The organism is Sulfitobacter sediminilitoris (genome assembly GCF_010667575.1).
In the GTDB taxonomy this organism is placed as follows: domain Bacteria; phylum Pseudomonadota; class Alphaproteobacteria; order Rhodobacterales; family Rhodobacteraceae; genus Sulfitobacter; species Sulfitobacter sediminilitoris.
Map to the genome: position 1 here is coordinate 56451 of NZ_JAABNT010000008.1, position 56637 is coordinate 113087.

Sequence of the window (56637 nt, forward strand, 5' to 3'; positions counted from 1 at the left end):
CTACAACCGTGATTTTTCCAACGCCCTGCATGACGCCGACGGCAATTGCGTGGCCCAGGGTAACGCGGATATCGCGGTCCACGTCGGCACATTGCATTACACTTGCAAGGACGTGATCCGGGCCTTTGAAGGCGATATGTATCCCGGTGACGTCTATGCGATAAATGACCCTTATGCCGGTGGCACCCACTTCAGCGACGTGCGATTGATCCGACCCATCTTTGATGAGGAAACGCTCATCGGCTTTTCCCAGTCAAACGGGCACTGGTCCGATTTGGGCGGCTCTGTGCCCGGATCCTTCAACGTGACGGCCCATGAAATGTTCGGAGAGGCCGTGCGCATCACGCCGATCCGGCTGTTCCACAAGGGCAAGTTCTGCTCGGATGTTGCCAACATGATCGCGGCCAATACCCGTGATCCTGCATCCATCATCGGGGACATTCATTCTCAGGCGCAGGCCACGCAGGTCTCTGAACGCGAACTGCAGAGACTGGTTGGAAAATATGGCCGGGGACAGGTTCTTCAGGGCATGAACGAGGTGCAGGATTACGTCGAACGTGCCGTGCGCCAGCGCATCCTGGAACTGCCTGACGGCACATGGGAGGCAGTGGACTACATCGACCGTGATCCCGGTGCCGGAGAAGGCATGATCCCCATTCACATCAAGATGACAATCAAGGGCGATCAGATCACCTATGATTTCGAAGGGAGTCACCCGACGATTTCGTCAATCTATAACTCCGCGCATGGCGCCACATTCTCAGCCGTCGTTGCGGGGATGAAGACGTTCTTTCCGGACCTCCCACTCAACAGCGGCTTCTACCGGATGGTTGATATCAAAGCGCCGAAAGGCAGTGTCGTCAGCGCTGAGTGGCCGATCGCGGTAACCGGATTTCTGATGCCGTTCGAAAAGATCATGAACGCCATTTTCGAGATGTGGTCCAAGATCATGCCGGAACGTGCCATCGCCTGTGCCTTTAACCTCGAATATCTGCTGGCAGGGGGCAATGACCTGCGCAAGCCCGACAAGCCCATCTACATGTTCTATGAATGGCTGCCCGGCGGTTGGGGTGGGCGCAACGGCAAAGATGGAAGCGACGTAACCACCGCCTGTTTTGGCACAGGCCTGATGTCACAGCCCTCGGAAGGGAACGAGCGGGTCAATCCCACCCGCGCGGATGAGTTCCAGATCAAGCAAGACAGTCCCGGACCGGGCAAATGGCGCGGCGGCGCCGGTGTTATCAAGGCATCAACGCTGCTGGAGGCGGAGAATACCGTTATCTCTTATATCTGTGACCGCGAAAGGGCCGTAGTATGGGGCATCGAGGGCGGCTTGCCTTCCATGCCGCACGGGCTGATGATCGAACATTGCGACACGGGGGAAGAGAAATGGCTTGGCTCTGTTTTTTCCAACTACAAAATCAAAAGCGGGGATCGCTTCACCCGTCCGACTGCGGGCGGTGGTGGATTTGGCGACCCGCTTGAGCGGGACGTAGATCAGGTCAAGGAAGATGTCATAGACGAATACGTCTCGGTTGAGCGGGCCAAGACGGACTATGGCGTGGTCATCAACGTGATTGACCGCGACATGCTGGAATATGAGGTGGACCATGACGCGACTGAAAAGGCACGCGCAGAGATACGTGCAAACCGTGTTGCATGGGCGCGGATGGACCCCGAAAATGTCGCGCAGATGTTCAAGGATGGCCAGATCAACGAAATGGACGCAGTGCGGCGGTATGCCGTCATCCTAGATTGGGGCACGGGCGATCTGATGCCAAAATCAACGGAGCAATTCCGCGAAAGCTTTGAGCGGCGCTCGGTCGCGCATTGGAATTGATGCTTATGAACAAGAGCCTGCCCCGAACACAAAGCGGGACAGGCGAATGGTTACGCGAATTCTTCGGGGCGCGCGGTGCCCATCTGGGGCGTCCCGAAAAGACTGCGGAAGTAACTTCGAAAGGCGGTCATCTCAGGTGTAAAACTTTCATCGCGCCGCCAGACAAGTCCCACGTCCATGGCAGGCACATCATCAATGATCTCTGTTGTCTCAAGCCGCCGTCCTTCCAGCGACCAGGGGCGATAAACCATGTCGGACAGGATTGACACACCCTGACCATTGGCCACCATTGACCGCACGGCCTCAATCGACGACGTGCGCATGATGACCTGCGGCTCCATGCGGCACCGCGCCCAATACCGCTGCGAGGTATGGGCAGCCTCGTCTACGGTGAGCATCACATAGGGCTCACGCGATATCTCCTCCAGCGTGACCTTTTCGCGTGACAAAAGGTGATGGCGCGAAGGAAGCCAGAGACGTCGGGGAGAGCGGATCAGGGTTTCGGTCGAAATCTCAGGATTGGTAATATTCGACGTCAGCGCCACACCGATATCAATCTGGCCAGATACCAACGCGTCCTCAAGCGCTGTTCGAGACATTTCACGCAAATTCAGCTTTATGTCCGGGAGTGTTCGGGCCAGCCGATCCAGGTGCACAGGAAGGAAGTACCCCATGACCGTATATGACGCGGCCAGATCCAGTGTCCCCTTCAGCGCGACGGCCTCGCTGGTCTGAAGAGAATCCTCGACCTTGGCAATGACGTCATAGCCGGACGCAAGAAATCTTCGTCCCGCCTCTGTCAGCGTCATGCCGAGGGAGGACCGCTGAAAAAGACGCACGCCCAGAACAGCCTCCAGTTCACGGATCGCAGCCGTTACGGCCGATTGCGAAACCGAAAGCTCGATTGCGGCCCGACTGACTTGCCCAAGCTCGGCAGTTGCAATGAAATATTTCAGATGCCGCAGGTTGTAAGACATGCTCGGTACTCCTTGAAACGGGAATATCAGAAAAACTGATAGTGACACCACAGAAAAAAGAACTTCTGCGCAAGCATGTTTTGTGGCTACCCTTGGGTAAAGCATTGGTCTGGGGGCCTTGAAGATGTTTCGAACCACTGTCGATCTGAACTGTGATATGGGCGAAGGCTTTGGCCACTGGAGCTACGGTGATGCGCCGGATTCAGCGTTGATGCCGCTTATCAGCTCGGCGAACGTCGCCGCTGGTTTTCACGCAGGTGATCCAAACCAGATGGACGCGGTTGTCGGACTGGCCGCTGAACACGGTGTGGGGCTGGGTGCGCATCCCGGATATTACGATCTGCAGGGGTTTGGGCGACGCACGATCAAGGCAAAGCCCGAAGAGCTGGTGAACGATGTGGTCTACCAAACCGGTGCGCTTCGCGAATTTGGCCGTCGCCACGGCATTGCGCTGCAACATGTGAAACCTCATGGCGCACTTTACATGGATTTTGCGGTGAGTTCCGACATGTCACGCCAGTTGGTCGATACACTGCAGGCCACCGGACCTGACTTGTTTCTTTACTGTATGTCCGTGTCCGAGACGTATCGTATTGCTCGTGAGGTGGGCCAGCCTGTGATCCGTGAATTCTATGCCGATCGCGACTACGACAATTCCGGTTCCATCGTATTTGCGCGCAAGATGCGCAAACTCGACCCCGAAGAGGTGGCGGAAAAATGCGTGCGCGCCTGCGTCGAGGGCAAGGTCAAAACCGTTGATGGTGATGACATTGAGATACCGTTCGAATCCATCTGTTTTCACTCTGATACGCCCGGCGCGCTGGCCATCGGCACCGCCGTACGTGCGCAACTTACGGCGAATGGTGTGACCATCGCCGCACCAAGCCATACTTCCTGAATTCCGATCCATCACTGTCGAAAGGACCTGACCCTTGGCAAAACAAATCCAATCTCCGCTTCCGGGCACCTTCTATCGCAAACCGGCACCTGAAGAGCCAAACTTCATAGAAGACGGCGCAAGCATCGCCGTTGGCGATACTATCGGGCTGGTTGAGGTTATGAAGACCTTCCACGAGGTGAAAGCCGAAACAGCCGGTGACAACGCACGTTTTCAGGCCGAAAACGAAGCGCCTGTGATGGCGGGCGCCGTACTGGTGGAAATGGACTGATCGCATGGACCTGACCGGCAAATCGCTATTTATCGCCAATCGGGGCGAAATAGCGGTCCGCATCAACCGCGCGGCCAAGGCGTTGGGCCTGAGTGTCATTCAGGGTCACTCCGAGGCAGACGCCGATATGCTGGCCGTCCGGATGGCCGATCGTGCTGTTGAACTGGGCCCGCCAGCTGCGAACAAGTCGTATCTTGATGTTGCACGCGTGGTTGCCGTCGCAAAAGAGGCGGGTGCGGATGCTGTACATCCCGGCTACGGGTTCCTTGCAGAAAATGCGTCCTTTGCGGCAGCAGTGGAAGCGGCTGGCATGATCTTTGTCGGACCAACTGCAGATACGATTTCGCGGATGGGTGACAAGGTTGCGGCACGCGAAGCGGCAATTGCCGCCGAAGTGCCGACATCGCCTGGCAGCGATGGGCGGATCGAAGGCGTAGACGAGGGCCTGAAAGTTGCGGCCGCAATCGGGTATCCGCTGATGATCAAGGCGGCGGCAGGCGGCGGCGGCCGTGGTATCCGCGTGGCCGAGAGCGATGACGATTTGCGCCGCCTGATCCCGCAGGCACAAAGCGAGGCAGCCGCAGCTTTTGGCGATGGCGGGCTTTATATCGAACGCATGGTCCGCGATGCGCGCCACATCGAGGTGCAGGTTTTGGGGGACGGCAGTCGCGCCGTGCACCTTTTTGAACGCGAATGCTCTCTGCAACGTCGCCGGCAAAAGGTCTGGGAAGAAGCACCAGCTGCCTGCCTGAGCGATGCCGCCCGCACGCGGGTGTGCGATGCATCCGTACGCATGGCCGAAGCAGTAAATTACCGCGGGGCAGGGACGCTGGAATTCCTCTATGAACCGGAACGCGATGAATTCTACTTTATGGAGATGAATACCCGAATTCAGGTCGAACACCCCGTTACAGAGATGATCACGGGTGTCGATCTGGTACAGGAGATGATCCGCATTGCCTTTGGGGAACCTCTGCGTCTGGCTCAAGACGACGTATCAATGAGTGGTCATTCCATCGAAGTGCGCGTCAACGCGGAAGACCCTTCAAACAACTTCATGCCATTTCCCGGCCTTGTTGGTGCGATGGCGATGCCCGCCAACGCCCGATTTGATACGATGTTGTATGAAGGCTATGCGATTCCGCCGTTCTACGATTCACTTCTGGGTAAACTGATCGTGCACGGGGCAAACCGTGAAGCAGCGATGAACGCTCTTGCGACCGCCCTTGACGAGATCCGTATCGAGGGGCTGAAGACCACTTTGCCGCTGTTTCGCGCGTTGGTGCGCGACGCGGACATCCGGGCTGATAAGGCCACAACATCCTATCTTGAGACGTGGCTGGAAAGCCATGCAATCGACGCCGCCTGAGCGCGGCAGCATATCGCCGGGCTCGACCGTTCGGCAAGGAGGCGCAACATATGAAAACACGGTATTCCTTTGGCGGTGACGAACATATATTTGTCGAGGTTGATGAAGAAATGTCGCTGGACGCTTTCTTCAAGAGCCTTTCGATGACCAATGCAGTCCGTGACAGCAACATTGAGGGCGTAACAGAAATCTGTCCCGCGAACGCGTCGTTCCAGATCAAGTTCGACCCGGACCAGATCCATCCGAACGATATGCTGGCAGAACTGAAAAAGCTCGAAAGCACAGCAGAGGCTGCTGAAAAGCGAATGACGACGCGGATCATCGAAGTCCCGGTGTACTACAATGATCCCTGGACGCATGAGACATTGATGCGTTTTCGCGAACGCCATCAGGACCCCGATGGGACGGACCTTGAATATGCGGCGCGTATCAATGGGTTCGACACGGTCGATCAATTCATCGAAGCGCATCACGCCAATCCATGGTTCGTGTCTATGGTCGGCTTCGTGTCGGGCCTTCCGTTTCTCTATCAACTTGTTGAACGCGAGCGGCAGCTGCAGGTCCCAAAGTATCTGCGTCCTCGCACCGACACGCCAAAATTGACAGTGGGCTATGGTGGCTGTTTTTCCTGCATCTATTCGGTCCGTGGCGCAGGCGGCTACCAGATGTTCGGCATCACACCGATGCCAATCTTCGATCCTGAGCAAAAGACCAGCTATCTCAAGGACTTCATGGTGTTCTTTAAGCCGGGTGACATCGTCAAGTGGAACCCCATCGACCGCACGGAATATGACCGCATTCTGAAAGAAGTTGAGGCAGGAACCTACGAGCCAAAGATTGCAGAGGTCGAATTCGATCTGGATGCGTTCAACAAGGATATCGAGGGCACGAATGCCAAGCTGAAGGAGGCGCTCAATGTCGGTTAAGGTAATAAAACCCGGATTGTTGACAACTGTGCAAGACCTTGGGCGGCCCGGATATTTCCATTTGGGTATCCCAATGGGCGGCGCTATGGATCGCCTGGCGCTGCGTGCGGGCAATATGCTGGTGGGCAACGACGAAGATGCGGCAGCACTTGAGGCTGTGTTCATGGGGCCAGAGCTTGCCTTTGAAGCTGATGCAGTGGTTGCCGTCACTGGCGCCGAGATGCCCATATTCGTCGATGACGAAGAACAGCAGGGCTGGACAGCTTTTGAGATCAAGGCGGGACAGGTGCTGAGCTTTGGTTTTCTCAAGTCCGGCGCACGTGCCTATATCGCAATTTCCGGGGGCATCGACACGCCGCCTGCTTTGGGATCGCGGTCGACTTATGCGATTGGGGCACTGGGTGGTGTTAATGGTCGCGCGATTGCGGCTGAAGACGTTTTGCCATTGGGTCAGGCAGGCACGTCCAAGACCGGAGCGACTGTGCCGCCGGAGTTGCGCCGTGGTCCCGGATCACCTGCGGAACTGCGGGTTTTGCCGGGGTTATACTGGCATCGCATCACGGAGGCCGCGCAAGAACATTTTTTTGAAGACGATTGGACAGTTGCACCTGAAGCTGACCGGATGGGCTACCGCTTCCGCAATGGCCGTCCACTTGAATTTGTCGAACGTGAACAGCCCTTTGGCGCGGGATCGGATCCGTCAAACATTGTCGATGGCTGTTATCCCTATGGCTCTGTTCAGGTGCCCGGTGGGACAGAACCGATCGTTCTGCATCGCGATGCGGTTTCAGGCGGCGGGTACTTTATGATCGGAACGGTGATATCGGCAGATATGGACCTGATCGGACAGCTACAGCCGCATGTGCCGGTGAAGTTCGTCAAGGTCGACATGGACACAGCACTGGACGCGCGGCACGAACGTGCTGCCCAGATCGATGCCATGCGGGCCGCATTACGGTGACCTCTGCGGCGGCCTCCACCTTGGCGGCACCGCCGGTGCACAAGGAACTGGCACCCTTACGGCTGCTTGGGACCTCGGTAACACAGGTAGAGGCCGTCAAGTCCGCCGCCGAAGCGGATCTGGGCATCGCGCTTGATTTTGTAACGCTTGATGGCGCGGCAGCCCAGCGACGTGGTGCGCTACAGCCGCGCAGTTTTGATGTCTATGATCAGTGGTTTCACGATCTTGACCTTGTCTGGCCCACCGGATCGCTGCAGCCAATAGAGATCGCGCGCCTGCACCGTTGGGAGGACATCAACGAGCTGCCCAAAACCGGGCGGCTTGGCCCGGACGCGCGGCGCGCAGCAGGGGGAGACCCCTCGCAACTGCTTTATGTCCAGCTTGATGGCGGGCTAGGCAATACGCCGACACGTCACGTCAGCATGGTGCCTACCGTCCATAATGCAGACGGATTTGCGGTGCTGGGCGATGATACGGCGACCAGTTGGGGGGCGCTGCTTGATCCGGAAAGGGCGGGCCGTGTCATTTTGCAGTCTGATCCGGCGATTGGCGCGCTCGATATCCTCATGGCCCTGCAGGCGAAGGGTCAGATGCGCCCCGCTAATATGGCTGATCTGTCGTTGGAAGAGGTCGACGTGCTTGTCGACCATCTGGCGCAGTACCGGGCAAGCGGCCAATTCCACAGCATCTGGACTGACGAATCCGAAGCAGTCAGCGCCATGCAACAGGGAGAACCGATGATCGGCTCTCTTTGGTGGTCTGGCGCGATCCGGCTCAGGGCGATGGGTGTCCCGGTGCGGATGGTTTCACCGCAAGAGGGATGCAGGGGGTGGTTTGGCGGACTGGCCTTGTCCGTTCATTTGTCTGGCCGTGAATGTGACGCGGCGTATGAATACCTCAATTGGTGGCTGGACGGGGGGCCGGGCGCCATTCTGACCCGCAACGGCGCCTATCTGGCCAATCATTCGGCGGTTCGCACACAGCTCAGCCCTGATGAATGGAATTTCTGGTACGGCGGGCAGCCCGCGCGCGCGCCGATCAGCGATGCCCAAGGAAACGAGGTTTATGCCGCCGGAGAGGCGCGCGAGGGCGGCAGCTATCATGACCGCATGGGCCGTGTTGTCGTCTGGGACACGGTCATGACCGAACACAATTATCTGATGCGCCGTTGGGCGCATGCGTTGGCATCATGAGCGTTGTGGCTTCACGTGGATATCGCTCGCAGGTACTCCGGCAGATCAGGCTGGGGAAAGACCGAAAACGACATCAGCCGCTTGCGCGTGCGCGCGGCAGAGATGTGCAGATGTTCTTCCAGCGCATTACCTGCTGCCTTCCAAGATCCGCGCAACAGGAATTCAAGCACGATGCAGTGTTCTGTCAACGCGGCACCGAAGGGGCGCGTACCCACGGTTTCAGCAAAGACCTTGTTCACGGCCAGTGCAATCTGGCTTTGGTGGATGATCCGAAGCAGATGTGTGTTTGGTGTCTTGGCCAGAAGCGTCACATGCAGATCGTTTTCCAGGAGTTCGATTTGTTCAGGCGGAAGACTGTCACCTTCGGCCATGCTGGCATGTGCGCGTTCAAGCGTGGCGGTAATGTCATCAGGGCGCAGCAACGGTGCACTGTCAATCAACGCCAGGGGCTCAAGTCTGCCCCGGATTGCAAAGTAATGCTCAACGTCCCGCGCCGTAAGCGGTCCTACAACCCAATGCGATCGCAAATCCTTGCGCACCAGCCCGCGATCCTGAAACCGGGACAGCAATTCACGGATGACGGTCCGACTGACGCCGAAATAATCGGCCGCGGCCTGTTCATGAACACGGTATTGGCCAAACGGAAGCGCCTGAACGACAGATGCTTCAAAATCGCGCGCGATACGGTCGGCGGTCATCGGAGGGGGCTGAGTGGCCGAGAGTTGCGACAAACCCAGCATTTCGCGCGTGACCGAGACACGCAGTGGCGCATCGGCGCCCGTGACAACAAAGCCGCGCCCCTCGAAACGTTCCAGCAGCCCGTTCTGCTCAAGCTGATTAAAGGCTTTTCGTACCGGAGTGCGGCTCGTGCCGAAGAGGCGCGCTACCGGATCTTCTGTGACCACCACGCCGGGCTTGAGCAGCCGGGTTTGAATGGCCACAGCTAACTGTTGCTCGATCGCTTCATAGCGAGGGGCCTGACGAATCATAGGCCGGATGTCGTCGGCACGATCTTCAGCCACTTGATTCTCCTGGCATCCGCTGGGGGCACGATGGTGAAAAATGTACTATGTACTCGTAAAGCATTTAATTTCTCGCGAATATGCCCAAAGATCGGTCGTTTTTGGAAATTATATGCACTTTAGGGTTGGAATTGAAATCTATGTTTGACTTTTGTGCACAAAGTGCAATCTTTTTCATGGTGGTTACGTGAATACTCTGGGGGCTGAACAGGAATGATGGAGCTTGAGGGCCTCACAAAGTTTTACGGCGAGACTTGTGCGCTGCGCGGTGTGTCTTTGACCATAGAAGATGACGAATATTTGACGCTTCTGGGACCATCAGGGTCTGGAAAGTCAACATTGCTTCGATTGATCGCCGGGCTTGAGCAACCAGACAGCGGGTCCATCCGTCTGAACGGCGAAGACATAGCCAGTCTGCCACCACACCGGCGCGGACTGGGTATTGTGCAGCAGAACTATGCGTTGTTCCCACATATGACCGTGTTCGAAAATGTTGCCTTTGGTTTGCGCTGGCGCGAAGAAAACCCGGTCACAGAAGAGGCTGAGATAACAAAGCGGGTCGACGCGATGCTTGATCTGGTGGGGCTGTCGGGCTTTGAGAACCGCGGCGTGGGTCAGATATCTGGCGGCCAGAAGCAACGCGTTTCGCTGGCACGTACTTTGGTGACTGAACCGCGTGTATGCCTGCTGGATGAACCGCTGGGTGCGCTGGACGCAAATTTGCGGGAACGCATGACCCTGGAGTTGCGCCGCATCCGCGACACGCTGGGCGTAACCTTCATGCATGTTACAGGCAATGAACATGAGGCCTTGGGCATGGGCGACAGGATGATCGTGCTTGATGGTGGCGCTGCGGTCATGATCGCACCGCCAGAGCAGGTGTTTGACAGGCCGCAGACCGTGCGCGTGGCGCAGGTTCTGAATGCCTATAATATCTTGCAGGGCCGCGTGCATGAGGGGCGTTTTGATCATGCCGGCTCAATGCTGCCGCTTCCGCCCAATTCGGAAGGTGCAATGCATTATGCCATCCGCTTTGACGCGGCGACGCTTGTTCCGCCTGACGATCCAACTGCATTGATCCGCGCGACCTTTATCACCAGCGAATTTACCGGTGGCGGGGTGACGTACTTTTTGCGGGGGCCGGATGGCGTCTTTGAAGTGGAACGCCACCTCAGCCGCGCTGATCCGCAGGTTTATAAGGGGGGGCAAGAGCTTGGGATCAGCTGGGCGGCCACGGACGCTTTGGCGTTTGATTCAGATGGCGAATTGATCGTCAGTAGCAATATGCGGGGGGCGGCGTAATGAGCATGCAGGAAACCACCCAGAAATCAGCCCTTTTAAAGCGCAACAAGAAGTTTGCACTTCTCGCGCCTGGCGTGATCTGGATGATGCTGTTTCTCGTCGTGCCGCTTTGCATGATGATCTATGTCAGCTTCTGGACCCAAACCACATTTTCGATCAGTTCCGATCTGACCCTCAAAAGCTGGAAGACCTTCTTTGCCTCTGAGACCTATTTTGGCGCTTTGATCCGCACCATCCGTCTGTGGCTGATCGTCTTGTTCCTGACTTTCATCATCGGCTATCCCGCAGCGCTGTTTATCGGCCAGTTCGTTCGTAACAAGACAACTCAGACCGTCTTGCTGGTTGCCTGTGTCATCCCGTTCTGGACTTCGTTCCTGATCCGCGTTCTGGCGTGGCGTCCCATGCTGGGCAAGGAGGGTGCGATCAATATCGTCTTGCAGAAATTCGGTCTGATCGATGCACCGATTGAGGTTCTTCTCTTTACCGAACTGTCGGTCGTGATCGGCATGGTCCAAATCTATGTGGTGTTCATGGTCGGACCGATTGCATTCATGCTGGCCCGGATTGATCAGAGCCTGATTGAGGCGGCGCGCGATCTGGGCGCATCCAGCTGGACAATATTCCGCAAGATCATCTTTCCCTTGTCGCTGCCCGGTGTGGTCGTTGGGGCCATTTTTGTCTCTGTCATGGTGCTGGGCGAATTTGCCACCGCCTCGGCCCTGTCCGGCCGCAAGGTCAACCTGTTGGGCAACATCATCGTCACGCAGGTGGGATCGCTCAAGTGGGCCTTTGCTGCGGTGATTGGTGTGGTGCTGACAGCGGTAATGGCGGTCGTAATCACCCTTCTGTTGCGTGTTGTTGATCTGAGGAAAGAGCTATGAACCAGCCAGCTCTGCGCATACTTCTTGCCGTCTATATCGCGATTTTCATCGCCTTCCTTTATGGGCCGTTTCTGGTCATGGGGATCATTAGCTTTCAGCAAGGCCCCGAAGGCGGCCCGCAGTTCCCGATCATCGAATGGTCGACGTTCTGGTACAAGCATGTGCTTGGCCTGGCGCCGCCGACACGGGTTGCCCCTCTGCCGATTGGCGAGGCGCTGACACGGTCGCTGACTTTGGCCTTTGCGACGATGGTTGTCGCTACCGTGCTGGGCACACTGACGGCACAGGCATTCCGCACCCAGTTCAAAGGATCGGGTTTTGTATTTTACCTTGTCGTTCTGGGCATGATGGTGCCGGGCGTTCTTTTGGGTCTTGGAATGTCTCTGGTCGCGAACCAGCTGGGCGTTCAGCGGACGTGGTGGGGCACAGCCTTTGTACTGCACGTGGTGTATACATTCCCTTTCGCCTTTCTGGTGATGCTGGCAATTTTCAACCGCTTTGATCAGCGGGTAGAAGAAGCCGCGTGGGCGTTAGGGGTGACCCCGATGCGGACGTTCCGGAAGGTGACTTTCCCGATCATATTTCCGGGCGTGCTGTCTGCGATGCTGTTCGCATTCACGCTGTCCTATGACGAATTTCCACGCACTTTGTTTACAGGCGGGCCGGACGTGACCATGCCGATTGCGATCTATGGGACATTTTCGGTCGAGATTCACCCAAACCTCTTTGCTTTCGGGGTCCTGACAACGCTGTTCTCTTTCACCTTGCTGACGATTTACGGCGTTCTGATGACGGCCTCTATCCGGCGCTCGCAGGCCAAGGCCTCAGGGATCCAGGAGGACATCGAATGAAACGGCTGTCTCATCATCAGGCGGTTGTTACCGGGGGCGGGGCTGGAATTGGCCGGGCGATTGCGCTGCGACTTGCGGCAGAAGGTGCTAAGGTTGTTGTGAACGATCTTTCCCTGTCCAGTGCCGAGGAGACGGTCGCCGCGATCGCAGCAAAAGGCGGGCAGGCATTGGCCGTGGCCGGAGATGTCTCTGATCCTGATGCTGTCGATATGGCCTATGCAACCTGCGAAACCACGTGGGGACCTGCCACTCTTGCGGTCAATAATGCCGGGATCGTGCTGCAGTCGCGTCTGGCAGACATGAAGATCGAAGACTTTGACCGTATGATCGCCGTGCATCTGCGCGGCTGTTTTCTGTGCTGTCGGCGTACAATTGGTCCGATGCTGGCGGCGGGCTCCGGTTCCATAGTGAACATTGCCTCGCAGCTTGGACAGATAGGCGGCGTCGAGCTGTCGCACTATTCCGCTGCCAAGGCTGGCATCATTGGTCTGACCAAATCGCTGGCGCGGGAAGTGTCAGCCGATGGGGTAAGGGTCAATGCCGTTGCCCCTGGGCCGATCAGCACCGAACTGGTGATGTCACTGTCCGAGGATTGGCGGCGCGCAAAAGAAGCCGAGTTGCCGCTGGGCCACTTTGGCACGCCCGAAGACGTCGCCGCGACAGTGGCGTTTCTCGCCTCAGATGATGCGAAAATCTATGTGGGGCAGACGCTTGGGCCTAATTCGGGGGATGTCATGCTATGAAGACTGTTCTGATCACAGGGGCCGGTATCGGCATTGGCCGCGCCACGGCCAAAATGTTCGGTGCGCAGGGCTGGCGCGTTATCGTTACTGATGTGTTGGCGTCCGAGGGCAACGCAGTGACCGATGAGATCACCGCAGCTGGCGGCACGGCAGAGTTCCACGAACTGGATGTGACATCGACCGAAGCAGCGGAGGCTGTCGTCGGCGCAGTTCAAACGCAATATGGCGCGCTGGACGCATTGATCTGTAATGCGGGGATTGCGCACAAGGTGCCGCTGGCCGAGCTGACAGATGAAAAATGGGATCATACCTTTGAGATAGATCTCAAAGGGATGCTGCGTGTCATCCGCCCGGCCGCAGCAGAAATGAAGAAAGCGGGCGGCGGCGCGATCGTGTGTCTTTCTTCGATTATGGGCGTGGCGTACGGCTGGGATGAACATGTGCACTATTCAGCCGCAAAATCCGGCGTTGTCGGACTGGTGCGCGGGCTTGGCGTTGAACTGGCCCGGAACGGCATTCGCGTAAACGGTGTGGCGCCGGGCTATATCCGCACTGCGCAGGCCCTTTCTACAGAACACAGTCTTGGCCCTGAAGGGCTTGAGAAAGCAGCGGAATTTATCCCCGCTGGACGAGTTGGCGAACCCGAAGACATCGCTGACGTGATCAATTTCCTTGTCTCAGACGCTGCCCGCTATATGACCGGGCAAGTCGTGACCGTAGATGGGGGATTACTCGTCGGGCGCTATTAACCGCGTCCAAAACAGCAACCAAAGAAAACAACTGGGAGACTAAAAATGAAAGACTTTCATCCAAACCGCCGCGAATTTATGGCAGGTGCGGGGGCCTTGGCAGGCTCCAGCGCTTTATTGGGCAGCACGGCACTGGCCGAAGGCCATTTAGCCAATCAGGAACTGCGTACCGTCGGCCTGTCCGTGACCGTTCAGGAGCGCATTTTGAACGACTTCAAGGCGGCATCGGGCGTCGGGTCCGTCTCGGGCAAGGCTGATATCTTCCCCAACACCCAAACAGAACTGCTTTCTGGCTCAACCGCTTACGATGTGTGGGAAACCATCGGCGAACGTTTGCCCGCGATGACCATCACCAACACCATCGCGCCAATCCCAACGGCGGATCTGTCGAACTGGGGCAACATTCGGTCGATCTTCACCGAAACCGACCCGCGCATGGAGCCGAAAGCGCAAATCTCAGGTCAGATCTGGGCGGACGACGCAAAGACGCAGCTTTGGATGGTTCCGACTGTCTTTAACTTTGACAGCATCGGCTACCGGCCTGATCTTGTGAGCGCCGAAGAGGCCAACACATGGACCGCGCTGTTTGACGAGAAGTTCAAGGGCAAGACCGGTTTGAATGTTGATCCGCTGATCGCATTTGGTCAGGCGGTTCTGGCGATGACTGAACTGGGCATGCTGGAAAACGAAAACCCCGGCAATCCGACGATCGAAGAAATCGATGAGGCCGCAAAGTTCCTTGTTGCCAAGAAGAAAGCAGGACAGTTCCGTGCCCTCTGGGGCGACTTTGGCGAACTCGTGAACCTGCTGGCATCGGGCGAAATGATCCTCGCTGACGCATGGCAGCCTGCGGTGATGGCGGTCAAGGCACAAGGTATCGAATGTTCCTACGCGGTGCCAAAGGAAGGCTACCGCGCATGGTCGATCGGCAACTCTCTGATTGCCAATTCGCCGAACGCGGACGCCGTAAAGGCATATTGCGATTACTGGCTGTCTGGCCCGCCCGCGATTACCGTATCCGAGCAAGGCTACTATTCGCCAACGACCAACATCAAGGATGTGATGGATCCGGATAAATACGGCTTCTGGTACGAAGGCAAGCCATGGGTGGGCGCGCCTGATCGCGGGATCAAGGAAGGCGATCTTCGTGATGGCGGCAGCCTCGAAGAGCGTGCCTCCAAGGTCAAGTACTGGCACCAGTGGCCAGACGAGTACGACCATCTGATCATGAAGTGGGACGAGTTCCTTTCCGCGTGATCATCTCAGGGTGAGGGGGTCTCAGGGTCCCTTCACCCGCCACTGACAAAACCGGAATGCACCCTTCGTTTTCCGGAAGAACCATCTGCAATCCAGCACGTCCAGCGTATCCCGCCTCGGTCGCACACCGATGCTGTGCTCTTAAACGGAAATTCGTCATGTCCCAATTCGACCTAGAGCTAGCCAAAATACAAAAAATCTACCCCGGCGGCACACTGGCCGTTGAAGGGTTTGATCTGCGTGTAGAGAAGGGCGAGTTCATCTCTTTTGTCGGCCCTTCAGGATGCGGCAAGACAACAACTTTGCGCATGATTGCAGGCCTTGAAAGCATTACGTCCGGCGATCTTTTGATCCGCGGACGAAACTTCACCAATATTCCTGCCGAACAGCGCCCTACGGCAACGATCTTTCAGAACTACGCCATCTTTCCTCATATGACTGTCTACCAGAACCTCGCTTTCGGGCTTGAGGTGCGCGGACTGCCCGCGAGCGAGATCAAGTCGCGGGTGGACGCCATCATCGATACGCTTGAGCTTGGGGATGTTGCAAGCGCGCGGGAGGCTGCACTGTCAGGCGGACAGAAGCAACGGGTTGCGCTGGCGCGTGGTCTGGTGACGAAACCCGAAATCCTGCTTCTTGATGAGCCTTTGGGCGCACTTGATGCAAACTTGCGCAAGTCCATTCAGGAAGAGCTGAAGATACTACAGCGTGATCTGGGCATCACTTTTGTATTTGTGACCCACGCACAGTCAGAAGCGCTGGCAATGGGTGACCGCGTGGTGGTGATGAATGCTGGCCGGGTTGAGCAGATTTCAGATCCGTTTGAGCTTTACACCAGACCGCAGTCTGGATTTGTCGCGCGCTTCATTGGCCGCAACAAGATCATCTCGGGCCAATTGGCGCAGGTCAGTGACGGGCGTGCACAGGTCCAGACCAACGCAGGCCTTTTGGTTGGGGTGCCGGGCTTTGACACAAGTCAGGCGAGCGTGGATGCCGAAGCGATGGTGGTGACCCCTTCCGAATACGTCGAACTGATGCCGCATGGCAGCGATAAAGGTGACGCTGAAACCAATCTGGTTTCGGGAACCGTGCAAAGCGTCGATCAGGTGGGGCAGGTGGTCTATGTCAACCTGCACGTCGATGATGCGCTTGAAGTACGGCTGGAAACCCACCGCGAAATGATCGCGGACAAAGGCGTTGAACCGGGCACTGTCATGGACATGCGCTGGAAAGCTGAACGGTCAACAGTGGTGCTGGGCGCATGACACCCGCAGCGCTTGCAGATCAGCCCGTCGCTGAAATTGGCCGCACGCTCGCGGCTCAGGGCGGCGGATCTGTGGCACTCACTGAAACTTATCTTGAACGCATCGCCGTACAAGACAGTCCTGTCTTTATCACTGTTACGAAAGCGCGTGCGCTTGCAGAGGCCTCAGCAGCAGACGTGCGTCTGGCGGCGGGGCGGGCGCTTTCGCCCGTTGATGGCGTGCCCTTCGCTTGGAAGGATCTTGTGGACCTCGCGGGTGAGCGTACAACAGCCGCCTCGGCGCTTTACCGGCAGGCCGCGCCAGCACAGGCCGACGCCGCCGTCGTCAGCAATGCCACACGCGCCGGGATGGTCACGCTGGGCAAGCTCAACCTTGCTGAATTTGCGTACTCGGCACTTGGACAGAACCCGCACTTCGGCACGCCCTTCAATCCAAACAGCAAAACCCCTCACGCGCCCGGTGGTTCGTCGTCGGCGTCAGGTGTTGCAGTGGCTGCGGGATTGGCACCGGCGACACTTGGGTCTGACACAGCCGGATCGGTGCGCATCCCGGCATCCTATTGCGGTGTTGTGGGTTTCAAGACCTCAGAGGGCCAGGTGCCCATCACGGATTGCTTTGCGCTGTCACGGACCCAAGATACGCTTGGCCCTTTGGGCCATTCGGTTGAAGACTGCGCCTTGGTCTACAACGCCCTTCGGGGTGCGCCGGGCGTCGCACCTGCGGCGGCTGAGCTTGATCAACTCACAATCATCGTCGCCGATGGTTTTGTGATGTCTGATCTGGATCCTGCTGTCGCCGCCAACTTTGAATCCAGTCTCGAAAGTCTGGCAGCCTTAGGTGTACGCATCCGCCGGACATCTTTGCCAGCACTTGACCGGGCCGCCGAGATGTTCGGGGATATTGGGTCAATCGTCGCTGCGGACGCCTTTTTTGAACATCGGGTCGTGATGGACAGCCCAGCTGCAGACCAGATCGACCAGCGGGTCCGCGCCCGCATCGAGATCGGACGGGGTATGTCTGCGCAGGATCTTGTCGCATTGCAACGCCAGCGCGCACAAGGACAGGCAGAAATCCGTGAGGCTCTTGATGGCGCATTTCTTGCCATGCCGACCACACCCAGTACGGCCCCCGCGCTCGCTGACTTTGAAGGTGACGACGAGGCCTTCAAAAGGCTGAACCTGCGCGCGAACAGAAACACCTCAATCGGCAGTTTCTACGACCTGCCGGGGTTGGCGATCCCGAACGGTCGCGATGAAAGCGGCATGCCGACAAGTTTTCTCATTTCGGCCAGCAGCGGTGGTGACATTGCCCTGCTTAGCGCCGGACGCGCCGCCGAGGCGGCAATTCGAAACGAACAGAACACTTAAACGAAAGGAACTGGCGATGATACGAGTTGGCGTAGACGTGGGCGGTACATTTACCGACATCGTGCTGGAACGCACGCGCGTCGCAGGGGAGGACGACCAGCAGGTGGTGGTGACAAAAGTCCCATCAACACCTCACGATCAGTCAGAAGGCGTGGTCGCCGGAGTCTTGCAGGTCTGCAAGCAGGCAGGCGTCGCACCCGGTGAAATCGATGTGCTGTTCCACGGAACAACAGTTGCCACGAATATGGTAATCGAGCGCAATGGCGCAGAGGTCGGCATGCTGACCACACGCGGTTTCCGGGATATTCTGCACATGGCGCGGCACAAGCGTCCGCACAACTTCTCGCTTCAGTTCGATGTTCCATGGCAGTCAAAGCCATTGGTCAAACGACGCAACCGCCTTCCCATCTCGGAACGTCTGATGCCGCCTACAGGGGAGGTTGATGTGCCAATGGATGAGGGCGAGGTGCGCGAGGCCGCAGAGCTTTTGAAAAAGCGCGGCGTCGATGCGGTGATTGTTGGCTTTCTCTTTTCTTTTCTCAACGACACGCATGAAAAGCGCGCAGTTGAGATCTTGCGCGAGGTGATGCCGGATGCCTTCATCTGTGCATCCTCGGAAGTGGTCAACGTGATCCGCGAATACGAGCGGTTTTCATCCACCGCGATGAACGCCTACATCGGGCCCAAGACGGCACGTTATCTCAACAGTCTTGAAACCCGTCTAAGGGACAACGGTGTTCAGTGCCCGGTTCGTATCATGCAATCGAACGGGGGTATTTCTACCGTCGCTCAGTCTGCGACGCATCCCATTGGCCTTTTGCTGTCTGGCCCTGCGGGCGGTGTGATCGGCGGGCGCTGGACAGGTGGTCACTGCGACACAGGCAACGTGATTACGATTGATATCGGCGGCACCTCGGCTGATATTTCGGTCATTCAGAACGGTGAATTGCGCATCAAGAACCCGCGCGATACCGAGGTCGCGGGTCTTCCTGTGCTGGCCCCGATGATCGACATCGATGCAATTGGTGCCGGTGGCGGATCTATTGCCTATATAGACGAAGGCGGTGCGTTCCGTGTAGGGCCGCGCTCTGCCGGGGCGGTGCCGGGACCGGCATGTTATGGCCAGGGCGGTACAGAGCCAACTGTGACCGATGCGCAGGTTGCGCTGGGGCGGCTTGACCCCGAACGGTTCCTTGGCGGTGATCTGTCCATTGACCGCGGGCTTGCTGAAAAGGCAATCAAGGTACATATCGCTGACCCGCTTGGTATGTCCGTGACCGAAGCGGCACTGGGCATTCTGAAAATCATCAACAACAACATGGCGCTTGCGATCAACGCAAACTCAGTCGCCAAGGGGATCGACCCACGTACGTTTTCACTCATGGGTTTTGGTGGCGCCGGTCCGCTGCATGCAGTGGCACTGGGCGAGATGATACAGGCAGAGGCCGTGATTTCCCCGCTGCAACCGGGGATCACGGCGGCCATGGGTCTTTTGGTGACTGATCTGAAATACGAATACACCCGGTCGGTCTTGCAAACTCTTGATGATGCGGACGACGACGCCCTTGCGCGGATAAATGCAATCGCGGATGAACTGGTCGCAGAGGCAGACGCCCAGCTGGATGCAGACGGCATTCCCGCCGACGCACGCACCTATACCAAGGTGATGGAATGCCGCTATCTGGGGCAAGGCTTTGAACTCAGGGCAGAAATGCCGCACGCAGCCTTGACCGAAGAGAACAAGCACAAGGTAATCGACAGCTTCTTTGATGTACATAAAGAGGCCTATGGCCATGCCTTCCGGGATCAGATCACAGAAGGTGTGACCCTGCGTGTGATTGCGGGGGCTGAAGTAGACCAGTTGCGTCTTTCGAACCTTGATCATGGGGGCCGTGAGGACCCGCATGCAGCGCTGCTGTACACAAATGACACGGTGTTTGACGACGGGCATCCAACCCCGACACCACGGTATGACCGTGAAAAGCTATTGGCCGAAGACCGCGTAAACGGACCGGCGATTATAACACAACACAATTCCACCACCATCGTGCCGCCGGGCTACGTGGCGACCGTTTTGGGCCACGGCGACATCCGCATTACGCGCACTTAAGGGAGGCAGACATGACAAAAGAACTTGATCCAATCACACTTCAGGTTGTCGGTGGGGCGCTTCATTCGATCGCCGAACAGATGGGCAACGTGCTTTACCGGATGAGCTATTCATCCATCATCCGCGAAAGTCAGGACCTTGGCGCAGGGCTTTTCGACACGGAATTCAACACCCTGTGCGAGTCAGATTCAACGCCGATGCATATCGGATCCTTGCCCGGGTACCTGCGCGGCATCGAACAGACCGTCAAATTGGAAGACTGGAAGCCCGGCGACTGCGTGATCCATAACCACCCCTATAAAGGGGCGTCACATTCGCCCGACATCGCCATCGTCATGCCTGTCTTCGTAAACGATGAGCTGGTCGGATTTTCGGCCAATACCGCCCACCACGTAGATATCGGTGCGGCAACGCCGGGTCTGATCATTGACGTACCAGACGTCTGGGCCGAAGGCATGCTGCTGGACGGCGTAAAACTTTATAACGAGGGCGTCCGCAACGAAGATCTGTGGAAATACATCCGCGACAACACCCGTGTGCCGGGCCTTGTGATGGGCGATCTCGAAGCTCAGATTGCCTCGGCCGAACTGGGGGTGCGGCGGTTTGAAGAGCTGATTGCAAAATACGGCAAGGACACGGTGATTCAGGCCACCAAGCAGCTGATGGACTACACAGAACGCCGGATGCGTGCCGAGATCGAAAAGATTCCCGATGGCGAATATTTTGCTGAGGGTTTCTTGGATGATGACGGTCGCAACCGCGATGTGACGCTTCCCATCAAGGTTTGCGTGCGCATCAAGGGTGATAGCGTTGAGATCGACCTCACAGGGTCTTCGCCGCAGGTGCCGACGGCCTTCAATGTGCCATTCGACGGCTCAACCATGGTCGCTGCGTTCTTTGTGTTTCGGGCGATGCTTCTGGATACCTATACGTCAACAGATGACATTCCGGCCAACGAAGGGTCGTTCCGCCCGATCAGCGTCATCGCACCAAAAGGCAGTATTTTCAACCCGATAGCCCCCGCCGCTGCCGAGGCCCGGTTCTGCCAGATTCAACGCATGGCCGATCTGGTGATCAAGGCGCTTGCCCCCGTGATCCCGGAAAAGGCGACCGCAGGGAACGCCGCCACACTCTCCTTTGCGGCGTACTCCGGTGTCAGGCCCAATGGGGAATACTGGGTTTTCCTTGAGGTGAACGAAGCCGCGATGGGAGGACGCCCGATGTCGGACGGCCCAGACACGGTGGAAGAGCTGATGCGCAACACCCGCAACAATCCGCTTGAGGATCTGGGCATGCACCTGCCGCTGATATGTGACCGCTATGAGGTGCGCGACGATGTACCACCCGGCGCGGGTAAGTTTCGTGGTGGATCCGGCGTGGTCAAATCACAGCGGTATCTGACGCCGGGCTTCATGACCCATGAAAGCGACCGCCACCTTGATGCACCGTGGGGTGTTTTCGGGGGCAAGGAGGGTGCTGTTGGAAAAATGGAAATCCACAACATCCACTCCGGTGAAACCCGGCAGGAATACTCAAAATTCTCAGGGCTCCGCACAGAAATCGGCGATGTTGTCAGCTACTTTTCGCCCTGCGGTGGCGGTTATGGCGACCCGCTTGAGCGCGATCCTGAGAAGGTTCTCGACGACGTCCTTGACGGTTTCATCAACCCCGACCACGCGCGCAACGATTACGGCGTCGTGCTGACCGAAGTGGATGATGGCTATGGCTGGGCGCTTGATCCTGCCGCAACAGAGGCACTGCGTGGCGAAATGCGGGCCTGATAAACAAAGCAATGCGCCCGGTAACGGGCGCAACAGGCACTGATCTGAACGGGGGTGTACATGGCTGATATTGAAGATCTGGATGCAATACTGCAGCAGGCCTTTGACGAAAGTTCCCGCATCTACAAGGAGCGCGGGTTCCAGCGAAGGATCGGTTTCGGAAAGAAGCCTGCGTTGGTTTCAGTCGACCTTGCCAATGCATGGACCCGACCAGGTAATCCCTTCACCTGCGAAGGGGTGGACGACCGGATCATCCCTTCCATGCAAGCCTTGCTGAAGGCCTGTCGTGAAAACGGGCATCCGGTGGTGCATGTTACGACGGCCTATCAGATCACTGATCGCGACAGCCCCAATACCGATATGGGGCTCTGGCATGAAAAAATCCCAGTCGAAGCCGTCAATCTGAAAGACGAACACCTGTGGGCGATCGATAGCCGCATCGCCCCTGTCGAGGGCGAATGGGTGATGATGAAGAAGCGCGCGTCCAGTTTTTCGGGCACACCACTTGCCGGATATCTGCGCGCTTTGGGCGTTGATACGATCCTTGTCACGGGGGTGACGGCGACAGCCTGTGTGCGCACGACGATCTGCGATGGTCTGGCCGAAGGGTTCCGCACCATTGCAGTGAAAGAAGCGATCGGTGACCGCGTGCCCGGTGCCGTTGCATGGAACCTGTTTGATATCGACGCAAAGTTTGCCGACGTTGAAACGACCGCCACCTGCGTGGATTATCTTGAGACAGTCAACCGGCGAAACGAGGGCTGAGGTGGCTGCTGCGGGTCATTCCGAGTTGCGGCAATGACTTGGCTTTGGCCGATGATGGTTGCTGTGCTCATTGGTTGTGCTTTGTCCGTTCAGCCGGTCATCAACAGCGTGACAGCGGGCATATTTAACTCTGTTTTCGCGGCGGCAACGTTCTCGCTGCTGCTGTCGGCGGTCACGGTGTTTGGGCTGTGGTGGTTTTCCGGAGCACCCACGCGTCCTGCGCAGCTGTTTGATCTGCCATGGTGGGCCGTGTTGGGAGGCCTGATCGGTGCGGTCTTTGTGTCGGGCGGTGCGATGCTTGTTCCGGTGATGGGGGCAGCCGCTTTTTTCGTGTGCCTCATTGCGGGGCAATTGGTCGGATCGGTCCTTGCGGACATGTTTGGGGCCTTCGGGTTAGAACCGCGGGCGCTTTCCGTCCGCAAACTGGCGGGCGTTGCGCTCGCTTTTGCAGGAGTGGTGCTGGTGCGCTGGGGCTGACCCAGCATTGCCGGTTTTTGTTATCAAAGGAGAAAGACACATGTTTCCAACAACATTTTCACCTGTACGGATCGGGCCTCTTGAACTGAAAAACCGCCTTGTCATGGCGCCGCTGACCCGGCAGGTGGCAGAGCTGGACGGTACGCCAACCGCCGAAATGGCAGCATATTATGCGCGCCGCGCCAGAGGCGGCATCGGCCTGATCATCAGTGAAGGGACCTATGAGGTCGATGAGTTGAGCTGCAAGACCTATCTTTCACAGCCCGGCATCGCCAACCAGAAACACGTCGATGCATGGCGCATGACAACCGATGCGGTGCATGCCCTTGGTACGCCGATTATCTGCCAGCTGATGCATGGGGGCCGTGTTTCAGACCCCCGGTGCCTATTTCAGGGTGAAAGCGCCGTATCCGCTTCTGATACCCAAAGCGAAGGCTGGGTTCTTTATACTGATACCGACGATGAGAAACACGACAGAGGGGTGCAGGGTGATTGGCCCAAGGTTACCTTTCCGCCCGCCCGCGCGCTGACGGAGGCTGAGCTTGGAAAGGTGGCCGACGGGTTCGCCGAAGGTGCTGCACGCGCCATTGAGGCTGGTTTTGACGGGGTCGAGGTTCACGGCGCCAATGGGTATCTAGTCTATCAGTTCATCCATCCCAAGACGAACCTGCGGACAGATGACTATGGTGGGTCGGCCGAAAACAACGTGCGGTTCGCCAAAATGATTTGTCAGCGGGTACGTGATGCGATCGGTCCAGACAAGCTGATCACCCTGCGGCTAAGTCAGGATGGTGTGGATGATTTCATGGGGGCTTGGCCGGGCGGTGTCGAGTATGCCCGCGAGGTCGGCGCGGCGCTCGCCGATTGCGCAGCCGACGCGCTGCACTGGTCCAGCTTTGACTGGACGGACAACCGCGACCCCAATTCGGATGTGCCGATGGCCAAAGCCATCGGCGAGGCCTCGGGCAAGCCGATGCTGGTCAATGGGGGCATAGCGGATGGACCGGGCGCAGAAGCGGTGTTCGAAAGCAGCACAGGCGTTGCCGCCGTTGTGGGCCGCCCGCTCTTTGCGCATCCTGACTGGCCGCACATCATCCGTTCCGGCATGGATTACCCATGGGCAGAGTTTGACCGGAAGTACGTCATCCAACCCCCGGTCGATTTGGGCGTGACATATCCCATGGACCGTCGCGTGCCAGATTGGGATCCAGACCTGTCAAAGCGCCGGTGAAGCTGTCCTTGGATGGTCGGCCAACAATCCACTCGCAGTTCGATCGTGCACCACCAATATTGGACAGAACTCACAGGATCGGAGACGAGCGGCTCTCCCCATGCACTGGATAATCCTAGGCCATTGGTAACGCCCCGACGCGCTATTTCGGTAATGCGTATTGATGGAACTGCGCATGAAGGTCCATTTAGGTCAGGAACTGCAGCCTCTGACAAAGGTGGTGCGATCCAACCTCTTGGAAAAGGTGATAAGGATGTTTCAGAGCGGCATCTCTCGGAATCCCGCCAGTAGTCCTAGGTGATCTTTGTTGTCAGGCTGCTCAGCCTCAATCGACGCGGATGATCAATCGGGAAACGCAAAGCACATTTTCTCTATCTCGACTCTTTTGCGAAAGAACGACCTCCGATCAAAGCAGCTCGCAGATCTCGACGTGGAATCAAAGCAAAGCCGTTTGAATGGGCGCGCCGGAAAGAGCGACCCGAGAAACGAATATGTCTTTGTTTTAAAAGGGAAAATGGCGGAGAGACAGGGATTCGAACCCTGGGTAGGCTTGCACCCACAACGGTTTTCGAGACCGCCCCGTTCGACCACTCCGGCACCTCTCCGCGGGGGTCTTGCGCGCTCACTAGCCAAGGATCGGGCAGGGGGCAAGAGGGTTTGCGCTGGTTGACCCTCTCATGGGGAAATTGATTGCCATGCGGGTTGGATGGCTTAGTCTTGGATCCTACATGACCCTCAACGAGAAGGATCAGTTTGATGAGAGCATTTATTCGAGCACCACTGATGGCGTTCACCCTGCTGTGCCTGTTTGCCCTGCAGATACAAACGCAACCGGCACGCGCGGCAAACATTGAACGACTTGAGGCATTTCTTGAGGTCACCGGTTTTGATGTGGCGCTGGAAAGCATTCGCCTGTCTGCGGATTCCGCCCCACGGATGCTGGGGCTGGAGGCTGAGGACTTTGGCTCGGAATGGTCCCGGCTGGTGCGCGAGGTTTTCGAGACGGAACTGATGCACGACATGGCGCTCGATATTCTGGGCAAGGCGCTGGACGACGATCTGTTGACCCATGCGGCGGACTTTTATGCTACGGATTTGGGTCAGCGGCTGGTTGTCGCGGAAAATGCGTCCCACATGAAAGAAGACGACGATCTCAAGTCCGAAAGTGGCCTTGCGATCATCGATGGGCTGGTCCGCATCGGTTCGCCCCGTGTTGATCTGCTGAACCGTCTGAACGCTGCAAGCGATGTGGAGGACAGTTCAATCAAGTCCATTCAAGAAGTTCAGGTGCGGTTCCTGATGGCGGCAGCTGCGGCAGGTGTCATTGAGTTACGCATGGACGAGCCTGATCTGCGTGAGGCGTTGCGCAGTCAGGAACGCGATATGCGTGCGTCGATAAAGGCGAATGCGCTGGCCAATGCGGCTTATACCTATCAGGCGTTTTCTGACGATGAGGTTGCGGCCTATGCTGATGCGTTGGCGCATCCCAAGATGCAGAAGGTCTATGCGCTGATGAATGCAGTGCAGTACGAAATCATGGCAAACCGCTTTGAACGCGTGGCGGAGCGTTTGTCGGCGATGCAGCCCAGCCAGGATCTGTAGATGCTGCGCGCATTTGTTCTTTGGCCCGTTCTGATCCTGCTCAGCGGTGTCTCAGCCCTTGCCGATGCGCGGATGAGCGTGCTGGTAGATGTACTGCGTCTGCCTGAAGCGGCGCGGATTCTCAGCGACGAAGGCCTGAACCATGCACAGGAGCTGAACAAGGACATGCTGGACGGTCAGGGCGGTCTGGGTTGGCAGGTGCAGGTTGAACGCATCTACGAACCTGCGCTGATGGTCGAGATGGTCCGCGCCGAACTTGAGCAAGAATTGGCGGGCGCAGAACTGGAAGAGGTGATTGCCTTTTATGCGTCCGATCTGGGCGCCGAGATCATTCAGCTAGAGAATGCCGCCCGCAAAGCGATACAGGACCCGGACGTCGAAGAGGCGGCCCGCGCGCGATACGCGTCACTTGAGGACAGTGATGATGCGCGACTGGCGCTCATCGCGGCGTACATCAAGAGCGGCGACATGATTGCGCGCAATGTGACAAGCGCAATGAATTCCAACTACCAATTCCTGCGCGGGTTGGTTGACGGCGGTGCGATTGAGATGAGCGAGGAAGACATGCTCAAGGACGTCGCAAGCGATATCGAGGAGAGTACCGAGGATACGACGAGCTGGCTTTTTGGGTATCTTCTGCTTGCGTATCATCCGCTGGAGGATGACGGGCTGCGCGACTATCTGGCTTTCACGAATACCTCAGCGGGGCAGGCATTGAACCGGGCGCTTTTCGCGGGATTTGGCAAGGCCTATGAGGATATCTCCTATGCGCTTGGGCGGGCTGTTGCCCTTAATATGACAGCGGAAGAACTCTGAACTATCGGACATTTCGTGGGCTGAGCACAAACCTCGGAGATGACCCGTAAAGACCCTTGACTTACACGGCCATTCCCCTGATAAGCCTGCATCCCGGCGGGTCAGACCTGCAACGGGACCATTTTTAATGACGCCCCAAGGGCGCGCTGTTCGAGGTGGAAGAGGCGAGGACGTCCTTCCGCAACACCCGAAAGGGGACCGAAGAACGCGGCAATGTGAAGGAAGACACGATGTTTGCGGTCATCAAGACTGGCGGTAAGCAATATAAAGTAGCCTCAGGCGATATGCTTCGGGTGGAACGTATTGCGGCCAACGCCGGTGACAAAGTTCAATTCAACGAAGTGATGATGCTGGGTGGCGACAAGCCACAGGTTGGCGCACCACTGATCGAGGACGCGGGCGTTCAGGCCGAAGTCGTTGACCAGATCAAGGGTGAGAAGGTCATCAACTTCGTAAAGCGCCGCCGGAAGCACAGCTCCAAGCGCACCAAGGGCCACCGTCAGAAGCTGACTCTGGTGAAGATCACCGAAATCCTGACCTCCGGTGCAGGCAAATCCAAGGTGATGGCAGCGGTTGGCACAGGTTCCGTTTCTGCATCTGCGGTTGCTGCGATCGAAGAGCGTTACACCACCAACAAGACCGAGCAGGCCGAGATGGCCAAGCGCGTGGTCGAGGGTGAAGCGATAGCGAAGAAGGCCAAGCCAGCCCCGACAAAGGAAGCTGAGCCAAAGGCAGAGAAGAAGGCCGCCCCAAAGAAAGCCGCGAAGGCTGACGGAGGTGCGGACGATCTGAAAGAGCTGTCTGGCGTGGGCCCCGCTCTGGAGAAGAAACTGCACGAAGCTGGCGTGACCACCTTTGCGCAGATCGCGGCATGGACCGAAGCGGACATTGCTGATATGGACGAGAAACTGTCTTTCAAAGGCCGGATCGAGCGTGAAGGCTGGGTCGAGCAGGCCAAAGAGAAGACGAAGGGCTAAGGAGAGACCAAATGGCACATAAAAAAGCAGGCGGCTCATCCCGTAACGGGCGCGACTCAGCTGGTCGTCGTCTTGGTGTGAAAAAGTATGGCGGCGAAGCTGTCATCCCCGGCAACATCATCGTGCGTCAGCGCGGTACGAAGTTCTGGCCAGCCGAAGGCGTAGGCATGGGCAAGGATCACACGATCTTTGCGACAGTTGACGGTGCAGTTCAGTTCCACAAGGGCCTGAAAAACCGCACGTTTATCTCCGTCCTGCCGGTGGCCGAGGCCGCAGAATAAGCCGTACCCACAAGGTTTGAACAAAATTCAAAGGGATCGGCGGAAACGCCGGTCCCTTTCTCGTTAATGCCCGCGCGTTCCGTCAGGCCCCTGTCACAGGAGACCGACCATGCAGACGACATTCTCCCGCCCCACCCTGACGGATGGTCCGGTACGTCTGCGTGCGCCACGGGCCGAGGATGCTGCCGCGCGGTTCAAGCTCGGCAACACGCCTGAAATTCATCACATGTTCGGGGCGGACCCTGCGACGGTACAGCCCATCACAAAGGCGCATGCCACGTCCTGGCTGCACGCTCAGGAGGTTGAGCCTCTGGCCTGGGTAATCGAGTACCGTAAGCGACTGATCGGCGCGTTGCGGCTGCATTCGTTGGTGCCGCATGACAGCAGGGCTAGCCTTGCGATTGGAATACTTAATCCAAAAATGCTTGGAAAAGGCATCGGAACACGGGCGATCCGACTGATCGCGGATCATGCGTTTGGACCGCTCGGCTTGCACCGCCTGACCGTGCGCGTGCTGGACTACAACAAGAGGGCAATTGCGGCTTACAAGAAGGTTGGGTTCAAGCTGGAAGGCATTGAACGCGAAGCCGCGCGTGTCGGGGAGCGGTGGCATGATGATGTGATCATGGGATTGCTGGCTTCTGACCTGAAAGGCGATGGAGCAAGCTGATGTCCATCGCTCTTATTCCTCTTGCGGTGTTTGCCGCCAGCCAGATTGGCACGCCGGGTCCTGCAAACATGGCCCTGATGGCCACGGGCGCACGATTTGGCTTTCGCGCCGCGTTGCCCTTTGTCGCGGGCGTGGCCCTTGGCAAGCAGCTGATCATCTGGCCCATCGGCTTTGGCCTGATGGAGCTGGCGGCCCGTGCGCCATGGGTGTTTGAGACGCTCAAGTATCTGAGTGCAGCCTATATCATCTGGCTGGCATGGAAGGTTGCAAACATGCGTCTGGGGCAAGGCAGGGACACAGGCACCGCCCCCGGCTTTGCCGCAGGTTTGATCGTGCACCCGTTGAACCCCAAGGCATGGGCCATGATCGTCGGTGGCTTTACCGCGTTCGTCTCCCCGCAGACGTCTGCGTTGACTGCGACGGCGACAATCGCGGCCGTCCTGTTGACCTGCCAGATCATCATGCATCCGCTTTGGACGCTTGCCGGGGATGCCATCGCGCGGACTGTCGCGGGAACGCAATGGGAACCCTATCTAATGTGGACACTGGCGGCACTGACCGTCGCCTCGGTGTTGTTCGTGCTGTTCGGAGGAGGGACATAACGATGCAAATGGAACATATCTTAAACCAGCCGGTGATAGAGACCCAACGGTTCGATCTGCGCCCCTTGCGCCAGTCCGATCAGGGGCTCGTCGAGATGTATGCAAGCGATCCGCGTGTGGCAATGACGACCGCATCGATCCCGCACCCTTTGCCCCCAGGGACAATCGAGGCATTCATCACCCGTGCCATGGCAGAACAGCGGGATGAGCACGTCTGGGTCATGGACGGGGTGAAATCCGGCTGGTCCGAGGTGATGGGCCTGATTTCGCTGTCGGCACTTGATCGCAACCAGTCCGAGGTCGGCTATTGGGTCGCACCGGCGTTCTGGAATACGCATCTGGCTTCTGATGCGGTTCGGGCGCTGGTGGATGGCAACCCGCTGACCAACGACACCATGTTCGCGTCAGTCTTTCACGACAACCCGGCGTCGGCCAAAGTGCTGACCAATGCTGGCTTTGTTTATCTGGGCGATGCGGAAACCTATTGTCTGGCACGCGACGCTGCCGTACCCACATGGACCTATAGCCGCAAGCTGTGATCCCGCCTGAAAGGCCTGTAAAATGAAGTTCCTCGACCTGTGCAAAGTCTACATCCGCTCTGGCGCGGGCGGGGGCGGTTGCATTTCGTTCCGGCGTGAAAAGTACATCGAATACGGTGGCCCGGATGGGGGCGACGGTGGGTCAGGTGGGTCAGTGTGGGCCGAGGCGGTAGACGGGCTGAACACCCTTATCGATTTTCGCTATCAGCAGCACTTTTTTGCCAAGAACGGCCAGCCCGGCATGGGGAAACAACGCACCGGCAAGGATGGCGAGGATATCGTGTTGCGGGTGCCGGTTGGGACGGAGATCCTTGACGAGGATCAGGAAACGGTCATTGCCGATATGACCGAAGTCGGCCAGCGTGTTCAACTGGCGCGTGGCGGCAACGGCGGATGGGGCAACCTGCATTTCAAATCCGCGACCAATCAGGCGCCGCGTCGGTCCAATCCGGGGCAAGACGGGGTGGAGCGTACCCTGTGGCTGCGCCTGAAACTGATCGCGGATGTTGGCCTGCTTGGGCTCCCGAACGCTGGCAAGTCGACGTTTCTGGCAGCCACGTCCAACGCAAGGCCCAAGATTGCGGACTATCCGTTTACAACCCTTCACCCGAACTTGGGCGTGGTAGGCGTTGATAATACTGAATTTGTTGTCGCGGACATTCCCGGTTTGATCGAAGGCGCGTCCGAAGGGCGTGGGCTGGGGGATCTGTTCCTTGGTCACGTCGAACGCTGCTCAGTGCTGCTGCATCTGGTGGATGGCACGTCCGAGACAGTTGCAGACGATTACCGGACAATCATTCACGAGCTTGAAGCCTATGGCGGTGATCTGGCTGAGAAACCACGCGTGACCGTCCTTAACAAGATTGATGCATTGGATGAGGAAGAACGCGCAGAGGCCCAGAAAGAATTGGAAAAAGCCAGTGGTGGCCCTGTGATGCTGATGTCTGGTGTCGCCCGCGAAGGGGTGACCGAAGTCCTGCGCGCGCTGCGCGGTCAGATTGACGAGGACCGTCTGCGCCACAGACCCGTTCAGGAAAATGAGCCATGGCAACCCTGACGGATGCAAAACGGGTCGTCGTCAAGATCGGCTCGGCCCTGCTGGTAGACCGAAAGACCGGCGATCTGCGCGGCGACTGGCTGCGTGGGCTGGCGGAAGATGTACATTGGCTCAAGAGCTTGGGCTGTGACGTTGTTCTGGTTTCATCCGGTTCAATTGCGTTGGGGCGGGGTGTTTTGGGGTTGCCCAACACCACGCTGGCGCTTGAGCAGTCGCAGGCTGCCGCCGCAGTTGGACAGATCCGCCTTGCTCGCGCCTATGAAGAGGCGTTGGCCCCGCATGGAATCAAGACGGCGCAGGTCCTCGTTACGCTGGAAGACAGCGCGAACCGGCGCCGCTATCTTAACAGTCGCGCCACGCTTGAGCAGTTGCTTAGCCTTGATGTGGTGCCCATCGTGAATGAAAACGATACGGTCGCCACTGATGAGATCCGTTTCGGCGATAACGACAGGCTTGCGGCGCAGATCAGCGTAACCGTGGGGGCGGATCAGTTGATCCTGTTGTCTGATGTCGATGGTTTCTATTCTGCCAACCCAGCTGAAGATCCCGATGCCACAAGATACGACGTCATCGAAGCCATCACGCCAGAAATCGAAGCAATGGCGGGGGACGCGGGATCAGGCCTCAGCAAGGGCGGCATGAAGACCAAACTGATGGCCGCCAAGACTGCCACGGCGGCAGGATGCACCATGGCGATCACCGAAGGCTTTGGGATGAGGCCGCTGAAAGCATTGCACGAGGGTGCAAACGCCACGTGGTTTACCGCCCAAACCGATCCGCAAGCCGCGCGCAAGCGCTGGATCGCAGCGATGAAGCCACGTGGTTCGGTAACGTTGGATTCAGGGGCAGTCTCGGCTCTTTCACGGGGCAAATCGCTTCTACCTGCGGGTGTTACCGAGGTCACCGGGCCCTTTGACCGGGGCGACAGCATTGCCCTACTTGATCCGTCTGGACGGGTGATTGGCAGTGGCCTCAGTCGCTATGCGTCAGATGAGGCCATGCGGATCAAGGGGCACCAAAGCGCAGAGATTGAGCAGTTATTGGGCTATCCGGGCCGCGCTGCTTTGATTCATCGTGATGATATGGCACTTTGAGGGCGAGTGTCCTGCAACGCTTAGTGCATGTAGAGATTGAAAAGATGGGCGTAAGCATATGAAAGATATTGAAAATATTTCCGAGATGATGGCGGACATCGGTCGTCGTGCGAAAGCGGCGGCCGCCACTTTGGCAAGTGCATCGGCAGAGCGAAAGCATGCCGCCCTGATCAGTGCTGCAGATGCCGTTTGGAAAAATCGTGAAGATATTTTGCAGGCCAACGCAAAGGACCTCGTCTATGGCCGCGACAAGGGGTTATCGGATGCCATGATGGACCGCCTGATGCTGAACGAAGAGCGTATTCAGGGCATGGTGGACGGATTGCGCAGTGTCGCCGAACAACCCGATCCCGTGGGCGAGGTTATGGACGCCTGGGATCAGCCTTCTGGGTTGCATATCGAACGGGTGCGTACGCCACTTGGTGTGATCGGCGTAATCTACGAGAGCCGCCCCAATGTGACAGCAGATGCAGGCGCGCTGTGCCTCAAGGCGGGGAATGCGGTGATCCTGCGCGGTGGGTCTGAAAGTTTTCACTCATCCCGTGCGATCCACGCCTGCCTGCAACAGGGGTTGCGCGACGCCAACCTGCCCGAAGACGCGGTACAGCTTGTTCCGACACGCGACCGCGCTGCCGTCAGTGAGATGCTTGACATGACTGACACCATTGATGTCATCGTTCCCCGCGGCGGCAAGGGATTGGTTGGGCTTGTGCAGCGCGAGGCGCGGGTGCCGGTTTTTGCGCATCTGGAAGGGATCGTGCACATCTATATCGACGAACACGCCGACCCTGAGAAAGCGCTGAAAATTGTCCTGAACGCCAAGACACGCCGGACGGGTATCTGCGGTGCTGCGGAATGTCTTTTGATCCACGAAAACATCGTCAAGACAATCGGGCAGGGCGTCTTGAAAGCCCTCATGGGTGCTGGTGTCGAAGTGCGCGGCGATTCTGCCTTGCGCAGTATCGACGGCGTGCAGGCCGCTACGGCTGAGGATTGGGGACGCGAATACCTTGACATGATCATCGCGGCCAAGACAGTCACTGGCGTTGAAGAAGCGATCGAGCACATTCGCACCTACGGATCGAACCATACCGACTGCGTGATCACCGAAGATGCCGACGTTGCGCATACCTTCATGACCCGGCTTGATTCCGCGATCCTGATGCACAACGCCTCGACCCAGTTTGCTGACGGCGGAGAGTTCGGCATGGGGGCCGAGATCGGCATTGCTACGGGCAAGATGCATGCGCGCGGGCCGGTTGGGGCGACGCAGCTGACCAGCTTCAAGTATCTGGTAACCGGTGATGGAACTGTGCGGGCCTAGAATTCAACCGTAAGAGTGCTGACATCGGACTGACAGGTCACGCGTCGGTCGGCATCACCAGCGATCAGGGGGAGCAGGGCGAACTGCACATGCGATGGCTGCAGGCCCGCGTCCGTGCCTGTGCCGGATAACAGGCCCCACAGGTCTGGATCCACATTTATCCTGTCCGCCTTTCCGTTCAGCTGCCAGCCGGCATCGCTGGTCTTGATATCGATCTTGCCGCCGTAGGGCATTGCGGTTTCGGCACAAAGAATTGCAAGGAAGGCCAGCCGCACCTCGGTACGCTGCACAGGTTCCGTGAGGCACCATGCGACTGCCAATCGCCCCGTGCCATAAAGGTCGCGCAGGATCGAATGCACCTCAGTTGGACCAACCATCTGATCGCCCGCAGCACCAAAGGCGATGCGGAAAAACCTGATCCGCGCACTGGCGTTGTCCACGCTTTCGCCAATCAGTCCGATTTCAGGCCCGGATGGATCGCCTGACATGCTAAGCAATTCCAAACCGTTGTTGATTGCCCCGATCGGCGATATCAGATCATGGCAGGTGCGGCTGCCGATCAGGGCCGCTAGATTGGTGTTCATAATGCTCATTCTCACCCCTCGATGCTGAAAGGACGCATGATGGAAGATCTCAACGCGATGCTGACACCTGGGATGCTGGTGCGGCACCCTGACCAGCCTGACTGGGGCGTGGGCCAGGTCCAGAGCAACATTGGCGGAAAAGTTACCGTGAACTTTCGGGACGAGGGTAAGATAGTCATCGACAGTTTCCGAATTGGTCTTATGCCAGTCTTTGATGGCTAAACTTGGTTGTTAAAAGGTTAACGTGTATCTTAGGTGTGTTTACTCAACTTTAAGATGCGTGATTTGGGCGCAGGGGGCAAGTGTTGCGCTTGGCGGGGGATTTGCCTATCACCGCCAAAGAGGCAACAGGAGGGTTCGCGGGGCCCTATGACCCAAGTAGTTGCAGCAGATTTTCAGGTCAGGCTGTCCCAGTCGTCCGAGGACCTTTGGGCCGCTCAAAGGCTACGCTATGATGTATTCATCAAGGAATTGGGCGGAAGCGGGGCCATGGTGGATCATCACCATAAGCTTGAGAAAGACGCGCTTGACCCGTTCGTTGACCATCTTCTGCTAGAGGACCGCCGCAAGGGCAAAGTGGTTGGCGTCTACCGTTTGATGCGTCCAGAACAGGCGCAGAAGGCCGGACGCTATTACTCTGAGGCTGAGTATGATTTGGAACCCCTGCTGTGCTCTGGCAGGCGTATTCTTGAGCTGGGTCGGTCCTGTCTGCATCCCGACTACCGGGGCGGGGTCGGGATGCACCATCTCTGGTCTGGCCTCGCGCGTTATGTGGCACAGCATGACATTCAGATTCTTTTTGGCGTTGCCAGCTTTCATGGCACGAACGCTCAAGCATTGGCAGCGCCGCTGTCGCTGTTGCACCACCGCCATCTTGCGCCTCCGGAACTCCGCGTGCGCGCAAAGGGTAAATCGTTTCAGAACATGGACTTGATAGAGGAAGTCAAGCTGGATCGTAAGGCTGCGATGATGCAAATACCCAGTTTGATCAAAGCGTATCTGCGCCTTGGCGGCTGCGTGGGCGAAGGGGCATTTATCGATCATGCGTTCAACACAACCGACGTGTGCCTGATCATGGACACCGCCCAGATGTCTGAACGGCAGATGCGAATCTATTCAGGCAGACAGGCATGAGCCAGACTTGGCAAAGCGATACCCCTCCATATCATCCGCCAATCACTCTGGCTGGGTGGCTGCGTGTCTTTCTCAGGACAATACCACTTGTCATGCTGGTCTTTGGCGGGCTTGCGGTTCTTTTGCTGGTGCGGCTGATTGAGCAACCTTTGTATGGGCTGCATCGGCCATATACCCCGCATATCACCCAGTACGTTTGTCGTTGGGCGTTGCGCATTCTGGGTATTCGTCACGCGGTCACCGGCACACCGATGGAGGGCAGGGGAGCCGTTGTTGCGAACCATTCTTCATGGTTGGATATCTTTGCGCTTAACGTCGCCAAGCGGATCTATTTCGTGTCAAAATCCGAAGTGGCCCGCTGGCCGGGCATTGGTTGGCTGGCCCGCGCCACGGGAACTGTCTTTATCGTGCGCGATCCGGCGCAAGCGCGGCAGCAAACGCAGGTCTTGCAGGACAGACTGCTTGCCGGGCACAAGTTGCTGTTTTTCCCTGAGGGCACCAGCACGGACGGGCTTCAGGTACTGGCGTTCAAAAGCACGCTGTTTCAAGCGTTTTTCGCGCCTGAGCTCAAAGACAAAATCGCGGTGCAGCCCGTATCGGTCATTTACCACGCGCCTGAGGGGACTGAGCGACGGTTTTATGGCTGGTGGGGCGACATGACCTTTGGGGCGCACCTGCTGTCCACGCTGGCGTCTGGGCGGCAGGGTCGGATTGATGTCATCTATCATACGCCGTTGCCAGTCGCGGATTATGCCAATCGCAAGGCACTGGCGCAGGCCTGTGAAGAGGCCGTGCGCAAGGGGCATTTGTCCAAAGCTGACTGACGCCTAGTCGATATGGGCGAAGGCAGAGTCAGGCACGGGTCCCATTCTGCCACCCACGTTCCAGTCCATCGCAAGGCAAGCCGTGCCTTTGCGCTGAAAATATGTGGCTTCAAGTGCATACCAGCCAGCCGACGGCACGATCACGTCCTGCTCACCAGCAGGCTCGCAAGCGTGGATTTCATCATAAAGCGCGATCTGCTTCCCGCCGATGCTGGCGACGATCCCGTCATTGCTAAAGACGTTGACGGTATAGGTGCCAGGGGCATCAAATCGGATGAAGCCGCTGATGGCGGCGGCGACTTTCTGGCTCTTTCGAGAGGTCAGGGTGAGGTCGCCCTCGCTGTTGTCTTCATAAGACAGGCCGCGCAGAGGTGGCCCCCGGCGTGCCTTTCTTAATCCTGCTTTTGCGTCCTTGAGGGTTCGGACGTCACCGGGATAGCCATAAGACACGGCCAGACCCGGAGACAGATCGCCGACAGACGGTTGCGGGTTGGCGGGGCTAAGGGTGACAGGGGCTGCGAAGGCAGGTACAGCGATTGCAAGGGCGGCAAGAGAGACAGCGCATTTCAGCATGGTAGATCCTTAAAGATAGACGTTTCAGCTCTGAGTTTGCGTCAATTCCCACGGCTATGTCCATGGAAATCGCGACCATCTGGACGGCTGGCAATAAACCGTCAGAAATACCCTCTTGTACCCTCGGCCAAACCGGCCTATACGCCGCGCATTCAAACCCGCAGTCGGGGTTGGGCCTTTTGGGGAGAAATCCCAAAACGTCCGCCGGTTGGCAGGAACCCCTGTCATACCCCCGATGAGGCTAAACCGGAAAGGAAACGGACATGGCTCTTCCCGAGTTCTCCATGCGCCAATTGCTTGAAGCAGGCGTTCACTTTGGTCACCAGACGCAGCGTTGGAACCCCCGTATGGGTCCCTTCATCTATGGCGCGCGCAACGGCATCCACATCATGGACCTGACACAGACTGTTCCAATGCTGGATCAGGCGCTGCAGGTCATTCGTGACACCGTCGCCAAGGGCGGCAGCATTCTTTTTGTTGGCACCAAGCGTCAGGCTGCACAGCCGATCGCCGAAGCCGCAGAGAAATGCGCACAGTATTACATGAACCACCGCTGGCTGGGTGGCACGCTGACCAACTGGCAGACTGTGTCCAAGTCCATCAACCGTCTGAAGTCCATCGACGAACAGTCCGAGCGTGGCTTTGAAGGTCTGACCAAGAAAGAGCGTCTGGGCATGGAGCGTGACCAGGGCAAGCTGCAGGCGTCCCTTGGCGGCATCCGCGAAATGGGCGGCCGTCCTGACCTGATCTTCGTCATCGACGTCAAGAAAGAAGCGCTGGCTGTTGCCGAAGCCAACAAGCTGGGCATCCCGGTTGTGGCCGTGGTTGACACCAACTGCTCGCCCGACGGCATCGACTACATCATTCCGGGCAACGACGACGCGGCCCGTGCGATTTCGCTTTACTGCGATCTGGCAGCCCGCGCGGCACTTGACGGCATGTCCGCGCAATTGGGTGCGGCTGGTGTTGATCTGGGTGCGATGGAAGAAGCCCCTGCCGAGGAAGCGCTGGAAAGCACTGGCGTAGAGGTCGGCAATGCCTCCTCCGAGACCGCGTCCAACGACGCGATGGCCAAGGATGCGCCGCTCGACATCGAATCCAAGCAGGAAACAGTTGAAAAAGCCGAAGGCTGAACAACCGTTTTACAGCTTTGACATTCGGGGCAGGGTGACCTGCCCCTTCGATCTTACCTTACACAGGAGAACCAAGAGATGGCGATTACAGCATCTATGGTGAAGGAACTGCGCGACAGCACCGGCGCAGGCATGATGGACGCCAAGAAGGCGCTGACCGAGAACGACGGCGACATGGAAGCGGCGGTTGATTGGCTGCGCACCAAGGGTCTGGCCAAGGCGGCCAAGAAATCCGGTCGTACGGCGGCTGAAGGTCTGGTTGCGGTCAAGGTTGACGGCGGTCACGGCATTGCGGTCGAGGTGAACTCCGAGACCGACTTTGTTGCCAAGAACGCGGACTTCCAGAAAATGGTGTCCAGCATTGCCGACACCGCCCTGACAGTCTCTGACGTTGACGCGCTCAAGGGCGCTGAAATTGGCGGCAAATCCGTTGAGACCATGATTACCGACGCGATTGCGACCATTGGTGAGAACATGTCAGTGCGCCGCATGGCCGCCATCGACGGGGAGACTGTTGTTTCCTACGTTCACAACGCAGCGGCCCCCGGCATGGGCAGCATCGGTGTTTTGGTGGCCATGACAGGCGGCGACGAAGCATTTGGCAAGCAGGTTGCGATGCACATCGCTGCGACCAATCCTGCGTCCCTGTCCGAGGACGATCTGGACCCAGCCGTTGTCGAAAAAGAAAAGCAGGTCCAGATGGACATCGCGCGCGAATCCGGCAAGCCGGAAGCTGTCATTGAAAAGATGATCGTCGGGCGCATGAAAAAGTACATGTCCGAAGTGACACTGGTAAACCAGCAGTTCGTGGTGAACCCCGATGTGACAGTGGGCGATGCCGCCAAAGAAGCAGGTGCAACCATCACCGGTTACGTGCGTCTGGAAGTGGGCGAGGGCATCGAGGTCGTGAAAGAAGACTTCGCAGCCGAGGTGGCAAAAGCTGCTCAAGGCTGATCTCAGTACCAAGAGTTAATAAGGGCGGCGCAAGCGATTGCGCCGCCCCATTTCTTTGCCGAAAGTAAAACGGGCAGACCACGCTGCCACGTGATCCACCCGCACCCAAAGCCGAGATCTTTGGGGTCTAGTCTGATCCGGCAAGTTCGGGCGGATCAATGCGCCCGAAATTGGTCCGGTACTCATAAGAGCCTTGCAATCACAAGGGTTTATAAGCAGTTGTTCCCTTGGTCCAACCAATTAGCGGCAACATATTGACCTTGCGTCATTACCCGAATTTTCACCAGTAAGGGATTCCTTACCTTCGTGAATAAACAAGGGGAACAACGGCGCCTGCGCCTCAGATATGACGATTCTTCAAGCGTCCAGGACGAACATCTGGTTCGCAAAGGCTGCCTTCAGCACCGCTTGCGCGGTTGTCTCGACCGCCAGTGCCTCTCGGGCCAGGCGCAGGTGCTTTTCAACAGTCGCTGAGGTCAGACCCATCAGAACCGCGATGTCCTGCATGGTTTTGCCATCGCCAACCCATTCCAGCGCCTCACGTTGGCGCGGCGTCAAAGAGCGATTGGGCGCCGTATAGGGCAGGGTGAGGATCTTAAGATGAGCAATGTCATTCATCAGCTTGATATCATTGCCATGCTCAGCCCAGACCGCGTCAATGTCTTCCTGTGTCAGATCAGGGCGCGCTGTCAGGGCAATCGCACCTTTTGAGCGTGCCGAGATGGATTTAAAGCTGACCGTATAGCCCGCATGCACATCCATGCGCCGGTTAAACTCGATCACGCGCTCTTCAGCCGGGGTCATGGCCTGTTCGCGGGCCATTTCGTGCAGAACGGTCCAGCTGCAGGCGCCATCATGGGTCAGGGCCCATCGCACCATGGGCGCATGATAATAAAGCCCTTTACCAAGAAACTCGTCCGTGTACTCGCGACTGTGATTGGTCAGGATGACAAAGTCTTCTGGGTCACCCAGCGAGGTCGACGTGCGATACCGGGTAAAGCCATATATCAGGCGGTCAAATCCGTACTCAGCCATCTTCTGCGTATGCGTTTCCCATAACTCCTCAATGGACGGGCATCGCGCTACTGTATGAAGATAATCTCTTAAACTCATGTGCTTATCAGGCGTTCCGCAAGCGCTTCCAGTGCCAGAACATAGCCCTTGGAACCAAAGCCGCAGATCTGACCCAGTGCGACGGGCGCAATGTAAGAGGTATGGCGGAAGGTTTCGCGGGCATGGATATTGCTCAGATGTACCTCGACGACGGGCAATTCAACGGAAGCAATCGCATCCATCAGGGCAATGGACGTATGGGTGTAAGCACCTGCGTTCAGGATAATACCGGCGTGTGAACTTTTTGCCGCATGTATCTGATCTATCAGCGTTCCTTCGTGATTGCTTTGCTCGAAGGCAATGCTCAGTCCAAGGTCTTTTGCGGCAGCGTCGCACATCTGTTCGATGTCTTTCAACGTCGTTGCGCCGTAGACTTCCGGCTGGCGTGTGCCAAGCAGGTTCAGGTTTGGGCCATTGAGAATTAAGATAGATGGCATGGGGCGCTCTCACTTTTGATGATCACAGTTAAGGCCGCAGGGGGCGACGTGTCCAGCGTCGCACAGACAGAACAGCGGCAATACCCTGCAATTGTTGCAAAAAGCAGCGCGCACCGGGATATGATACACTTCTTGTAATCAGTATTATGTAACTAATATGGTGGCTCCGATCGTGATCGACGATCGCTAATCCAGCAGATGCACATTTACCTGCTGTGTGGGATTGATCTTCGTCAGTCCGGCCCCTCCCAGCCTTGGTATGCACAAACAACTGCTGATCAAAGGAGTCTGCTGGCATGGCTGACAATCTGATCGTCAAAGACGCGGCTTTAGCGCGCGTGGCGAATTTATCTGACTACGACGCCACACGCGCGACGTTCTCATGGGACAGCGCGCGCGCGCAAATCGACGGGCTGTCAGGTGGACGGCTGAACATCGCGCATGAGGCCATCGATCGGCACGTCGCAACCGGCCACGGAGATCAGATCGCGCTGCGCTGGATCGCCAAGTCCGGTGACCGGACCGACCTGACCTATGCTGACCTCCAGAAGCAGACCAACCGCTTTGCCAATGTGCTTATTAGCAGCGGCATCGGACGCGGCGACAAGGTCTATGCGCTTTTGGGCCGCGTGCCGGAACTCTATGTCGCGGCCCTCGGAACACTAAAGGCTGGCGCAGTCTTTTGCCCGCTGTTCTCAGCGTTTGGCCCGGAGCCGATTCAATCGCGGATGGAGATCGGCGGTGCGAATGCGGTGATCACCTCAGGGCGTCTTTACAAGCGCAAGCTCAAGGCGCTGCGGGAACACTTGCCAGAATTACGCGAAGTCTTTCTGACAGACGGTCAACATGACAGCACGCACGATCTGGCCGAGTTAATGGCGCAGGCATCTGACAGCTTTGAAACTGTCGCGATGAACCCAGAGGACCCTGCGTTGTTGCATTTCACGTCTGGCACGACTGGTAAGCCCAAGGGAGTGAGCCACGTGCACGAAGCGGTCCTCGCGCACCATGTGACAGGCCGCTTCGCGCTGGATCTGAAACCCGGTGACGTTTTTTGGTGTACCGCTGATCCTGGATGGGTAACCGGTACGTCCTACGGGGTTGTCGCACCGTTGACGAACCGTACCACGATGATCGTGGACGAGGCAGAATTTGACGTGACGCGCTGGTATGACACGCTGGCGCGCGAAGCGGTGAACGTTTGGTATACGGCGCCAACTGCCATTCGTATGTTGATGAAAGCGGGCAGTGATGCAGCGCGGGTGCACGAGTACCCTGCCCTGCGGTTCATGGCGAGCGTGGGTGAGCCGCTCAATGCAAAAGCTGTGATCTGGGGCCGCGATACGTTTGGCATGCCGTTCCACGACAATTGGTGGCAGACGGAAACCGGCGGCATCATGATCGCCAATTTCGCCTCCATGGATGTCAAACCCGGTGCCATGGGCAAACCTTTGCCCGGGATTGAGGCCGGCATTGTGGATGTCACGGGCGACAGCCTGCGCGAGGTCACCGAACCGATGACGATAGGAGAGCTGGCCTTGCGCCCCGGCTGGCCCTCAATGATGCGCGGTTACCTGCACGAAGAAGAGCGCTATCAGAAGTGTTTTCGTGATGGCTGGTATCTAAGCGGCGATCTGGCGATGTGCGATGCTGACGGATACTACTGGTTCGTCGGGCGCAGCAAGGATCTGATCAAAAGCTCGGGCCATCTGATTGGTCCTTTTGAGGTCGAAAGCGCGCTGATGGAGCACGAGGCCGTGGCGGAGGTAGGCGTGATTGGCGTGCCAGATGACACCGCAGGCGAGATCGTCAAAGCCTATATCGCGCTGAAACCGGGATTTGAGCCAGACGAGGATCTGCGACTTGAACTGCTGGGCCACGCCCGCAAGCGCCTTGGCCCTGCCGTCGCCCCGCGCGAGATCGCTTTTCGCCAGAACCTGCCCAAGACGCGCAGTGGCAAGATCATGCGCCGCCTTCTCAAGGCGCGCGAACTGGGACTGCCGGAAGGCGATATTTCAACCTTGGAAAGTGACGAAGCATGAGTGCACAGACCGAAAAGCCCCGCCTGGACCGTGCCCATGTGCGCGACCTGCTCAAGCGCATGATCCGGATCCGGCGGTTCGAAGACAAATGCGCCGAGCTTTATACGCAAGAAAAGATCCGAGGCTTTCTGCACCTTTATGACGGTGAAGAAGCGATTGCAGGCGGCGTCATTCCCCTGCTCACCGCGAAAGACCGTATCGTCGCCACCTACCGCGAACACGGCCATGCGCTGGTGCGCGGCATCCCGATGAATGAGATCCTGGCCGAGATGTATGGCAAGGCCGAGGGCTGCGCAGGTGGGCGCGGCGGATCGATGCACCTGTTCAGCCGCGATCACAACTTCTACGGCGGCAATGCCATCGTTGGCGGCGGCCTGCCCTTGGCGGTCGGCCTTGGGTTGGGGGACCAGATGTCCGGCAGCGGTGGTGTGACGGTTTGCTTCTTTGGTGAAGGCGCAGTGGCCGAGGGCGAGTTTCATGAAAGCCTCAACCTTGCGGCACTTTGGAACCTTCCGGTGCTGTTTGTCTGTGAAAACAATGGCTACGCCATGGGTTCCGCGCTGGACTTGACCGAGGCGCAGACGGATATCACCGCCAAGGCGCAAAGTTACGGGATCGAAGCCAGTTCAGTCGATGGAATGGACATCGTTGCCGTCGAAGTCGCCACACGGCGCGCCCTTGCCGAGATCGGGTCAACCGGCGGACCTCGGTTTCTCGAATGCAAGACATACCGTTTCCGGGCCCATTCCATGTTCGATGCCCAGCTCTACCGCTCGAAAGACGAAGTCGCCGCTTGGCGGGAAAAAGGGCCGATTTTGCGGTTCCAGACTTGGGCTGAAAGCTCAGGGCTGCTGCATGACACCGATGTGGAAGAGATCACCGCCGAAACGGACGCCGAGATTGCTGAAGCGGTCGCCTTTGCCGAAGCAGGAACGGAAGAGCCGGTTTCGGATCTGACCCGTTATGTGATGGCACCAGAACGCCCTGCCCCGCCACCATCCCGGCCTGCTGGCCCCACCGTTCCCACCACCTACCGCGAAGCTGTCAGGGCCGGAATTATCGATGCCATGACCCGCGACGATCGCGTTTTCCTGATGGGTGAGGATGTGGGCCGCTATGGTGGTTGCTACGCGGTCAGTAAGGGGTTGCTGGATCAGTTCGGCCCTGACCGTATCCGCGATACACCGCTGTCGGAGTCCGGGTTTACCGGCGCTGGCATTGGCGCGGCAGCAGCTGGCATGCGCCCAATCGTTGAGCTGATGACAGTCAATTTCTCTTTGCTTGCCCTTGATCAGATACTGAACACCGCAGCGACGCTTCGGCACATGTCGAACAACCACTTCGGCGTGCCGGTGGTGATCCGCATGGCCACCGGTGCAGGCAAACAATTGGCGGCGCAGCATTCGCATAGTCTGGAAGGCTGGTATGCGCATATTCCTGGTCTTCGCGTCTTGGCCCCGGCGACGATGGAAGACGCCCGCGGGATGCTCTGGACGGCGCTGGAAGACCCTGATCCGGTGCTGATCTTCGAGAACGTGATGCTTTATAACCGCGAAGGGCCGATTGCGCAGGATGCAGGCCCTGTGGATATCGACCGCGCGATGGTCCGCGCAGAGGGCAAGGACCTGACACTGATCACGTATGGCGGGTCGCTCTTCAAAACGCTGGATGCAGCCCGTGTGTTGGGGCAGGACGGCATTTCAGCCGAGGTGATCGACCTGCGCAGCCTTCGGCCGCTAGATATGGATACCATCCGCGCGTCGGTCGCCAAGACGCACCGTGCGTTGATCGTCGATGAGGGATGGCGCAGCGGCAGCTTGGCAGCAGAGATCGGGATGCGGCTGGCCGAAGACTCTTTCTATGATTTGGACGCCCCCCTTGGGCGGGTCTGCAGCGAAGAGGTCCCCATACCCTATGCACAGCATCTGGAGCAGGCCGCGATCCCGCAGGTCGACAAGATCGTGACAGCTGCCCGCAAACTGATGGAAGCCACGCCATGAGCGCCTTTGTGATGCCATCGCTTGGCGCGGACATGGAGGCAGGTACGCTGGTTGAGCAGATCGTTGCACCGGGTGACGTCGTCAAACGCGGCGACATCATCGCAGCGGTGGAAACCCAGAAAGGCGTGATTGAAATCGAGGTCTTTGAGGACGGAATTCTGGAGAGTTGGGTGGCCTCGATTGGCGACGAAGTACCCGTCGGTACCCCGCTGGCTGTGATCAGAGCACCCGGTGAGCCTGAAACCCGCGCCCCGTCAGATGCTGTGCCAACGCCAGAGCCACCGGTCGCGACTGCGCCCGAAGTTCTGCCCGACGTGGCCGCACCAACGACCAAACCGGCAACCGAACGCCGCAAGATTACACCTGCTGCACGTCAATTGGCCAAGGAACGCGGTGTCGACCTAGATATGCTGGACACTGCGCCGGGTGTTCCCATCACCCGGGCTGATGTGGAAGCCGTTGCCCCTGCCCCCGCTTCACCAGTCGATGAAATGCGCCGCGCTATTGCAGCCGCTATGTCACGTTCAAAGCGTGAAATTCCGCATTATTATTTGTCTCACGAGGTCGATCTGACCGCGACGGATGCCTTCCTGACCGGTACAAACGCAGACCGTCCACCAGAGTCCCGCTTGTTGGCTGGCGCGGTCTATGCTGCGGCCATTGCAAAGGCATTGAACAAATACCCCGAATTCAATGGCCACTATCTGAACGAGTGTTTTCAGCCCAGCGATGCCATCAACCTTGGTTTTGCCATCAACCTGCGCGCCGGCGGGCTGGTCGCCCCCGCCCTTTTTGAGACTGAGACATGTGACCTCGATACGCTGATGCGCAATCTGCGCGATCTGGTAGGGCGCGTTCGTGCAGGCCGCTTCCGCGCACGCGAATTGTCTGATGCAACGATTACACTGACCAGCCTTGGGGAGCGCGGCGTCGATCAGCTGTATGGCGTGATTTACCCTCCTCAGGTTGCGATTGTCGGCATTGGTACTCCTCGTTTGCGCCCTTGTGTCCACGAAGACATGGTCATGCCCCGGCTTATGGCCACCCTGACGCTCGCCGCTGACCACCGGGTCAGCGACGGACATCGGGGCGCTTTGTTCCTGAAGAAAATCGATACCTATCTGCAAACACCGGAGCACCTATGACCCGCGCCGATATAGAAACCGCCATTGCCGAAGAGTTGCACCGCATTGCGCCTGAGATTGAAATGAATGACATCGACCGCAGCGAGGACCTGCGCGATGAGTGCGATATCGACTCGATGGATTTTCTGAACCTCGTCACCGCGCTTGGTCAGCGCTTTGGTGCTGCCATGCCCGAAGCCGACTATCCACAAATGCGGAGTTTCGAGGCGCTGACGGACTACTTGGTGGAAAAGACGGCCTAAACGCCTTCAGGCGGCAGCAGGTGTTGCATGTCCAGACGGTAGTCCTCTGCCACGCGGTACACAGTGTTGTTGGGCACCTCGTACCAGTCCTCCCCATGGGTGATTGGTTCTGATGCAATTTCGACTGACCGGTAGTCACGCCCCGGCTCGTGATGCACATGTGGTTCATCACAGATCGGGCAGTGAAAAATGTGATCGCGTGGCAAGTAGTAGAGTGACCTGTTCAGGCGAGACCCAACCATATTTTCCCCATCCGTTAGCACGATATTCAGTCCTACCCGCGCCTCTGGATCGACCTCCCTGGCCCAGGCCACGACTTGCGCCAGTCCCATGCGCACGGTTTCAAGCAGCCCGCGCTCCGGATGGCGCAGAAAAAGGCTCAGCAGATAGCGGAACACATGCTCGCTGTCGGTCGTCCCGGCGATTTCGGAGCGGTGCAGGGGGTCCATATGCTCAAGCAGCCGAAACCGTACATCGTCGAAGTTCGGTACCGTGCCGTTATGCGCAAAGATCCAGCGGCCGTGATGAAAAGGATGTGTGTTCTCGATACTGGTGCCGCCCACCGTCGCACGCCGCACATGAGCCACGACAGTCCTCGCATAAACACGGGCGGCGGTACGCGTGAAATGCTCGCCGTGGAACGCCGCCCATGTCTGTTTTTCGACCATCGGGAGACCGTCGGAATAATCAGCGACGCCCCAGCCATGACCGTGGGCATAGCCCTGCATATCGCCCTGACTTTGCGCCATGAGCGCATTTTGCGCCTTGACCAGACCGCATTCCACCTTGGTCGGCTCATTCGCGTGCATGGCATAGAGACGGCACATGATTTGGGCTCCTTCTTTGTCGTGAGGCAGACTAGCAGGACTGCGTGGGCCTCATTGATCTTTGTCAAAGCCATCAATCCTGTTCGATGTACCCAAAATCATGTCTGAACTGCGCCCTACCAAGCCTTTGCCCGATGAGGAGATTGTCGAGGCTTTCCTGCGGGATGAACCGGCTTTTGGCTCAGCGCTGGAATGGGGTGAGAACGTCAGACAGGGTATCGGCGACGGGCCGACCTTGTTGATTGGGGATCAGTCCGAAATCTCATTGATGACCCCCGGTTCCGGGTCCGGCCTTGAGTACCGCATGGCTTTGCTTGCGCGGCCCGGTGACCATGTGGTCCTGCGGCGACGGGATGTGGATTATGAAGATTATCTGGCTGAGTATCTGGGGCTGAAAGACGTTACCTTCCATCAGGCCTCGCTTCAGTCCATTGCCCCTGTGGCACGACAAATCTGGACATCTGACAAATGGGTAGAGGCATTTGCACAAACAGCACGTGACGCTGGTGGGCTGACGCTCAATCCCTATCTGACCACAGGAAATACATGGCGTCTGGCTAAAGAAATTGCAGATGCGGCGAGAGTACCGGTCCACGTCTGCGGTCCCTCCCCCCGCATGGCACGGCGCGCAAATGACAAGCTGTGGTTTGCCGGGTTTGCGCGTCAGGTGATCGGCCCCGGTGCGACGCCCCCGACCCTTGCCGCCTATGGCCCGGCCGCCACCGCAGGGTTGGTGCGCCGATTAAGCAAGACTTTCGATCAGGTCGTGATCAAGGTGCCCGACAGCGCAGGGTCCGCCGGAAACCTGAGACTCGACAGTGAGGGTCTAAAGCAGCTGTCGCTTGCTGATCTCAGAGCAATGATTGTTCAGCGTCTGCATGCCACGGGCTGGCAGGACACCTACCCGGTTCTGGTCGGGGTCTGGGACAGCGATGTGATCGGCAGCCCTTCCGCGCAGCTTTGGCTGCCGCATCTCTCCGATGGCCCGCCCGTGGTTGAAGGTATCTTTGAACAGCGTTTGCGCACCGAGGTCGCGGCTTTCGTCGGCGCGGCACGGTCAACCTTGCCGGACGCACTTCAAAAGCAGTTCAGTTCAGAAGCTTTACGCATCGCCTCTGTCTTGCAGCGGCTTGGATACTTCGGGCGCTGTAGTCTTGATGCGGTTATCTGTCAGACTGCTGACGCGCCGCCCAGAGTCCACTGGATCGAATGCAACGGTCGCTGGGGTGGTGTGTCGATCCCGATGACAGCCGCAGGGCAGATCATTGACCCGCTGCCGTCAAAGGCCATGGCGGTTGTGCAAGAGGTTCTAAAGGACCGTCCGGTCCGATTGCCCGATCTTTTGGAGCTGTGGAATGATCTTCTGTTCAAGAAGGGCAAACGCAAGAGCGGCCTGATCATCATGGCGGCGCCAAACCACCCAAGAGGGGGTCTGATCAACCTGCTGTCGGTAGGAGAAACTCAGGACGGTGCTGATGCGATGCTGGATGAAGCAATGCACAGATTATCTGGCACTGCGCCCGTCTGACGGATCATCGGTATTCGGGCACCTGATCCAAGAAAGCCGCGAATGTATGAAGCGATGTTGCACACCCGTGATGGAGCGGCGAATGCCCTCTTTGATTTGACAGCTTTTCAAGATGGCGATCTCTATTATCAAAGGAATGCGAAAAGTGCTGTAGGAGGAAAGCGGGTGGTCTGTGAACTATCCCCGGCTCATAGTTGGCGGAAAGATCCAACCGATAGGACCCATCATGTCAGCGACATACTATGCCCCGCAGGGCGGCCATCCCGGTCAAGAGCAGCTGCTGACGGACCGCGCCATTTTTACCGAAGCTTACGCCGTCATTCCAAAGGGAACGATGCGGGATATCGTGACCAGCTTCCTGCCGTTCTGGGACAAGACGCGGTTGTGGGTGATCGCCCGCCCCTTGAGCGGCTTTGCCGAGACGTTCTCGCAATACATCATGGAAGTGGCGCCCGGCGGCGGGTCAGATCAGCCGGAGGCCGATCCTGCGGCACAGGCTGTTCTCTTCGTGGTCGAAGGTACCGCAACCCTGACTGTTGACGGTGAAGAGCACCATCTGGACGAAGGCGGCTACGCCTATTTGCCGCCACGTGCGGAATGGACCTTGCACAACACAACTGACGAGATGCTGCGGTTTCACTGGATCCGAAAAGCATATGAGGCAGTGCCAGGGCTGGACCAGCCAGACATCATCATCGCGAACGAGAAAGAAATCGCACCGACCGTCATGCCAGATACTGATGGCAAATGGGCGACGACACGGTTCGTTGATCCGGCGGATCTGCGGCATGACATGCACGTGACAATTGTCACGTTTGAGCCCGGCGGGGTCATTCCTTTCCTCGAAACTCATGTGATGGAACACGGGCTATATGTTCTGGAAGGCAAGGCTGCCTACCGGCTGAACAACGACTGGGTCGAGGTTGAGGCAGGTGATTTCATGTGGCTGCGCGCCTTCTGTCCGCAAGCCTGCTATGCCGGTGGGCCGGGCAAGTTCCGCTATCTTCTGTATAAGGACGTCAACCGCCATGTTGGATTGCGTCCAATGTTTGGGCCACGTCCCTAAACTGTTTCGCGCCGCCCCTGCCCGCCAATAGCCAGTGTCAGCGCCTGAGCTGCCTCGATCACGAAACCGCTGAGGCGCTCGATATCTTCGGGGCTGACGCGGCTGACCGGGCCAGAGACGGAGATCCCGGCAACGGCCTCGTCGTTAAAATCAAATACAGGGGCAGCGATGCAGCGCATGCCAAGGTTTTTCTCTTCGCCATCCTCGGAGAACCCGTTGTGACGGACCTGTGCAAGGTTGTCGCGCAGAGCCGCAAGATCAGTAATCGTGTATTGCGTAAACGCCTCAAGCCTTTGCCCTTCCAAAGTGCGGGTCAGCCGGTCATCGTCCATCTCGGCCAGCAGCGCCTTGCCGATGCCAGAGGCATGCATCGGCGACAGCGTGCCGGGGGGAAAGAATGCGCGGATACTTGCGTGGGTCTCAACCTGACTTAGGAACAACACCGACCCTTCCTTCTGGATACCAAGGTTTGCCGTTTCACCGGTCTGCTCCATCAGCTTGCGCATGATAGGGCGCGCGCGTTCCACCAGACTGGTGCGCCTGAGAAAACGCGCACCGATGACAAAGGCCTGCGGGCCAATATGCCAGACCTGTTCAACCGGGTCGAACTCCACAAGGCCCCTGCCCTCAAGGGTAACAAGGATACGGTAGACCGTGGCCGGGGACTGGCCCATCTCGGATGAGATGACGCTCAGCGCCTTGCCTTGCGCCTCGCTCAAAAACTCGAACACTTCCATCGCGCGGTCCAGCGACTTGATCGTGTTCTGGGCTGTCTTGTCATCCCAGCCGCGTGGTCTGCCGCGGGCGCGGCGCAGGTTCGAATCGCTGGTTTCCGGTTGTTTCATGAGCAGTTAAGTTCCAAGTTGAAAATCTATTTCACATTATGAAAAATATAAGTATCTGACAATCATGTATTTTTTGAAATTGTCCAGTTTTGAAAAACGATTTCAAAAAAGTTTCCCGAAGGTAAGCGTCGCTCTATGTATTGGGCAACGATCAAAGGAGATGGATATGAGCTTTCAAAACCCTGTTTTCATTCCGGGGCCGACCAATATCCCCGAAGCCCTGCGCAAAGCCTGCGATATGCCGACAATTGACCACCGGTCGCCACTGTTCGGTCAGATATTGCATCCCGCCCGCGAAGCGGTCCGGAAAGTCTTGAAAAGCACATCCGCCGAGATCTTTATCTTCCCGTCCACCGGTACGGGCGGCTGGGAAACGGCGATAACAAACTGCCTGAGTGCAGGCGACACAATCCTGGCGGGGCGCAACGGTGTGTTCTCGCACCGGTGGATCGATATGTGTCAGCGTCACGGTCTGGACGTACAGATTGTTGAGACACCTTGGGGCGAAGGCCTGCCCGCTGACCGCTTTGAAGAAATCCTGACTGCCGACAAGGAACACCAGATCAAGGCCGTGCTGGCCACACATAATGAGACGGCAACCGGTGTGAAATCCGATATTGCCGCCGTGCGTCGCGCTCTGGATGCGGCGGGTCACCCTGCCATGCTGTTCGTCGATGGCGTGTCTTCGATTGGGTCGATGGACTTTCGGTTTGATGACTGGGGCGTGGATGTTGCGGTCACCGGCTCGCAAAAGGGCTTTATGCTGTCTGCCGGGCTGGCGATCGTCGGCTTCAGCGCAAAGGCGATGGAGGCAACCAAGACCGCAAGCCTGCCGCGTACATTCTTTGACGTGCATGACATGGCCAAGGGGTATGACAACAACGCCTACCCCTATACGCCTGCGGTGGGTCTGATGAACGGCCTGAATGAAGCCTGCAAGATGCTCCTGAACGAAGGATTGGAGAATGTTTTTGCACGCCACACCCGCATCGCAACAGGCGTGCGCCGGGCTGTGGATGCCTGGGGTCTCAAGCTTTGCGCCGTGTCTCCGGACGTGTACTCCGACACAGTCAGCGCGATCCGTACGCCGGAAGGCTTCAACGCCACCGATATCGTCACGCACGCTGCCGACGCATATGGCGTGGCTTTTGGCGTCGGTCTGGGTGAAGTTGCCGGTAAGGTTTTCCGCATCGGTCATCTGGGCAGCCTGACGGACGTGATGACCCTTAGCGGTATCGCCACGGCCGAGATGTGCATGGTCGATCTGGGGCTTGATATCAAATTGGGCTCTGGTGTTGCGGCGGCACAGGAATACTATCGCGCAGCGCCATCGCTCGCCCACAAGGACGCTGCATGATGAAGGATACAACCATGTACATACCCACCTTCGAGGACATGCTGGCGGCTCACGAACGGATCGCCCCGCATATTCACCGCACCCCGGTGCTAACCTCGTCCTACCTGAACGAACTGACCGGTGCTGAACTGTTCTTCAAATGCGAGAACTTCCAGAAAGCCGGTGCTTTCAAGGTGCGCGGTGCATCGAACGCGGTCTTTGGACTGAGCGATGAAGACGCGCAGAAGGGTGTCTGCACCCACTCGTCCGGCAACCACGCGCTGTCGCTTAGCTATGCTGCCGGTCGCAGGGGCATCCCCTGCAATGTCGTGATGCCGCGTACCGCGCCGCAGGCCAAGAAGGACGCGGTCAGGGGCTATGGCGGGATCATCACCGAATGCGAGCCTTCCACCACCTCCCGCGAGGCAGTGTTTGCCGAGGTGCAGGCGGCGACAGGTGGCAATTTCGTCCATCCCTACAACGATCCGCGTGTCATTGCGGGTCAGGGCACATGTTCGCGTGAACTGATGGAGCAAACAGACGGTCTGGATATGGTCGTGGCCCCCATCGGTGGCGGCGGCATGATATCGGGCACCTGTCTGACCCTGTCGCATATCGCGCCAGAGACACAGATCATCGCAGCAGAGCCAGAGCAGGCCGATGATGCCTATCGCAGCTTCAAGGCCGGACACATCATTGCCGACGATGCGCCACAGACGATTGCCGACGGGCTTAAAGTTCCGCTGAAGGATCTGACATGGCATTTCGTGTCAAACCACGTCACGGATATTCTGACCGCGTCAGAGCAGGAAATCATCGATGCCATGAAACTAACCTGGCAGCGCATGAAGATCGTCATGGAGGCCAGCTGCGCCGTGCCGCTAGCCACGATCATCAAGAATAAAGACCGGTTCGCAGGCAAGCGGGTCGGCGTCATCATCACCGGCGGTAATGTCGACCTCGACACACTGCCCTGGATCAAGTGAAGGAAACTCTCCCATGAACGCACAGACAAAATTCGAAGGCCTTGAAGTTGGCTATGACGTCCCTGCCCTGCCCGGCATGGACGAAGCGGATATTCAGACACCGAGCCTCGTGCTCGATCTTGACGCGCTTGAGCGCAACATCAAGAAGATGGGCGATTACGCCAAGGCCCACGGCATGCGTCATCGGGTGCACGGCAAGATGCACAAGTCGGTTGATGTGGCCAAGTTGCAGGTCGAACTGGGCGGGGCTTGTGGCGTCTGCTGCCAGAAGGTGTCCGAAGCGGAAGTCTTCGCCCGTGGTGGTATCGAGGACGTGCTGGTGTCCAATCAGGTGCGCGACCCGGCCAAGATCGACCGTCTGGCCCGCATGCCCAAGCTGGGCGCGCGGACGATCTGCTGTGTAGACGACATCGAGAACGTGGCGGACCTGTCCGAAGCGGCTGTCCGGCATGGCACCCAGATTGAATGTCTGGTCGAGATTGACTGCGGCGCTGGCCGTTGCGGTGTGACGACCACACCTGCGGTGGTTGAGATCGCCAAAGCCATTGATGCAGCCGAAGGGCTGAAGTTCGCAGGCATTCAGGCCTATCAGGGCGCGATGCAGCACATGGACAGCTATGATGATCGCAAAGCCAAGATCGACTTGGCCGTGGCACAGGTCAAGGACGCGGTCGACACATTGAAGGCAGACGGCATCGAATGCGACATCGTCGGCGGTGGCGGCACCGGGTCCTATTATTTTGAGAGCAACTCCGGCGTTTATAATGAACTGCAGTGCGGCTCTTATGCCTTCATGGATGCGGATTATGGCCGCATCCTTGATAAGCACGGCAAGCGGATTGATCAGGGCGAGTGGGAGAACGCGATGTTCCTGCTGACCTCTGTGATGTCCCATGCCAAGGCGGACAAGGCCATCGTCGATGCGGGCCTGAAGGCGCAGTCGGTGGACAGCGGTCTGCCAGTGATCTTCGGCCGGACAGATGTTGAGTATGTGAAATGTTCGGACGAACACGGTGTGGTCGCTGACCCTGACGCAGTGCTAAAGGTCAACGACAAGCTCAAGCTGGTGCCGGGCCACTGCGACCCCACCGCCAACGTGCATGACTGGTATGTCGGTGTGCGCGGCGGCAAGGTCGAAACCCTGTGGCCAGTGTCGGCACGCGGCAAGGCATATTAAGCCGGATCAGGGCGCGCAGGAACCTGCGCGCCCTTGCCAGACGTTTTCCACTTTGAATGACCGTCTCTTGATGAGACGCAAAGCCGCCCTCTGTGTCTGGCCCTCACCGGGCCACACGGGGGCGCATGAATATTGAAAAGGATCCCCCCCATGCTGATCGTCCCGGAACGTGAAATTCAGGGTCTGATGACCCGCGATGCAGCTTTTGACGCTGTTGAGAAAGTCTTTGCCGCGATGGCTGCTGGCGATGCGTACAACTTCCCTGTCGTGCGCGAGGCGATTGGACATGAGGATGCGCTTTATGGCTTCAAGGGCGGGTTTGACAAGGCGGGGCTGACGCTGGGTCTGAAGGCCGGGGGCTACTGGCCCAACAATCTGGAAAAGCGCGGATTGATCAATCACCAGTCCACGGTCTTTTTGTTTGATCCTGACACCGGCAAGGCATCTGCCATGGTGGGAGGCAACCTGCTGACCGCGCTGCGCACCGCTGCGGCCTCATCGGTTTCGATCAAGCATCTGGCGCGGCAGGACGCCAAGGTCATCGGCATGATTGGCGCGGGCCATCAGGCAACATTCCAGCTGCGCGCCGCGCTGGAGCAGCGCCCCTTCGAAAAGGTCATCGGCTGGAATTACCATCCCGAAATGCTGCCCAATATTGAAAAGGTCGCGGCGGAAGCCGGGCTGCCGTTTGAGGCGGTTGATCTGCCCGGCATGGCCGAAGCGGACGTCATCATCTCGATCACATCGGCCTTCGCGCCGTCGCTTATGTCAGACCATGTTTCAAACGGCACGCATATCGCCTGCATGGGCACTGACACCAAGGGCAAACAGGAGGTTGAAGCCGCACTTCTGGCGCGTGCGCGCGTATTTACGGATGAGGTGGCGCAATCCATCTCGATCGGTGAGGCGCAACACGCGATTGCCGAAGGGTTGATTACCGAAGCTGATGTGGCGCAGCTGGGGGCCGTGATTAACGGCACGCATCCGGGCCGCACATCAGACGATCAGGTCACGCTGTTCGATGGCACAGGCGTTGGGTTGCAGGACCTTGCGGTGGCCGCTGCGGTTGTTGATCTGGCAGTTGAAAAGGGCATCGCGATTGAGGTTGATTTCTGATCCCCGACGAAACGCTGGTGAAGTCTTGATGAAAAAGGCCCAGTTCTCAGACTGGGCCTTCTTTTTGGTCTGCCTGTCGGGGTCTCTGACGGCGTCAGTCAGATTTTGGGAGCGAGCCTGCCCCATGCCCGGCCATGCCGCCTGAAACTTCTTCGGTTGCCTCTCCCGTCAGGTCCTGTGGCAGGATCAGGTTCAGCACAATCGCAATCAGCGCTGCCGGCAACAGCCCGCTGGTCATCAGGATACGCAGGGTATCGGGCAGATACTGCACAGCTTTCGGATCAAGCTGAAGACCCAGACCAACCGACAGGGCAATCGCAAAGATCACCATATTGCGCCGGTTCCAGTTCACGTCAGACAGCATCGAGATACCAGCAGCGACGACCATGCCGAACATGACGATCACACCGCCACCCAGCACTTCGATAGGGATCGTGCGGATCACGGCGCCGACCTTGGGGATCAACCCGCAGATGATCAGGAAGATCGCACCGATTGTGACCACATGGCGGCTCATCACGCCGGTCATGGCAATCAGGCCCACATTTTGGCTGAATGATGTGTTGGGAAAGCCGCCAAAAAGCCCGGCAACAGCTGTGCCGATACCGTCAGCGTAGGTCGCTCCGGTGATTTCGGCCTCGGTCGCTTCGCGCCCCGCGCCACCTTTGGTGATCCCGGATACATCGCCCACGGTTTCCACGGCTGACACGAAAGCCATCAGGCAAAAGCCGATGATCGCGGCAAAGCTGATCTCAAACCCATATTTGAATGGCATCGGGAAAGAAATCGGCGCCGCGCGGCCCCAGCTTGTCGCGATACCGTCAAGCGTGACCATCCCCATTGCCATCGCATAGAAATATCCGACGATAATTCCAATCACGACCGCCGACACAGCCAGCATACCGCGCGCATAGAATTTCAGCGCCAGCGTGACAAAGATCACGACCAGTGCGGCAGACCAGTTCAGCAGACTACCGTATTCCGGCTTGTCGATGGCAGGCACACCACCAGCCGCATATTGTATACCGACCTTGACCAGTGCCAGACCGATCATCGTGACCACCAAACCCGTGACAAGTGGCGGTAGGGCAAAGCGGATCTTGCCAATGAAGGTCGCGATGAAGGCGTGAAACAGACCGCCAATCACCACGCCACCAAAAAGGGCTGGCAGCGCCTCGACCCCCTTGCCCGCGACCAGCGGGATCATGATGGGGATAAAGGCAAAGCTGGTGCCCTGCACGATGGGCAGACGCGCGCCCACCGGGCCAAATCCGATGGTCTGGAACAGCGTGGCGATGCCCGCAAAGAGCATCGACATCTGGATAAGGTACGTCATGTCCGGGAAGCCCTGCGCGCCCGCGTCAGAGCCAAAGCCGAACCCCGCAGCCCCCGCGATGATGATCGCCGGCGTCACGTTGGAGACGAACATCGCCAGCACATGCTGTATCCCCAGCGGGATCGCGCGGTGCAGCGCGGGTGTGTAATTTGGATCCCGAAGCTGTTCCGGTGTCCCGATAGATGTATCTGCCATTTTGGCGTCCCTTCCCTGTTTATTCTGCGGCGCTCTCTGCGCCTGTGTTCATTCTTCGATGATGAATTCGGTCTCGAACCAGTGTTCCTCAAGGTTCGCACCTGCGCCGATCCTGTCGACAACGGCAAAAAGCCCCGGTGCGGCAAGCGGCGTTAGAACCCCGTGCCATATCCCTCGGTGAAAGTTGATCGCTTGACCCGGTTGGGTGAGAAAGGCCAGTGGGTCCGCAGGTCTGACGCCCGCGTCACGGGCAACGACCACCAGAAACGGATCGCCCGACATCGGGATAAAGGCCTGACTGCCCTCTGGATGCCGCTCCATCATCTTAAGCGCCAGAGGGAGGGTTTCTGTCTCTCCCTGAAAGATGCTGATGCCCGCCCGGCCATCCGAAAAATCAAGCTGCGCACGGTCGTGAAATCGGCCACATCTGCCCTGATTGATCAGCTTGTCCGGTGCTCCGCGTGCCTCCAACACATCACCGTAAGGGGCAAAGGCCTCATCGGTCAGCGGCTGTGTTCTGATGCGAACGGTCATGCGCCGAACTTCTCTTGCAGTCGTAGCTCTGCAATGCGTTCGACCTGGCGGCAGGCTTCTTCGAATTCTGTGTCGCGGTCGTGGTCGATGCGCCGGGCGAAAGCCTCCATGATGGACGCTTTGGTGTTGTCACGCACGGCAATAATAAAGGGAAAGCCGAATTTGGAGGTATAGGCCTCGTTGAGGCGCGTAAAAGTTGCCCGCTCCTCATCGGTCAGAGCGTCGAGGCCAACAGAGGCCTGTTCTGCGGTGGACTCCGCCGTCAGCCGCTTGGCTTCAGCCAGTTTGCCAGCCAGATCAGGGTGGGCGTTC

56 protein-coding genes and 1 tRNA gene (2 of these 57 running past the window's edge) are annotated in these 56637 nt (G+C 58.0%); 45 read left to right on the forward strand and 12 right to left on the reverse strand.

Annotated features, from left to right (window positions below):
• On the forward strand, positions 1 to 1840 hold the 3' portion of the coding sequence (locus tag GV827_RS13625) for a hydantoinase B/oxoprolinase family protein (protein WP_164354368.1). The gene continues 122 nt to the left of window position 1, outside the view; only the last 1840 of its 1962 coding nucleotides appear in the window; the start codon falls outside the window, past its left edge; its stop codon occupies positions 1838 to 1840.
• A 50-nt stretch (positions 1841 to 1890) separates the two neighbouring features.
• On the opposite strand, the gene GV827_RS13630 is transcribed toward GV827_RS13625, so the two are convergent.
• Positions 1891 to 2817 carry a LysR family transcriptional regulator gene (locus GV827_RS13630; RefSeq protein WP_164354369.1) on the reverse strand — a complete coding sequence of 309 codons (927 nt, stop codon included), beginning with the start codon at positions 2815 to 2817 and terminating at the stop codon, positions 1891 to 1893.
• A gap of 124 nt (positions 2818 to 2941) precedes the next feature.
• On the opposite strand from GV827_RS13630, the gene pxpA reads away from it, so the two are divergent.
• The 6 genes from pxpA to GV827_RS13660 are packed head-to-tail and all read left to right on the forward strand — an operon-like array spanning position 2942 to position 8435.
• A complete protein-coding gene (gene pxpA, locus GV827_RS13635; protein WP_164354370.1) occupies positions 2942 to 3715 on the forward strand; it encodes a 5-oxoprolinase subunit PxpA in 774 nt (257 codons plus the stop codon).
• Positions 3716 to 3749: 34 nt separating this feature from the next.
• Positions 3750 to 3986 (forward strand): acetyl-CoA carboxylase, encoded by a 237-nt coding sequence (locus tag GV827_RS13640; protein ID WP_164354371.1) that lies wholly within the window; start codon positions 3750 to 3752, stop codon positions 3984 to 3986.
• Between the two features lie 4 nt (positions 3987 to 3990).
• Entirely contained in the window at positions 3991 to 5355 is a 1365-nt protein-coding gene (locus tag GV827_RS13645; RefSeq protein ID WP_386332761.1) for an acetyl-CoA carboxylase biotin carboxylase subunit, read from the forward strand.
• 50 nt (positions 5356 to 5405) lie between these two features.
• A complete protein-coding gene (locus GV827_RS13650) occupies positions 5406 to 6281 on the forward strand; it encodes a 5-oxoprolinase subunit B family protein (protein ID WP_164354372.1) in 876 nt (291 codons plus the stop codon).
• Entirely contained in the window at positions 6271 to 7242 is a 972-nt protein-coding gene (locus GV827_RS13655; RefSeq protein ID WP_164354373.1) for a 5-oxoprolinase subunit C family protein, read from the forward strand. Before GV827_RS13650 ends, GV827_RS13655 begins: the two co-directional genes overlap by 11 nt.
• On the forward strand, positions 7239 to 8435 hold the full coding sequence (locus GV827_RS13660) for an ABC transporter substrate-binding protein (protein ID WP_328823153.1): 1197 nt from the start codon (positions 7239 to 7241) through the stop codon (positions 8433 to 8435). Before GV827_RS13655 ends, GV827_RS13660 begins: the two co-directional genes overlap by 4 nt.
• Before the next feature lie 11 nt (positions 8436 to 8446).
• Here the strand turns inward: GV827_RS13660 and GV827_RS13665 are convergent, their stop codons facing one another.
• Complete coding sequence (locus tag GV827_RS13665; RefSeq protein ID WP_164354374.1) at positions 8447 to 9457, reverse strand: GntR family transcriptional regulator; 1011 nt, start codon at positions 9455 to 9457, stop codon at positions 8447 to 8449.
• A 213-nt stretch (positions 9458 to 9670) separates the two neighbouring features.
• On the opposite strand from GV827_RS13665, the gene GV827_RS13670 reads away from it, so the two are divergent.
• The 13 genes from GV827_RS13670 (at position 9671) to GV827_RS13730 (ending at position 24236) form a co-directional block, all read left to right on the forward strand.
• Positions 9671 to 10759: an ABC transporter ATP-binding protein gene (locus GV827_RS13670; protein ID WP_164354375.1), complete on the forward strand. Its 1089-nt coding sequence runs from the start codon at positions 9671 to 9673 to the stop codon at positions 10757 to 10759.
• Positions 10759 to 11640 (forward strand): ABC transporter permease, encoded by an 882-nt coding sequence (locus tag GV827_RS13675; protein ID WP_164354376.1) that lies wholly within the window; start codon positions 10759 to 10761, stop codon positions 11638 to 11640. The genes GV827_RS13670 and GV827_RS13675 overlap by 1 nt, the downstream gene beginning before the upstream one ends.
• Positions 11637 to 12491, forward strand: a complete 855-nt coding sequence (locus GV827_RS13680; protein ID WP_164354377.1) for an ABC transporter permease — start codon at positions 11637 to 11639, stop codon at positions 12489 to 12491. Before GV827_RS13675 ends, GV827_RS13680 begins: the two co-directional genes overlap by 4 nt.
• A complete protein-coding gene (locus tag GV827_RS13685) occupies positions 12488 to 13234 on the forward strand; it encodes an SDR family NAD(P)-dependent oxidoreductase (RefSeq protein WP_164354378.1) in 747 nt (248 codons plus the stop codon). The genes GV827_RS13680 and GV827_RS13685 overlap by 4 nt, the downstream gene beginning before the upstream one ends.
• Positions 13231 to 13983, forward strand: a complete 753-nt coding sequence (locus GV827_RS13690; protein WP_164354379.1) for an SDR family NAD(P)-dependent oxidoreductase — start codon at positions 13231 to 13233, stop codon at positions 13981 to 13983. The genes GV827_RS13685 and GV827_RS13690 overlap by 4 nt, the downstream gene beginning before the upstream one ends.
• A gap of 45 nt (positions 13984 to 14028) precedes the next feature.
• A complete protein-coding gene (locus GV827_RS13695) occupies positions 14029 to 15240 on the forward strand; it encodes an ABC transporter substrate-binding protein (RefSeq protein ID WP_164354380.1) in 1212 nt (403 codons plus the stop codon).
• A 158-nt stretch (positions 15241 to 15398) separates the two neighbouring features.
• On the forward strand, positions 15399 to 16505 hold the full coding sequence (locus GV827_RS13700) for an ABC transporter ATP-binding protein (protein WP_164354381.1): 1107 nt from the start codon (positions 15399 to 15401) through the stop codon (positions 16503 to 16505).
• Positions 16502 to 17872: an amidase family protein gene (locus GV827_RS13705; RefSeq protein WP_164354382.1), complete on the forward strand. Its 1371-nt coding sequence runs from the start codon at positions 16502 to 16504 to the stop codon at positions 17870 to 17872. The genes GV827_RS13700 and GV827_RS13705 overlap by 4 nt, the downstream gene beginning before the upstream one ends.
• Positions 17873 to 17888: 16 nt before the next feature.
• Complete coding sequence (locus tag GV827_RS13710; RefSeq protein WP_164354383.1) at positions 17889 to 19982, forward strand: hydantoinase/oxoprolinase family protein; 2094 nt, start codon at positions 17889 to 17891, stop codon at positions 19980 to 19982.
• An 11-nt stretch (positions 19983 to 19993) separates the two neighbouring features.
• Positions 19994 to 21763 (forward strand): hydantoinase B/oxoprolinase family protein, encoded by a 1770-nt coding sequence (locus GV827_RS13715; protein WP_164354384.1) that lies wholly within the window; start codon positions 19994 to 19996, stop codon positions 21761 to 21763.
• A gap of 60 nt (positions 21764 to 21823) precedes the next feature.
• Positions 21824 to 22528, forward strand: coding sequence for an isochorismatase family protein (locus GV827_RS13720; protein WP_164354385.1), 705 nt, complete (start codon positions 21824 to 21826; stop codon positions 22526 to 22528).
• 33 nt (positions 22529 to 22561) lie between these two features.
• The gene (locus GV827_RS13725; RefSeq protein ID WP_164354386.1) at positions 22562 to 23005 is read left to right on the forward strand and encodes a DMT family transporter; all 444 of its coding nucleotides are present in this window, start codon (positions 22562 to 22564) and stop codon (positions 23003 to 23005) included.
• Positions 23006 to 23045: 40 nt separating this feature from the next.
• Positions 23046 to 24236 carry an oxidoreductase gene (locus GV827_RS13730; protein ID WP_164354387.1) on the forward strand — a complete coding sequence of 397 codons (1191 nt, stop codon included), beginning with the start codon at positions 23046 to 23048 and terminating at the stop codon, positions 24234 to 24236.
• Between the two features lie 515 nt (positions 24237 to 24751).
• On the opposite strand, the gene GV827_RS13735 is transcribed toward GV827_RS13730, so the two are convergent.
• A tRNA-Ser gene (locus GV827_RS13735) sits at positions 24752 to 24841 on the reverse strand.
• A gap of 151 nt (positions 24842 to 24992) precedes the next feature.
• Here GV827_RS13735 and GV827_RS13740 point away from each other — a divergent pair.
• The 10 genes from GV827_RS13740 (at position 24993) to GV827_RS13785 (ending at position 33198) form a co-directional block, all read left to right on the forward strand.
• Complete coding sequence (locus GV827_RS13740) at positions 24993 to 25838, forward strand: DUF2059 domain-containing protein (protein WP_164354388.1); 846 nt, start codon at positions 24993 to 24995, stop codon at positions 25836 to 25838.
• Complete coding sequence (locus GV827_RS13745) at positions 25839 to 26654, forward strand: DUF2059 domain-containing protein (protein ID WP_235930362.1); 816 nt, start codon at positions 25839 to 25841, stop codon at positions 26652 to 26654.
• 230 nt (positions 26655 to 26884) lie between these two features.
• Positions 26885 to 27631: a 50S ribosomal protein L21 gene (locus GV827_RS13750; RefSeq protein WP_164354389.1), complete on the forward strand. Its 747-nt coding sequence runs from the start codon at positions 26885 to 26887 to the stop codon at positions 27629 to 27631.
• 11 nt (positions 27632 to 27642) lie between these two features.
• The gene (rpmA, locus tag GV827_RS13755) at positions 27643 to 27912 is read left to right on the forward strand and encodes a 50S ribosomal protein L27 (RefSeq protein ID WP_164354390.1); all 270 of its coding nucleotides are present in this window, start codon (positions 27643 to 27645) and stop codon (positions 27910 to 27912) included.
• A 109-nt stretch (positions 27913 to 28021) separates the two neighbouring features.
• Positions 28022 to 28582 (forward strand): GNAT family N-acetyltransferase, encoded by a 561-nt coding sequence (locus tag GV827_RS13760; RefSeq protein ID WP_164354391.1) that lies wholly within the window; start codon positions 28022 to 28024, stop codon positions 28580 to 28582.
• Positions 28582 to 29184, forward strand: a complete 603-nt coding sequence (locus GV827_RS13765; protein ID WP_164354392.1) for a LysE family translocator — start codon at positions 28582 to 28584, stop codon at positions 29182 to 29184. The genes GV827_RS13760 and GV827_RS13765 overlap by 1 nt, the downstream gene beginning before the upstream one ends.
• Positions 29185 to 29186: 2 nt before the next feature.
• A complete protein-coding gene (locus GV827_RS13770) occupies positions 29187 to 29723 on the forward strand; it encodes a GNAT family N-acetyltransferase (protein ID WP_164354393.1) in 537 nt (178 codons plus the stop codon).
• 22 nt (positions 29724 to 29745) lie between these two features.
• Positions 29746 to 30780, forward strand: coding sequence for a GTPase ObgE (obgE, locus tag GV827_RS13775; RefSeq protein WP_164354394.1), 1035 nt, complete (start codon positions 29746 to 29748; stop codon positions 30778 to 30780).
• A complete protein-coding gene (gene proB, locus GV827_RS13780) occupies positions 30768 to 31874 on the forward strand; it encodes a glutamate 5-kinase (protein WP_164354395.1) in 1107 nt (368 codons plus the stop codon). The genes obgE and proB overlap by 13 nt, the downstream gene beginning before the upstream one ends.
• Before the next feature lie 58 nt (positions 31875 to 31932).
• On the forward strand, positions 31933 to 33198 hold the full coding sequence (locus GV827_RS13785) for a glutamate-5-semialdehyde dehydrogenase (RefSeq protein WP_164354396.1): 1266 nt from the start codon (positions 31933 to 31935) through the stop codon (positions 33196 to 33198).
• On the opposite strand, the gene GV827_RS13790 is transcribed toward GV827_RS13785, so the two are convergent.
• Positions 33195 to 33791, reverse strand: coding sequence for a histidine phosphotransferase family protein (locus GV827_RS13790; protein WP_164354397.1), 597 nt, complete (start codon positions 33789 to 33791; stop codon positions 33195 to 33197). The two genes, GV827_RS13785 and GV827_RS13790, sit on opposite strands and share 4 nt — an antisense overlap.
• A 30-nt stretch (positions 33792 to 33821) precedes the next feature.
• Here GV827_RS13790 and GV827_RS13795 point away from each other — a divergent pair, with 30 nt between their 5' ends.
• The 3 genes from GV827_RS13795 (at position 33822) to GV827_RS13805 (ending at position 35740) form a co-directional block, all read left to right on the forward strand.
• Positions 33822 to 34004 carry a DUF3553 domain-containing protein gene (locus GV827_RS13795; RefSeq protein ID WP_164354398.1) on the forward strand — a complete coding sequence of 61 codons (183 nt, stop codon included), beginning with the start codon at positions 33822 to 33824 and terminating at the stop codon, positions 34002 to 34004.
• 147 nt (positions 34005 to 34151) lie between these two features.
• Positions 34152 to 34916: a GNAT family N-acetyltransferase gene (locus GV827_RS13800; protein ID WP_164354399.1), complete on the forward strand. Its 765-nt coding sequence runs from the start codon at positions 34152 to 34154 to the stop codon at positions 34914 to 34916.
• On the forward strand, positions 34913 to 35740 hold the full coding sequence (locus GV827_RS13805) for a lysophospholipid acyltransferase family protein (RefSeq protein ID WP_164354400.1): 828 nt from the start codon (positions 34913 to 34915) through the stop codon (positions 35738 to 35740). The genes GV827_RS13800 and GV827_RS13805 overlap by 4 nt, the downstream gene beginning before the upstream one ends.
• A 3-nt stretch (positions 35741 to 35743) precedes the next feature.
• Here GV827_RS13805 and GV827_RS13810 read toward each other — a convergent pair whose 3' ends face one another.
• Positions 35744 to 36313, reverse strand: a complete 570-nt coding sequence (locus GV827_RS13810; protein WP_204325887.1) for a PA14 domain-containing protein — start codon at positions 36311 to 36313, stop codon at positions 35744 to 35746.
• A 263-nt stretch (positions 36314 to 36576) separates the two neighbouring features.
• On the opposite strand from GV827_RS13810, the gene rpsB reads away from it, so the two are divergent.
• Positions 36577 to 37446 carry a 30S ribosomal protein S2 gene (gene rpsB / locus GV827_RS13815; protein WP_164354401.1) on the forward strand — a complete coding sequence of 290 codons (870 nt, stop codon included), beginning with the start codon at positions 36577 to 36579 and terminating at the stop codon, positions 37444 to 37446.
• 78 nt (positions 37447 to 37524) lie between these two features.
• Positions 37525 to 38400 (forward strand): translation elongation factor Ts, encoded by an 876-nt coding sequence (gene tsf, locus GV827_RS13820; protein WP_164354402.1) that lies wholly within the window; start codon positions 37525 to 37527, stop codon positions 38398 to 38400.
• A gap of 357 nt (positions 38401 to 38757) precedes the next feature.
• On the opposite strand, the gene GV827_RS13825 is transcribed toward tsf, so the two are convergent.
• Both GV827_RS13825 and aroQ read right to left on the reverse strand, forming a co-directional pair.
• Positions 38758 to 39513 (reverse strand): LuxR family transcriptional regulator, encoded by a 756-nt coding sequence (locus GV827_RS13825; protein ID WP_164354403.1) that lies wholly within the window; start codon positions 39511 to 39513, stop codon positions 38758 to 38760.
• On the reverse strand, positions 39510 to 39950 hold the full coding sequence (gene aroQ, locus GV827_RS13830) for a type II 3-dehydroquinate dehydratase (protein ID WP_164354404.1): 441 nt from the start codon (positions 39948 to 39950) through the stop codon (positions 39510 to 39512). Before aroQ ends, GV827_RS13825 begins: the two co-directional genes overlap by 4 nt.
• Positions 39951 to 40246: 296 nt before the next feature.
• Here aroQ and acsA point away from each other — a divergent pair, with 296 nt between their 5' ends.
• Genes acsA through GV827_RS13850 form a run of 4 tightly spaced genes read left to right on the forward strand, consistent with a single transcriptional unit; the run spans position 40247 to position 45379 of the window.
• On the forward strand, positions 40247 to 41992 hold the full coding sequence (gene acsA / locus GV827_RS13835) for an acetate--CoA ligase (protein WP_164354405.1): 1746 nt from the start codon (positions 40247 to 40249) through the stop codon (positions 41990 to 41992).
• Entirely contained in the window at positions 41989 to 43992 is a 2004-nt protein-coding gene (gene pdhA, locus GV827_RS13840; RefSeq protein ID WP_164354406.1) for a pyruvate dehydrogenase (acetyl-transferring) E1 component subunit alpha, read from the forward strand. The genes acsA and pdhA overlap by 4 nt, the downstream gene beginning before the upstream one ends.
• Positions 43989 to 45137, forward strand: a complete 1149-nt coding sequence (locus GV827_RS13845) for a dihydrolipoamide acetyltransferase family protein (RefSeq protein WP_164354407.1) — start codon at positions 43989 to 43991, stop codon at positions 45135 to 45137. The genes pdhA and GV827_RS13845 overlap by 4 nt, the downstream gene beginning before the upstream one ends.
• On the forward strand, positions 45134 to 45379 hold the full coding sequence (locus GV827_RS13850; protein WP_164354408.1) for an acyl carrier protein: 246 nt from the start codon (positions 45134 to 45136) through the stop codon (positions 45377 to 45379). Before GV827_RS13845 ends, GV827_RS13850 begins: the two co-directional genes overlap by 4 nt.
• Here GV827_RS13850 and GV827_RS13855 read toward each other — a convergent pair.
• Positions 45376 to 46206 carry a class II glutamine amidotransferase gene (locus GV827_RS13855; protein ID WP_164354409.1) on the reverse strand — a complete coding sequence of 277 codons (831 nt, stop codon included), beginning with the start codon at positions 46204 to 46206 and terminating at the stop codon, positions 45376 to 45378. The genes GV827_RS13850 and GV827_RS13855 overlap by 4 nt on opposite strands.
• Positions 46207 to 46306: 100 nt before the next feature.
• On the opposite strand from GV827_RS13855, the gene GV827_RS13860 reads away from it, so the two are divergent.
• Both GV827_RS13860 and GV827_RS13865 read left to right on the forward strand, forming a co-directional pair.
• Complete coding sequence (locus tag GV827_RS13860) at positions 46307 to 47734, forward strand: preATP grasp domain-containing protein (protein WP_164354410.1); 1428 nt, start codon at positions 46307 to 46309, stop codon at positions 47732 to 47734.
• Between the two features lie 226 nt (positions 47735 to 47960).
• Positions 47961 to 48800: a bifunctional allantoicase/(S)-ureidoglycine aminohydrolase gene (locus GV827_RS13865; RefSeq protein ID WP_164354411.1), complete on the forward strand. Its 840-nt coding sequence runs from the start codon at positions 47961 to 47963 to the stop codon at positions 48798 to 48800.
• Here the strand turns inward: GV827_RS13865 and bhcR are convergent.
• Positions 48797 to 49645, reverse strand: coding sequence for an HTH-type transcriptional regulator BhcR (gene bhcR, locus GV827_RS13870; protein WP_164354412.1), 849 nt, complete (start codon positions 49643 to 49645; stop codon positions 48797 to 48799). The genes GV827_RS13865 and bhcR overlap by 4 nt on opposite strands.
• Positions 49646 to 49811: 166 nt before the next feature.
• On the opposite strand from bhcR, the gene bhcA reads away from it, so the two are divergent.
• From bhcA to bhcD, 4 genes are all read left to right on the forward strand, one after another.
• Entirely contained in the window at positions 49812 to 51002 is a 1191-nt protein-coding gene (bhcA, locus tag GV827_RS13875; RefSeq protein ID WP_164354413.1) for an L-aspartate--glyoxylate aminotransferase BhcA, read from the forward strand.
• Positions 51002 to 51967, forward strand: coding sequence for a beta-hydroxyaspartate dehydratase BhcB (gene bhcB, locus GV827_RS13880; protein ID WP_164354414.1), 966 nt, complete (start codon positions 51002 to 51004; stop codon positions 51965 to 51967). The genes bhcA and bhcB overlap by 1 nt, the downstream gene beginning before the upstream one ends.
• 13 nt (positions 51968 to 51980) lie before the next feature.
• The gene (gene bhcC, locus GV827_RS13885) at positions 51981 to 53144 is read left to right on the forward strand and encodes a 3-hydroxy-D-aspartate aldolase BhcC (protein WP_164354415.1); all 1164 of its coding nucleotides are present in this window, start codon (positions 51981 to 51983) and stop codon (positions 53142 to 53144) included.
• A 150-nt stretch (positions 53145 to 53294) separates the two neighbouring features.
• Complete coding sequence (gene bhcD / locus GV827_RS13890; RefSeq protein WP_164354416.1) at positions 53295 to 54260, forward strand: iminosuccinate reductase BhcD; 966 nt, start codon at positions 53295 to 53297, stop codon at positions 54258 to 54260.
• Between the two features lie 94 nt (positions 54261 to 54354).
• On the opposite strand, the gene GV827_RS13895 is transcribed toward bhcD, so the two are convergent.
• The 3 genes in view from GV827_RS13895 to puuE are tightly spaced (at most 48 nt apart) and all read right to left on the reverse strand, a layout consistent with a single transcriptional unit that may run on beyond the window.
• On the reverse strand, positions 54355 to 55791 hold the full coding sequence (locus GV827_RS13895; RefSeq protein ID WP_164354417.1) for a uracil-xanthine permease family protein: 1437 nt from the start codon (positions 55789 to 55791) through the stop codon (positions 54355 to 54357).
• A gap of 48 nt (positions 55792 to 55839) precedes the next feature.
• A complete protein-coding gene (locus GV827_RS13900) occupies positions 55840 to 56325 on the reverse strand; it encodes an ureidoglycolate lyase (protein WP_164354418.1) in 486 nt (161 codons plus the stop codon).
• Positions 56322 to 56637, reverse strand: the end of a protein-coding gene (gene puuE / locus GV827_RS13905; protein WP_164354419.1) for an allantoinase PuuE. The gene runs 1097 nt beyond the window's last position; only the last 316 of its 1413 coding nucleotides appear in the window; its start codon lies off the right edge, out of view — the gene reads right to left on this strand; its stop codon occupies positions 56322 to 56324. Before puuE ends, GV827_RS13900 begins: the two co-directional genes overlap by 4 nt.

What these genes read in the sequence shown, in the direction of transcription:
- GV827_RS13630 (WP_164354369.1), bottom strand. Translation starts at nt 2,817, where the DNA reads ATGTCTTACAACCTGCGGCATCTGAAATATTTCATTGCAACTGCCGAG.
- pxpA (WP_164354370.1), top strand. Translation starts at nt 2,942, where the DNA reads ATGTTTCGAACCACTGTCGATCTGAACTGTGATATGGGCGAAGGCTTT.
- GV827_RS13645 (WP_386332761.1), top strand. Translation starts at nt 3,991, where the DNA reads ATGGACCTGACCGGCAAATCGCTATTTATCGCCAATCGGGGCGAAATA.
- GV827_RS13650 (WP_164354372.1), top strand. Translation starts at nt 5,406, where the DNA reads ATGAAAACACGGTATTCCTTTGGCGGTGACGAACATATATTTGTCGAG.
- GV827_RS13655 (WP_164354373.1), top strand. Translation starts at nt 6,271, where the DNA reads ATGTCGGTTAAGGTAATAAAACCCGGATTGTTGACAACTGTGCAAGAC.
- GV827_RS13670 (WP_164354375.1), top strand. Translation starts at nt 9,671, where the DNA reads ATGATGGAGCTTGAGGGCCTCACAAAGTTTTACGGCGAGACTTGTGCG.
- GV827_RS13675 (WP_164354376.1), top strand. Translation starts at nt 10,759, where the DNA reads ATGAGCATGCAGGAAACCACCCAGAAATCAGCCCTTTTAAAGCGCAAC.
- GV827_RS13680 (WP_164354377.1), top strand. Translation starts at nt 11,637, where the DNA reads ATGAACCAGCCAGCTCTGCGCATACTTCTTGCCGTCTATATCGCGATT.
- GV827_RS13685 (WP_164354378.1), top strand. Translation starts at nt 12,488, where the DNA reads ATGAAACGGCTGTCTCATCATCAGGCGGTTGTTACCGGGGGCGGGGCT.
- GV827_RS13690 (WP_164354379.1), top strand. Translation starts at nt 13,231, where the DNA reads ATGAAGACTGTTCTGATCACAGGGGCCGGTATCGGCATTGGCCGCGCC.
- GV827_RS13695 (WP_164354380.1), top strand. Translation starts at nt 14,029, where the DNA reads ATGAAAGACTTTCATCCAAACCGCCGCGAATTTATGGCAGGTGCGGGG.
- GV827_RS13700 (WP_164354381.1), top strand. Translation starts at nt 15,399, where the DNA reads ATGTCCCAATTCGACCTAGAGCTAGCCAAAATACAAAAAATCTACCCC.
- GV827_RS13705 (WP_164354382.1), top strand. Translation starts at nt 16,502, where the DNA reads ATGACACCCGCAGCGCTTGCAGATCAGCCCGTCGCTGAAATTGGCCGC.
- GV827_RS13710 (WP_164354383.1), top strand. Translation starts at nt 17,889, where the DNA reads ATGATACGAGTTGGCGTAGACGTGGGCGGTACATTTACCGACATCGTG.
- GV827_RS13715 (WP_164354384.1), top strand. Translation starts at nt 19,994, where the DNA reads ATGACAAAAGAACTTGATCCAATCACACTTCAGGTTGTCGGTGGGGCG.
- GV827_RS13720 (WP_164354385.1), top strand. Translation starts at nt 21,824, where the DNA reads ATGGCTGATATTGAAGATCTGGATGCAATACTGCAGCAGGCCTTTGAC.
- GV827_RS13725 (WP_164354386.1), top strand. Translation starts at nt 22,562, where the DNA reads ATGACTTGGCTTTGGCCGATGATGGTTGCTGTGCTCATTGGTTGTGCT.
- GV827_RS13730 (WP_164354387.1), top strand. Translation starts at nt 23,046, where the DNA reads ATGTTTCCAACAACATTTTCACCTGTACGGATCGGGCCTCTTGAACTG.
- GV827_RS13740 (WP_164354388.1), top strand. Translation starts at nt 24,993, where the DNA reads ATGAGAGCATTTATTCGAGCACCACTGATGGCGTTCACCCTGCTGTGC.
- GV827_RS13745 (WP_235930362.1), top strand. Translation starts at nt 25,839, where the DNA reads ATGCTGCGCGCATTTGTTCTTTGGCCCGTTCTGATCCTGCTCAGCGGT.
- GV827_RS13750 (WP_164354389.1), top strand. Translation starts at nt 26,885, where the DNA reads ATGTTTGCGGTCATCAAGACTGGCGGTAAGCAATATAAAGTAGCCTCA.
- rpmA (WP_164354390.1), top strand. Translation starts at nt 27,643, where the DNA reads ATGGCACATAAAAAAGCAGGCGGCTCATCCCGTAACGGGCGCGACTCA.
- GV827_RS13760 (WP_164354391.1), top strand. Translation starts at nt 28,022, where the DNA reads ATGCAGACGACATTCTCCCGCCCCACCCTGACGGATGGTCCGGTACGT.
- GV827_RS13765 (WP_164354392.1), top strand. Translation starts at nt 28,582, where the DNA reads ATGTCCATCGCTCTTATTCCTCTTGCGGTGTTTGCCGCCAGCCAGATT.
- GV827_RS13770 (WP_164354393.1), top strand. Translation starts at nt 29,187, where the DNA reads ATGCAAATGGAACATATCTTAAACCAGCCGGTGATAGAGACCCAACGG.
- obgE (WP_164354394.1), top strand. Translation starts at nt 29,746, where the DNA reads ATGAAGTTCCTCGACCTGTGCAAAGTCTACATCCGCTCTGGCGCGGGC.
- proB (WP_164354395.1), top strand. Translation starts at nt 30,768, where the DNA reads ATGGCAACCCTGACGGATGCAAAACGGGTCGTCGTCAAGATCGGCTCG.
- GV827_RS13785 (WP_164354396.1), top strand. Translation starts at nt 31,933, where the DNA reads ATGAAAGATATTGAAAATATTTCCGAGATGATGGCGGACATCGGTCGT.
- GV827_RS13790 (WP_164354397.1), bottom strand. Translation starts at nt 33,791, where the DNA reads ATGAGCATTATGAACACCAATCTAGCGGCCCTGATCGGCAGCCGCACC.
- GV827_RS13795 (WP_164354398.1), top strand. Translation starts at nt 33,822, where the DNA reads ATGGAAGATCTCAACGCGATGCTGACACCTGGGATGCTGGTGCGGCAC.
- GV827_RS13800 (WP_164354399.1), top strand. Translation starts at nt 34,152, where the DNA reads ATGACCCAAGTAGTTGCAGCAGATTTTCAGGTCAGGCTGTCCCAGTCG.
- GV827_RS13805 (WP_164354400.1), top strand. Translation starts at nt 34,913, where the DNA reads ATGAGCCAGACTTGGCAAAGCGATACCCCTCCATATCATCCGCCAATC.
- GV827_RS13810 (WP_204325887.1), bottom strand. Translation starts at nt 36,313, where the DNA reads ATGCTGAAATGCGCTGTCTCTCTTGCCGCCCTTGCAATCGCTGTACCT.
- rpsB (WP_164354401.1), top strand. Translation starts at nt 36,577, where the DNA reads ATGGCTCTTCCCGAGTTCTCCATGCGCCAATTGCTTGAAGCAGGCGTT.
- tsf (WP_164354402.1), top strand. Translation starts at nt 37,525, where the DNA reads ATGGCGATTACAGCATCTATGGTGAAGGAACTGCGCGACAGCACCGGC.
- GV827_RS13825 (WP_164354403.1), bottom strand. Translation starts at nt 39,513, where the DNA reads ATGAGTTTAAGAGATTATCTTCATACAGTAGCGCGATGCCCGTCCATT.
- aroQ (WP_164354404.1), bottom strand. Translation starts at nt 39,950, where the DNA reads ATGCCATCTATCTTAATTCTCAATGGCCCAAACCTGAACCTGCTTGGC.
- acsA (WP_164354405.1), top strand. Translation starts at nt 40,247, where the DNA reads ATGGCTGACAATCTGATCGTCAAAGACGCGGCTTTAGCGCGCGTGGCG.
- pdhA (WP_164354406.1), top strand. Translation starts at nt 41,989, where the DNA reads ATGAGTGCACAGACCGAAAAGCCCCGCCTGGACCGTGCCCATGTGCGC.
- GV827_RS13845 (WP_164354407.1), top strand. Translation starts at nt 43,989, where the DNA reads ATGAGCGCCTTTGTGATGCCATCGCTTGGCGCGGACATGGAGGCAGGT.
- GV827_RS13850 (WP_164354408.1), top strand. Translation starts at nt 45,134, where the DNA reads ATGACCCGCGCCGATATAGAAACCGCCATTGCCGAAGAGTTGCACCGC.
- GV827_RS13855 (WP_164354409.1), bottom strand. Translation starts at nt 46,206, where the DNA reads ATGTGCCGTCTCTATGCCATGCACGCGAATGAGCCGACCAAGGTGGAA.
- GV827_RS13860 (WP_164354410.1), top strand. Translation starts at nt 46,307, where the DNA reads ATGTCTGAACTGCGCCCTACCAAGCCTTTGCCCGATGAGGAGATTGTC.
- GV827_RS13865 (WP_164354411.1), top strand. Translation starts at nt 47,961, where the DNA reads ATGTCAGCGACATACTATGCCCCGCAGGGCGGCCATCCCGGTCAAGAG.
- bhcR (WP_164354412.1), bottom strand. Translation starts at nt 49,645, where the DNA reads ATGAAACAACCGGAAACCAGCGATTCGAACCTGCGCCGCGCCCGCGGC.
- bhcA (WP_164354413.1), top strand. Translation starts at nt 49,812, where the DNA reads ATGAGCTTTCAAAACCCTGTTTTCATTCCGGGGCCGACCAATATCCCC.
- bhcB (WP_164354414.1), top strand. Translation starts at nt 51,002, where the DNA reads ATGAAGGATACAACCATGTACATACCCACCTTCGAGGACATGCTGGCG.
- bhcC (WP_164354415.1), top strand. Translation starts at nt 51,981, where the DNA reads ATGAACGCACAGACAAAATTCGAAGGCCTTGAAGTTGGCTATGACGTC.
- bhcD (WP_164354416.1), top strand. Translation starts at nt 53,295, where the DNA reads ATGCTGATCGTCCCGGAACGTGAAATTCAGGGTCTGATGACCCGCGAT.
- GV827_RS13895 (WP_164354417.1), bottom strand. Translation starts at nt 55,791, where the DNA reads ATGGCAGATACATCTATCGGGACACCGGAACAGCTTCGGGATCCAAAT.
- GV827_RS13900 (WP_164354418.1), bottom strand. Translation starts at nt 56,325, where the DNA reads ATGACCGTTCGCATCAGAACACAGCCGCTGACCGATGAGGCCTTTGCC.